This is a genomic window from Falsiroseomonas sp. E2-1-a20 (assembly GCF_051433195.1).
GTDB lineage: Bacteria > Pseudomonadota > Alphaproteobacteria > Acetobacterales > Acetobacteraceae > Falsiroseomonas.
On the sequence record NZ_JBHMFT010000011.1, the window covers coordinates 109317 to 162473 of the forward strand.

Genomic DNA, 53157 nt, shown 5'->3' on the forward strand with positions numbered 1-53157 from the left:
CGCGTTGGCCGGCGCCGCCACCTGCATCTCCGTCCAGGTCGCGCCGAAATCGACGCTGGCATGCACCGCCCGCACCGTCTGGTCCCCGGCCCAGGCCGCGCCGCGCAGGTCCAGGCTGCGCGTGCCGGCCGGCAACCGCGATCCATGCGCGTGCGAGGACAGGATGGACCGCACCGGCATGCTCGTCATGTCGACGAAATCGGCGCCGTTGTTGCTGCTGCCCGGCACGATCGGCCGCACCGGTACGCGATAGCTGGTGCCGCCCATCCCCGGGCCGTCATGCGGCTTGTCGCGCACCCAGACCCGCGTCAGCCACTTCTGGCTCAGGCTGCCCGGCCAGCCCGGCGTCACCAGCCGCGCCGGCGCGCCATGCAGATGCGGGATCGGCTGGCCGTTCAGCCGGAAGGCGATCAGCGTGTCCTCCGCCATCGCCTTGTCGATCACCATGCCGCGCGCAATGGCCGGCCGCCCCGGCTCGCCGCTCAGATGCGGGTCGGCGCCGTAGTGCCCGGTCGCCACGGCGGAGGATTTCAGCCCCGCCGCGCGCAGCACGTCGCGCAGCCGCACGCCGGTCCATTCGCCGTTGCTGATGGCGCCGTTGCCCCATTGGTTGCCGCGGGTCTGCGGCGCATAGAAGCTGCGCCCGTTGCCACCGCACTCCAGCTGCAACTGCCGCGTCACCACCTCGAAGCGGCTCTCCAGCTCGCCCACCGTCAATTCGAGCGGCGTGTTCACCTCGCCGTCGAAGGTGATCTTCCAGGCGCGCGGATCGGCCGGCACTTCCGGCACGCCCCCATTGTTGCGGATGAACATGTTCCGCGCCGAGGTCACCGGCTCGTCGAGCAGCGTCTCCGGCGTCTCCGCATTCAGCGGCCGCTCGCCCTGGAGGATCAGCGGCCCCTTGCCCTCCATCCGCAGCACCGGCGTGTCCTGTGCCGCCGCCGGCCGCGCGAAGATCGCTGGCAGCGTGCCGCCCGGCATCGACCCGCCGAACGGAATGGCGGCACCCACCGCCCCGCCCATCGCTGCCAGCGCCGCACCCTTCAGCGCATCGCGCCGCCCGAAGGCCACCGCATCCGCCCGCTCCGGGTCGTCGCGATACAGTTCCTGCACCGAGCGTTCCAGCTTGCGCGCCATGGCTTTTTCCTCCGTTGGTTGCGGAGAGCATTGGCCATGCGCGCAGTGCTGGCAAGCTGGGGAATCTACTCCGCCGCCATCGGCAGCGTGGCCTTGCCCCAGCCATACCGCGCATCCAGGCCGAGCGCGCGGACGATGCCGAGGCCCTTCGCCAGATGCTCCGGCTTCAGCCCGGACAGCGGCCGGCGCAGATCGCCCGCCGGCAGGCCCACCGCTTTCATCAGCGACTTCACCGCCACCGGGTTGATGGCGCTGTAGGTGAAGTGCAGCAGCGGCAGCAGCCGCAGATACGTCTCCCGGAACACCACGCTCTGCTGCGGGTCGGCCCAGGGCTTCGACAGCAGCGCCATCCCCGCCGGGTCCAGATTGCCCGTCATGTTCGCAGTGCCATGCCCGCCGAGCGACATGGTCGGCACCACGAGGCCCAGGTTCGGGCTGTCGCAGCACATCACCGCCGCGTCCGGATTGGCCGCCAGCACCTGCGCCACCTGGCCGACCCGCGTCGTGCTTTCCTTCAGCACCACCACGTTCGGATGCTGCATCAGCCGCAACAGGTGGTCCCAGTGCAGGTCGGTCTTCACCCGCGGCGGGTTGTTGTAGATGCCGATCGGCAGCTCCACCGCATCGGCGCATTCGGCGAAGAACGCCTCGATATCGTCCTCCGGCGCGCAGATATAGGCCGGCGCCGCCAATATCGCGCCATCCGCGCCCGCCGCCTTGGCGTGCTTCAGATAGGCGATGGTCGCCGCCGTGCTGGTGCCGGTGCAGCCATAGAAGAACTTCATGCGCGACGCCGCGCCGGTCTTCATCGCCGCCGTCCGCTCCACGATCTCCCGCCGTTCCTCCGGCGACAGCATGGAGACCTCCCCGGTCGAGCCCATGATCAGCACCGCGGAGGTGCCGTGTGTCGCATGCCAGTCCAGCAGCGTCCGGAAGCCGCCGAAATCGACGCTGCCATCCGCATTGAACGGGGTGATGAGGGCCACGAACGACCCCTCGATCCGCATCTTCGCCATCGCTGCTCTCCAACCTGATGCGCAAGCCTAGCAACTTCCGGCGCCCGCTTGCTACCGGCCCCTTCCGCAACCGACCCCTTCCGCAAACGTCGCGCGCGCGCAATTGTCGCGCCACCCAGCCAGGAATCGCCCCATGCCCTCGCGCCGCACCCTGCTCCGTGCCTCCGCCCTGCTGCCGCTGGCATCCCCTGGCCTGGTCCAGGCACAGGCGCCCTGGCCGTCGCGGCCGGTCACCATCGTCGTGCCCTTCCCGCCCGGCGGCTCCAACGACCTGCTGGCCCGGCCCGTGGCGCTGAAGCTGCAACAGGCGCTCGGCGGGCACCCCGTGGTGGTGGAAAACCGCGGCGGCGCCGGCGGCACGGTCGGCGCACAGGTCGTCACGCGCGCGGCACCGGATGGCCACACCCTGATGTGGGGCCATGTCGGCACGCTTGCGGTAAACCCCTGGATCTACCCCAACATTCCCTACGACGTGCTGCGCGACTTCGCCCCGGTGGCGCTGGTGGCGACCCTGCCCTCGATCCTCACCATCCACCCCTCCCTCCCCGCCCGCACGCCCGCCGAGTTCATCGCCTATGCCAAGGCGAACCCGGGCGCGCTGGACTACGGCTCCGCCGGCAACGGCGCCGCCTCCCACATCACCATGGCGGCCTTCTGCGACGCGGCCGGCATCGAGCTGACCCACATCCCCTATCGCGGCAACGGCCCGATGCTGGCGGACCTCATCGCCGGCCGCCTCAAGGCCAGCTTCGCCGGCGCGCCGGTGGTGCTGCCCTCGGTCCGCGAGAACCGCCTGCTGGCATTGGGCATGAGCGCGCTCACCCCCTCCGCCGCCCTGCCCGGCATCGCGCCCATCGCACAGGCGCTGCCGGGCTTCGAGGTGGTGCAGTGGCACGGCCTGGTCGCCCCCGCCGCGACACCTCCAGCGGTCGTCGCCCGCATCAACGCCGCGGTGAACGGCCTGCTCGGCGACGCCGACCTCACCGCCCGGCTGACCCTGGAAGGCGCCGATGCCGCGCCGCGCTCGCCGGAAGCCTTCCGCGCCCTGATCACCAGCGAGCTGGAGCGCTTCCGCGCCCTGATCACCCGCGCCGGCATCAAGGCGGACTGAGCCTTGCTGACCCTCACCGTCGCCTGCGCCCCCTATGACCGCACCCGCGCCCTGTTCGACGGGCGCGTGACGATCCCCGGCATGCGCCTGGTGCAGGTGCCGATCCATTCGGAGCAGAGCTTCCCTCGCGCCTTCGGCCCGGCCGAATTCGACGTGACGGAGCTTTCGCTCTCCTCGCACCTGCTGCAGGTCTCGCGGGGCGAGGCCGCCTACGTCGCCATCCCCGCCTTCGTCTCCCGCGCCTTCCGGCACGGCTGCATCTACCTGCGCCGCGACGCCGGCATCACGGAGGCAAGGCAGTTGGACGGCCGCCGGGTCGGCATCCCGGAATACCAGATGACGCTCGGGCTGTGGCTGCGCGGCATCCTGGCGGACGACCACGGCGTCGACGTCAACGGCATAAGCTGGCGCACCGCCGGCACCAACGCCGCCGGCCGCCGCGAACGCCTGCCCCTGGAACTGCCGCCCGGCATGGACGTGCAGCCCATGCCCGGCACGCTGAACGACGCGCTGCTGTCGGGCGGGATCGACGCCATCCTGTCGCCCACCGAACCCGCTGCCTTCGCGGCCGGCGACCCCCGCATCACCCGCCTGTTCCCGGACCCGCGCGCCGCCGCCGTGGCCTGGCACCGCCGCACCGGCTTCCACCCCATCATGCACCTGGTCGGCATCCGCCAGGAGATCCTGGCGCGCGAGCCCGGCCTCGCCCGCCGCCTCTACGACGCCTTCCTGGAATCGAAGCGCCTGGCGCTGGCGGATATCGAGGCCGATTTGCGCCATTCCTCCCTGACCCAGATGCTGCCCTTCCACGCCGAGGAATGGGCCGCCACCAAGGCCCTGCTCGGCCCCGACCCCTGGACCTACGGCGTCGAGGCCAACCGGGCGGAGCTGGACGCCATCTGCCGCTGGTCCCACGCGCAGCATCTGTCGCGGCGGCGGCTGGCGGTGGAGGAGGTGTTCGCGCCGGATACCGTGAACGGCTGATCCGCTGCCGTCCGACCCATCCCGCGCCTAGCCTTGCCCGCACCGGGTCGCAGACGCCCGGACGTTGGGAAGGAACCGACCATGACGCCACGCCGAAGCTGGCTGCGCGGCCTGCTCGCCGCCTGCGCCGCCCTCGCTCTCCTCGCCACGCCCGCCCATGCACAGCACGCCCATGACGCGGCGGAGGTTCCGCCGAATTTCCAGGTGGATCCATTCTGGCCGAAGCCGCTGCCGAACAACTGGATCATCGGCGCCGTCGCGGGCGTCGCGGTCGACCGTCGCGACCATATCTGGATCATCCACCGCCCGGCCACGCTGGCGCCGCGCCAGGTGCTTGCCGCCACCACCCCGCCGCAGACGCTGTGCTGCGTCGCGGCGCCCCCGGTGCTGGTCTTCGACATGTCGGGCAACCTGGTCCGCGCCTGGGGCGGCCCGGCACAGGGCTTCGAATGGCCGCAGAGCGAGCACGGCATCTACGTGGATGCGGAGGACAATGTCTGGCTTGCCGGCAACGGCCCGCGCGACCACCAGATCCTGAAGTTCAGCCTCGACGGCCAGTTCCGCATGCAGATCGGCCGCGCCGGCGCCTCCACCGGCAGCAACGACACGCAGAACCTGAACCGCCCGGCGGATACCGAGGTCGATGTCGCGGCCAAGGAGATTTTCGTCGCCGACGGCTACGGCAACCGTCGCATCGTGGTCTTCGACACCGAGACCGGCGCCTACAAGCGGCACTGGGGCGCCTATGGCGAACGTCCGCACGACGATCCGATGCCGGCCTTCGACCCGGCGCAGCCGCCCTCCCGCAGCTTCGCGAACCCGGTGCACTGCGTGCGGCTGACGCGCGACAACCTTGTCTATGTCTGCGACCGCGTGAACAACCGCGTGCAGGTGTTCCGCCGCGATGGCAGCTTCGTACAGGAATTCTTCGTCGCCCGGGAAACCCGCCTGAACGGCGCCATCGCCGACCTCGTGCCCTCCCCGGACGCTGGCCAGCGGTATCTCTACAGCGTCGACAACACCAACAGTGTCGCCCGCGTGCTGCGCCGGCAGGATGGGGAGGTGCTGTCCACCTTCGGCCGCATGGGCCGCTACGCCGGGCAATTCATGGTGCCGCACAACGTCGCCGTGGACAGCCAGGGCAACCTGTACATCTCGGAAGTCGATACCGGCCAGCGCGTGCAGCGCTTCCGGCGGATGGACGCGCAGCGCTAGGGCCGTTTCACCCGCGCCATGCACAGGTGAATCGGCCCTAGCTGTTGATTTGGCGCATTTTCCGAGCCGTCAGGCGTATCCGCCTGACTTGAAAATGCTCTAGGTTCCAGAAAGGCGGGCGGCGATCCTCTCGCCGCCCGTCCCTTCAGATGCGCCCCATCAGCAGCAGCACCACGACAATCAGCAGCACCACGCCCAGCACGCCGATCCCGCCGCCGCCGAAGCCGTAGCCCCGGCCGCCGAAGCGCCCGCTGAAGCCGCCAAGCAGAAGCACGACCAGCACGATGGCGAGGATCAATCCGATGGACATGTCACAGACTCCCGTAGGCAGTTCAGGCCAGGCGACGGTTCAGCGGGTCTCGACGCTGATGCTGCGTCCGCCGACGCTCAGCTCCACGGCGTTGCTGTTCTGCTCCTGGTAGAGCCAGAAGCCGAGGGCGCCCACGGCGATCAGCAGCACGCCAAGGACCGGATAAAGCAGGTTGCGGCTCATTCTCTTGCGTCCAATCTCGTCTCCCGCCGGCAGGTCCTGCCACCGAAGCGGTTGGGTACAGATCGCGCCAGCGCCACGAAAGTTCGCGCCGTTCCGCACCGAAGCGAAATAAATTTTGTGGAGGTCCGCGGATGGCGCGCCGCCGCCGGCCCGCGCACCATCCGCCCATGCCCCCCGGCCGCTTCCTCGCCGCCATCGTCACGGCCCAGGTCCTGGCGCAGATCGGCGCCTTCATCCTGCCCGCGCTGCTGCCCGGCTACATGCAGGCCTGGTCGCTCTCCGCCGCCGAGGCCGGCTGGCTGATCGGCGCCTTCTTCGCCGCCTACGTCCTGGCGGTCCCGGTGCTGGTCGGCCTGACGGACCGCGTCCCGGCGCGCCGCATCTACCTCGTCGGCGCCGCGCTGACCTGCGCCTCCCACCTCGGCTTCGCCCTGCTGGCCGATGGCTTCTGGTCCGGCCTGCTGCTGCGCCTGCTGGCCGGCGCCGGCTGGGCGGGCTGCTACATGCCGGGGCTGAAGGTCATCGCGGATGGCCTGCAAGGCGCCGCGCAATCCCGCGCCGTCTCCTGGCACGCCCTCGGCGTCGGCATCGCGGGCGCCCTGTCCTTCGCCGTGGCCGGCGCGCTGGACGCGCTCGGCGGACCCCGGGCCGCCTTCCTGTTCGGCGCCGCCGCGGCCGCCACCGCCGGCCTGATCGCGGCCTTTGCCATGCCGAGGACCGCACCCGCCGCCACCGGCAAGGCCGGCGCGCTGCTGGATTTCCGCCCGGTGCTGCGCAACCGCGCCGCCATGGCCTGGATCGCGGGCTACACCGTCCACACCTGGGAACTCGCCGCGCTGCGCGCCTGGGGCGTCACCTTCCTGGCCATGGTCATCGCCCGCCACGGCGCGCCCGCCTGGCTGCCCGGCCCCACCGCGCTGTTCACCGCCGCCGGCCTGCTCGGCATCGCCGTCTCCATCCTCGGCAACGAGACGGCGCAGCGCCTCGGCCGCGCCCGGCTGGTCGCCGCCGCGATGGGCAGCGCCGCGGTGCTGTCCGTGCTGGCCGGCGCCTCCGCCCTGGTCTCGGCACCGCTCGCCGCGGCCTGCGTGCTGCTGTGGAACGCCGCGATCTACCTGGATAGCGCCGCGCTGACGGCCGGCACCGTGCAGGCCGCCGGCGAGGGAAGGCGCGGCGCCACCATGGGGCTGCACAGCATGTGCGGCTATGCCGGCGGTTTCGTGGGTCCGCTCGGCGTCGGCCTGGCGCTGGACCTCGCCGGTCCCGGCGCGCTCGGCTGGGCGCTCGGCTTCGGGCACCTGGCGCTGGTCACGCTGGCCGGCCTGCTGGTGCTGCGCCGGGTCGGCCGCGCCGCCTGAACAAGGCGTCCTGCGCCCCAAGCATGCCGGACCCGTGACAAATGCGCGATAGCGCAAATGCGCATGGGCGCATTCTCCAGGCATGCCCGATTCCGTCGCCCTCCTCGCCGCCCTGGCCGAACCCACCCGCCTCGCCGCGCTGCACCTGCTGCGGGACGGCCGGGAACACTGCGTCTGCGAGTTGATGGCCGCCCTCGGCGCCAGCCAGTCGCGCATGTCCCGCCACATGCAGACCCTGCGCCAGGCCGGCATCGTGCTGGACCGGCGCGACGCGCAATGGGTGCGCTACCGGCTGCACCCGGCGATGCCGGACGCCGCGCGCCGGCTGGTCGAGGCCGCGCTCGACCTGCCGCTTCCGTCTGCCCCACGACCGGAAAGCCTCGCCGCATGAGGGTCACCACCCTCCGGGGGCCGTCGCCGGCGCTCTGGCTCTCGGCAACCCTCGCCGCCCTGCTGGCCTGGGCGGCGCTGTACAGCCAATTGGTGCCCTTCTCCGACTGGGCGGTGTCCCTGCTGCCGATCGAGCGCCACTCGCATCTCGGCGAATCCGTCGCCTTCTTCCTGTACGATGTGCCGAAGGTGCTGCTGCTGCTGGTCCTGGTGGTCTTCGCCATGGGCGTGGTGCGCAGCTTCTTCTCGCCGGAGCGCACCCGCGCCCTGCTCGCCGGCCGGCGCGAGGGCGCGGGCAACGCCATGGCCGCCTCGCTCGGCGTGCTGACCCCCTTCTGCTCCTGCTCCGCCGTGCCGCTGTTCATCGGCTTCGTCTCGGCCGGCGTCCCGCTCGGCGTCACCTTCTCCTTCCTGATCGCAGCCCCCATGGTGAACGAGGTCGCGCTCGGCCTGCTATTCGCGCTGCTCGGCTGGAAGGTGGCGCTGACCTATCTCGGCCTCGGCCTCGGCATCGCGATCGCCGCCGGCTGGGTCATCGGCCGGCTTCGCCTGGAGTCCTGGCTGGAGCCCTGGGTGCTCAGGATCCACGCCGGCGCGGTGGAGCTGGAGGAGGCAGCCCCGGCCTGGCCCGACCGCATCCGCGCCGGCCTGGACTCGGTGCGCGAGATCGTCGGCCGCGTCTGGTACTGGATCATCGCCGGCATCGCCGCCGGCGCCCTGATCCACGGCTATGCGCCGGAGGATCTGCTCGCCGCGATCATGGGCCGGGACGCCTGGTGGTCGGTGCCGGCCGCCGTCCTGGTCGGCATCCCGATGTATTCCAACGCCGCCGGCATCATCCCGGTGGTCGAGGCGCTGCTCGGCAAGGGTGCCGCGCTCGGCACCGTGCTCGCCTTCATGATGTCCGTCATCGCGCTGTCGCTGCCGGAGCTCATCATCCTGCGCAAGGTGCTGTCGGTGAAGCTGATCGCCGTGTTCGTCGGGGTGGTCGGCAGCGGCATCCTCGTCGTGGGCTTCCTGTTCAACCTGCTCTTCGCCTGAAGGACCATCCCATGAAGGACGTGAAGATACTCGGCCCCGGCTGCAAACGCTGCGACGCGGCGGTGCAGATGGTGCAGGATGCCGCCACCCGCACCGGCGTGCAGGTCACCGTCGCCAAGATCACGGACTACGCCGAGATCGCCGGCTACGGCATCGCCTCGACCCCCGGCATCGTGGTGGACGGCAAGGTCGTGCATGCCGGCGGCCTGCCGAAGCCGGAAGCGTTGGACCGCTGGCTCAACGCCTGAGTTCCGGGACTTGGATCAGGCGCTGAGGCGCTCCATCGCCGCCGCATCCACCTCGAAATTGGCGAAGACGGTCTGCACGTCGTCCTGGTCGTCCAGCGCGTCGAGCAGCTTCAGCACCTCCCGCGCCCGGTCCTCGTCCAGATCCACGGTGGCGGTCGGCCACCATTCCAGCTTCGCCGCCTCCGCCGTGCCGAACTTCGCCTCCAGCGCGTCGCGCACGCTGGCGAAATCCTCCACGGCGCAGGACACCTCGTGGCCGTCCTCGCCGCTTTCCACGTCGCCGGCCCCGGCCTCGATCGCCGCCTCCAGCATGGTGTCGGCATCGGCGGCCGCGGCCGGGTAGCGCAACACGCCCTTGCGCTCGAACTGGAAGGCCACCGAATTGGTCTCGCCCAGCGCCCCGCCGCCCTTGGCGAAGATGGACCGCAAATCGCCGCCGGTGCGGTTGCGGTTGTCGGTCAGCGCCTCGACGATCACGGCGACGCCGTAGGGCCCGTAGCCCTCGTAGCGCACCTCGACATAATCCTCCCCCACCCCCGCCATCGCGGCGCGCTTGATGGCGCGGTCGATGGTGTCGCGCGTCATGTTCGCGACCAGCGCGGCCTTCACCGCGGCGCGCAGCCGCGGGTTCATCGCCGGGTCGGGCAGCCCCTGCTTGGCGCTGACCGAGATCTCGCGGATCAGCTTGCCGAAGGCCGCCGCCTTCTTGGCGCCCTGCGCCGCCTTGCGATGCATGATGTTCTTGGCGTGCGAGTGGCCGGCCATCGCCCTGATCTCCGTCAATCCCGGGGCTTCGCCCCGCTCGGTTCCGCCGTCGCTATACCGGCCTGCCCCCCGGCCCGGCAAATCGGCAAACAGAACGGCACGTCAACGCCGGGTTCACACAACCGGCGCATTCTGCGCCACATGGCCCGCTCCCCGCACCAGCCTGCCGCCGCCGCCGATTCCGTCCAGCGCCTGATGCTTTGGCTGAGCCTGTTCGTCGTCCTGCTGACCGTGGCCGCCGTCGGCGTCAACCAGGTCCTGCTGCACCGCCTGCTGATCGGCGCTGCCGCCGTCTGGGCGCAGGGTCTCGCCACCGACCTGTTGCGCCAGGACCCCGCGCTGCCGCAGCTTCTCCGCGGCGAGGAGCCAGGTCCAGGCCAACTCGAGCACCTCGCCGGCATCGCCACCACCACCGAGATCACCGGCTTCCGCCTGCTGCGCCCGGACGGTTCCGTCCTGCTGGCCGTACCTCCACCGCACGTGGCCACCGCGGCCGCTCCCCGCCGCCGCCACCAATCCACCCCCCGCGAAGCGGCGTCCCAGGCCCCGATCCCGGCCCCGGACAAGGCCGAGCCCGCCGGGCTGCTGGTCATCACCCTGCGCGAGAACGGCCGCCGCGCGGCCCTGCGCGACGCCTTCGGCCTGGCGCAGTTCGGCGTCGGCGGCTTCGGCGCCAGCATGCTGCTGCTGCTGGTCTGGCTCGGCCATCGCGGCCGCCGGGCGGAGGCCGAGGCGACCCGCGCCCGCCACCTGCTGCGCCACGACCGCCTGACCGGCCTGCTCACCCATGCCGAACTCCGCGAACGCCTGGCCCTGGCGCTGGTGGCGGCGCAGCCGCTGGACCAGCAGGTGGCCGTGCTGGTGCTGAACCTGCGCGGCTTCCGCCAGGTGAACGCCCTGCATGGCCGCGCCACCGGCGATGCGGTGCTGGCAGCCCTCGCCGGCCGCCTGCGCACGCTGGTCCGGCGGTCCGACACCGTGGCCCGCCTCTCGGCCGATCGCTTCGCCGTGGTGCAGACCTCGCCCGAAGCCGAGGAGGATGCGGCCGCCCTGGCGCATCGCCTCGCCGCCGCGCTGGCCGCGCCGCTGGTGCTGCCGAACGGGCAGTCCCTGGCGCTGAAGCTGCAGATCGGCTTCGCCACCGCGCCGAAGGACGCCGAGGATGCGGAGCTGCTGCTGGCCTGCGCGGAGGCCGCCCTCTCCTCCGCCGGCACCGCGGCGCAGCCCGACATCTGCGGCTACGATGCCGCGATGGACACCCTGCTGCGCCTGCGGCGGGAGACCGAGGAAGACCTGCGGCTGGCCATCGAGCAGGGCACGCTGACGCTGCACTACCAGCCGCAACGCCGCCTCGGTGACCGCGCCCTGCTGGGGTTCGAGGCGCTGCTGCGCTGGCCGCACGCCACCCGCGGCCTGATCAGCCCGGCCGAGTTCATCCCGCTCGCCGAGCAGACCGGCCTGATCGTGCCGCTCGGCGCCTGGGTCCTGCACACCGCCTGCGCCGAGGCGGCGCAATGGCCCGGGGAGGCCCGCATCGCCGTCAACCTCTCTCCCGCGCAGTTCCGGCACGGTGACCTGGTCGCCACGGTGGCGGCGGCGCTGGCCACCACCGGCCTGCCGGCCCGGCGCCTCGAACTGGAAGTCACCGAAAGCCTGCTGCAGGACGACCCGGAGGATGTGGTGCGCCTGCTGCGCGACCTGCGGGCGCTGGGCGTGTCCATCGCCATGGATGATTTCGGCACCGGCTGGTCCAGCCTGGCGCATCTCTGGCGCTTCCCCTTCGGCAAGCTGAAGATCGACCGCGCCTTCATCACGGAGATGCCGCGCGACCCGAAGCTGCGCGCCATCGTCACCACCATCGTGGGCCTCGGCCGCATCCTCGACATGACGGTGATCGCGGAAGGCGTGGAGACCGAGGAACAGGCCCGGCTGCTGGCCGCGGAGGGCTGTGAGCAGGGCCAGGGTTGGCTGTTCGGCCGCCCCATGCCCGCCGCCACCGCCCGCCGCCTGATCGCCGAGGACCAGTCCCGCGCCGCCCGCAGCGCGGCTTAACGGCGTGGCGCCGTCCGCCTACCCTGCTCCCGATGCTGATCCGCCCCGCCGCCCTGTCCCCGCATCTGCCGGAGGTCGCCGCCTGGCTGCACGCCGAATGGTGGCAGGGCGAGCCCGTGGCGGCGACGGAAGCCTATCTCCGTGCGGCCACCGGCCCGGCCGCGCCCTGTGCCCTGATCGCGGAAGATGGCGGCCGTCCGCTCGGCACCGCGACGCTGGACCTTGAGGATCTGCCGAGCCGCCGGGACCTCTCGCCCTGGCTCGCCTCCGTCCTGGTCGCCCCGGCGCATCGCCGGCAGGGTGTCGCGACGGCGCTGGTGCAGGATGTGCTGCGCCGCGCGCGGCAGCAGGGCCACCGCCGCATCTGGCTGTTCACCCCGGACCAGGCGCCCTTCTACGCGGCGCGGGGATGGGCAGCGGCAGGGACGGAGACGTATCGGGCCCGCGCCGTGACGCTGATGTCCTTCGCGCTGGCGCCGTAAGCCCCGGCTCCTCCCCGCGATCCAGCGCCGCCAGGAAGCCCGCCGCCTCCGCGCGCATCGCCGCCACCTTCTGCCGATCCATCTTCCCCAGCGTCCGCAGCGGCATCGCCATCCGCATGTTGCGCGCGAAGCGCTCCGCATGCCGCGCCATGAAATCCCAGTAGAGGAAGTTGAACGGACACGCCCCCGGCCCCGTCGCCCGCTTCACGTCATAGGCGCAGCCGCGGCAATGGTTGGACATGCGGTTGATGTAGGCGCCGCTGGCCGCATAGGGCTTCGACGCCATGACCCCGCCATCCGCATGCAGCGCCATGCCATGCGTGTTCGGCAGTTCCACCCACTCATAGGCGTCCGCATAGACCACCATGTACCAGTCGTTCACCTCGACCGGATCGAGCCCCGCCAGCAGCGCGAAATTGCCCGTCACCATCAGCCGCTGGATGTGGTGCGCATAGGCCAGGTCACGCGTCTGCCCGATCGCCGACTTCATGCAGGCCATCGCCGTCTCGCCCGACCAGTACAGCCAGGGCAGGCGGCGACCGGCTTCCAGCGCATTGGTCCCGGCATAGTCCGGCATCTTCAGCCAATAGATGCCGCGCACATATTCCCGCCAGCCGAGGATCTGCCGGATGAATCCCTCCACCGCATTCAGCGGCGCCTCGCCCCGCCGATACGCCGCCTCCGCCGCGCGGCACGCCGCCATCGGATCCAGCAGCCCGCAATTCATCGCCGCCGAGATCAGCGCGTGGAACAGCGTCGCCTCGCCTTCGGCCATCGCATCCTGGAAATCGCCGAAGCGCGGCAGCCGGCGCGCCACGAAATCCTCCAGCGCCTGCTGCGCCTCGGCCGCCGTCACCGGCCAGCCGAACTGCGCGCAGTCGCCGAAATGGTCGGCGAATTCCCGCTCGACGAGCGCGATCACCTCCCGCGTCGTCGCATCCGGCGGGAAGCGCCGCGGCGCCGGCGGCACCACCCCGGCCGGCATCGCGCCGCGATTTTCCGCATCGTAGTTCCAGGCGCCACCGGCGGGCTCGTCCGGCGCCGCCATCAGCAGGCCGGTGGCGCGCCGCATCTCGCGGTAGAAATACTCCATCCGGAGCTGCTTCTTGTCCCCGGCCCATTGCCGGAACCGCGCCATCGAACACAGGAACCGCGTATCCTCGCGCAGCTCCACCGGCAGGCCGGTCGCCTCCTCCCAGCCGCGCATGTCCTGCAGCACCCGCCATTCGCCAGGCTGGGTGCAGAGGATGCGCGTCGCATTCACCTGCCGCGCCACCCGCGCCACCTCCCCCGCCAGGGTCTGGGTGTTCGCCGGATCGTCCAGCCGCGAATAGACGACGCGGAAGCCGCGCCCGCGCAGGTCCTCGGCGAAGTGCCGCATGGCCGACAGCACCAGCGCGATCTTCTGCTTGTGGTGGCGGACATAGGTGCACTCCGCCCGCACCTCCGCCAGCAGCACCACGTCCCGCGCCGGGTCCAGCCCCTCCAGCGCCGAAAGACCCGCGGAGCACTGGTCGCCCAGCACGACCCGCAGCGTGGTCATGCCCGCGCGTAGCGCACCGCGCTGCCATCCTCCCCGGTGGTGGCGAAGCCGATCCAGGTGCCGGCGGCGTCGTACAGCACCTCCGCCCCCTCGCCGCCGACCAGCACCACCCGTGTGCCACCGGCCACCGCCGTCAGCCGCAACTCCGGCTCCACCGCGATCGCCTTGCGCGGGTCGAACAGCGGCACGCCCGGGCGCAGCGTCGCCTTGCGCCACCAGGTCAGCGGCGCGGCCTGCGCCGGCATCCGCACCTCCCCCGCCGGCCCGCGGAGCACGAGCCCGGCGCCGACCAGCCGCGCCTCGCAGAAGCCCGCCGTGCCGTTCTTGTCGATCCGCGAGTTCAGCCCGACCAGCCGGTCGCCGCGCCAGCTTTCCACCGTCTCATGCAGGTAGCGGTAGACGGTGAAGCCCATCAGCTTCACCTCGATCCGTACCTCGCTGCGCGCCTCCAGCAGCCCGGCTTCCTCGCGGAAGCGCACGGTGTGCCGGCCGACCTCGCTGCCCTCCCGCACCACGCGGAAGGACAGGTCGGGCAACGCGGCCAGCGCAGGCCCCGCCAGCACGGCCATCGGCAGGGCCAGGACGCCGCGCCGCCGCATCACCCGCGCCCCGCGATGTGGCCGCGCCCGCCATCGACGCCGATCACCTGCCCGGTGATCCAGCCCGCGGCCTCGGACAGCAGGAAGTCGGCCAGCGCCGCGCTGTCCTCGCCCTCTCCCAGGCGCGGTATCGGGTGCTGCTTCGCGATCGCATCCGCCATCTGCGGGCTCCTCGTCAGGGGTTCGGCAAGCGCCGTGCGGGTCAGGCTCGGCGCGATGCAGTTGACCCTGATATGTGGCGCCAGTTCGGCGGCGAGCGCCACCGTCACCCCCTCCACCGCCGCCTTCGCCGCCCCGATCGCCACGTGATTGGCAAACCCCATGCGCGCCGCGACCGAGGAAAACAGCACCACCGCCCCCTTGCCGCGCGCCAGCGCCGGCGCCGCCGCCTGCACCGCCAGGGCCGGGGCCGCGGCGTTCAGCCGGAAGGTCTCCACCAGGTCGGCCTCCGTCACCCGCGCCAGCGGCTTCAGCAGGATGGAGCCGACGCAGAAGGCGAGCCCGGCCAATTCCTCCCCCGCCGCCGCCACCGCCGCCTTGCGCCCCTCCGCCTCCATCACATCCGCGGCAAGATGGCCGCAGCCCAGCTCCGCCGCCAGCATGGCCAGGGCCTGCGCGCCGCCAGTCGTCCCCCGCGCCACCAGGAAGGGCTCCACGCCACGCGCCACCAACCGCCGCGCCAGCGCCGATCCCACCCCGCCCGTCGCCCCGAACACCAGCACCCGCCCAGCCATCCCGCGTATCCCGATCAAATGGTCCGCTCAGATGGCCCTGGCCCGCCGCCCGCCAAGCGCGGGAGGCGAAGCAGCCCGTCGCCAATCCCGCGCCGGCGTGGCATGGTGCCGACAACATGCGCCAATTGCTGCTGCTGCGGCACGCGAAGTCCTCCTGGGACGATCCGCGCCTCTCCGACCACGCCCGCCCGCTGAACGCGCGCGGACGGCGTGCGGCCGTCGGCATGGGCGCCGCGATGCGCGACCTCGGGCTGTCGCCCGACATCGTCCTGGTCTCCTCCGCCCGCCGCACCCTGCAGACGCTGGAGGCGCTGGCCCCGCTGGAAGGCCCGCCCCTGGTCGAGCCGATGGACGACCTCTACCTCGCCGCCTGGCCCTCGCTGCTCGATGTGCTGCGCGGGGTGCGGGAGACGGCGCGCAGCGTGCTGCTGATCGGCCACAACCCCGGCCTGCACGACCTCGCCATGGCCCTCGCCGGCCCCGCCGCCATGGCGGCCGCCACCCCCACCACCCGCCGCCTGGCGGCGGGCTACCCCACCGCGACCCTTACCGAATTCGCCCTCGCCTTGCCCTGGCGCCGGCTGGAGCCCGGCGGCGCGCGGCTGCTGCGCCTGCTGTCACCCGCCGACCTGCCCTCGACCGAACCCGGCGACACGCCGGAAATGACGGCCTGAGCCCCCGATGCCGCCCCTGACCCTCGAAGCCACACTGCCGCCCGAGGCCGCCGCCACGCTGTTCCGCCAGCCCGCGCTGGCCACCCGCCGCGCCGGCCGCACCCGCTCCGTCGCCGCCGATTTCGCCTGGCTCGACACGCCGAAGCACGCGCTGGCGGAGCAGGGAATGGCGCTGGAAGCCTCCGCGAACCCCCGCGCCGCCCGCCGCCTGGTCCGCAGCCTGCCGGAGGCCGACGCGCCCTGGCGCCCCGCCACCCCGCCCGAGGCGCTGCCGCCCGAGGCGCTGCCGGAACCCGCCGAAGTCCCGCTGGCCGCCTTCGCCGGCCGCCGCGTCACGGTGCCGCTGGTCGATGCCGTCGAGGCCACCCTGCTGCACGGCACCCTTCGCGCCCTCTCGCGCGACCTTCCGGTCGCCCGCCTGACCCTCACCGGCCCGGCCGAGGCAGTGCTGGAGACCATGCAGGCGCTGGCCGCCGACCTGCCCCTGCTGCCGCCGCGCAGCAGCCTGGCGGAGCAGGCGCGCGCCTTCGCCCTGGACGACAAGCTGCGCCCGCGCCGCCTGGGTGCCCCGCGCCTCGACCCGGACATGGGCGTGGAGGCCGCGCTGCGCCTGCTGCTCGGCCACCTGGCGGAGGTGCTGGTCTGGTTCGCACCGATCGCCGAAGCCGGCACCGACCCCACCGGCGTGCACCAGATGCGCGTCGCGCTGCGCCGCCTGCGCTCCGCCCTCAAGGCCTTCCGCACGGCGGCCGATGGGCCGGCGCTGCGCCGCTTCGATGCCGAGGCGAAGGCGCTCGCCGGCAGCCTCGGCCCGGCGCGGGACTGGGACGTGTTCCTGGCCGGCCTCGGCGCCGAACTGGCGGAGGCGCTGCCGGAGGAGCCACGCATCGCCGCCCTCCTCGCCACCGGCCGCCACCATCGCGACGAAGCCTACGCCGCCTTGCGCCTCCAGCTGGCCGGCCCGGCCTTCCGCCGCCTGGCCTGGGACGCCGTGGCCCTGGACGTCCGCGCCCCCTGGCGCACGGAGGCCTCGGAGGAGGCCGCCGCACGCCGCGACGCCCCGCTGCCGGACCTCGCCGACCACCTGCTGACCAGGCGCTGGCGCCGGCTGACCGCCGTCGGCCGCGACATCGCGCCGCTGCCGGATGCCGAGTTCCACGCCCTGCGCCTGGACGGCAAGCGCATGCGCTACCTGGCGGAGCTCTTCGCCCCGCTCTACGGCCGCAAGAAAAGCCGCCGCTTCCTGGACCGCCTGGCGGAGGTGCAGGAACAGTTCGGCCTCGCCAACGATGCCACCGTCGCCCGTGCCCTGGTCGGCCCCGAGGCCGATGGACCCGGCGCCTGGGCGGCCGGCGTCGCGGAGGGCTGGGTCCGCGCCCGCTCCCGCCGCGCCCGCAGCCGCGCGGCGAAGGCCTGGGCCGAGCTGCTGGCGGCCGAACCCTTCTGGAATCAAGGCTGAAGCCACTCAATCTCAAGTAGAAATTAAGGTTTATGAATAGCTTGCATGGCGAGCCATCCATGGGCTACGCGTGGGTCCCACGCACACCCCTGCCAGGCATCGCATCCGCCCCGTGTTCCGACGCCGCCGCATCTTCCGCCCCGCCGCCACGCCCCGCCGCTGGCGCGCCCCTCTCGTGGCCCTCGCCGGCGCCGTCATCGTCGCCGCGCTGTCCGGCATTGGCCTGCCGCCGGACCTGATGGGCTCCGCGCCCCGCGAGCAGGAATGGTCCGCGCTCGCCGCCGAGGTCCGCATCGTGGATGGCGACACGCTCCGCCTTGGCGACCGCACGCTCCGCCTGTCCCGCATCGATGCGCCGGAACGCGGCCAATCCTGCACCGATGCCGCCGGCCGCTGGTTCGATTGCGGCGCCGCGGCGGCGGAGGCGCTGTCCCGCCTGGTCAACGGTCGCTCCGTGCTGTGCCGCGTGCAGGGCCGCGACCGCTACGGCCGCGGCCTCGGCGAATGCACCGCCGGCGGCGCCGAGCTGAACAGCGGCCTCGTGATCTCCGGCTGGGCGCTGGCCTATGAGAGTGACGACCTGCCCATGCAGGCCGCCGAACTCGCCGCCCGCATCGCCGGCCGCGGCCTGTGGGCCGGCGACTTCACCCGGCCGGACGCCTGGCGCCGCCGCAACAACTGAGGCGACGCCCTGGCGTCGCCTTCATGAAGCGTTTACCTCTCCGGATCCTCGCGCCAGAACGGCGGCCTGCACCGCGCGCCCCGCGCCCAAGGATCCGGCGATGCGACACCCCATGCCCTGGCCTGCCCTGGCTACAGCCGGCCTGCTTTTCCTGGCTCCACCGGCGCTCGCCGCCTCCGACCCGCTGGAGGGCTTCAACCGCCGGGTCCATGACTTCAACCTGGTGCTGCGCGACCGCGTGCTGGACCCGGCGGTCGCGGCCTACGTCGCCCAGACCAGCCCAGCCTTCCGCGCCGGCGTCGCCAATGCCTTCGCCAATCTCCGCGAACCGGTGACCGCGGCCAGCGGCCTGCTCGCCGGCGAATACGACCTCGCGCTGAACGCCGTGGCGCGCTTCGGCATCAACAGCAGCCTCGGCCTCGGCGGCGTGCGGGACGCAGCCGCCGATCGCGGCTACCCACGGCAGGATTTCACGCCGGCCGATGCGGTGTGCCGCTGGGGCGTGCCGGGCGGCCCCTTCCTGATGCTGCCGCTGCTCGGCCCCTCGACGCTCCGCGACGCCGGCGCGCTGGTCGGCACCGGCCTTGCCCTGTCCGCCACCCTGGGTCCGGAATTGGCGCTGTCCTGGCGCGGCGGCGACGCGCTGGTCGCCTATGCCGGCATCGCCGAGGACCTGGCCCGCACCGACGCGCAGGCGCTGGATTCCTACGCCGTCTACCGCAGCGCCTACCTGCAACGCCGCGCCGCCCGCTGCGGCGCCGGGCCAGCGGAGGATTCGGCAACGGACTGAGCCAGCCCGGCTTGATGCGGCGCCACGCTCCGTCCTAGCCTGCCCGCAAGCGCGACGGACCAATCTGTCGCGCATTGAGGGAGACCTGTCCGATGCCCATCCTGTCCCGTCGTACCCTGCTGGCCGCGAGCGGCGCGGCCATCGCCGCCCCCCTGGCCGCCCCCCTCCTCGCCACACCGGCCCTCGGACAGGCCAACTACCCCAGCCGCCCGATCCAGCTCCTGGTGCCCTGGGGCGCCGGCGGCGGCACCGATGCCACCGCCCGCATCATCGGCAGCCTGCTGGAACGCGACCTCGGCCAGCCGGTCAACGTGGTGAACCGCACCGGTGGGTCCGGCGTGGTCGGCCATAGCGCCATCGCGACGGCGCAGCCGGATGGCTACACGATCGGGATGATCACGGTCGAGATCGCCATGATGCACTGGCAGGGCCTGACCCAGCTGAACCCCACCTCCTTCACGCCGATCGCCTTGATGAACGAAGACCCGCCGGGCGTGCAGGTGGCCGCCAACTCCCCCTACGCCGACATCAAGGCGCTGGCGGATGCCATCAAGGCGCGGCCTTCCGGCAGCTTCAAGGCCAGCGGCACCGGCCAGGGCGGCATCTGGCACCTGGCGCTGGTCGGCTGGCTGCAGGCGATGGGCCTGCGCGGCGACCATGTCCGCTGGGTCCCCTCCAACGGCGCGGCGCCGGCGATGCAGGAACTGGCGGCCGGCGGCGTCGACATCGTCACCTGCTCGGTGCCCGAGGCGCGCGCCATGATCGATGCCGGTCGCGCCAAGTCGCTCGCCATCATGGCAGCCCAGCGCAACCCGCAATTCGCCCAGGTGCCGACGCTGAACGAGACGCTCGGCATCAACTACTCCACCGGTGCCTGGCGCGGCATCGCCGGGCCGAAGGGCCTGCCGGCGAATGTCCAGGAACGCCTTGGCGTGGCGCTGAAGAAGGCCTACGACAGCAGCGAGTTCAAGGACTTCATGGCCTCCCGCGGCTTCGGCGTGGTCTATGCCGACCAGGCCGGCTTCACCGAGTTCATGGCCAAGGCCGATCGCGGCATGGGCGAGGCGATGCGCGCCGCGGGCCTGGCGCGCGGCTGATCGACTGACGGAAGGCCCACGCCCATGCGGGTGAACGATGCCCTGCTGGGCGCGGTGCTGCTGGTGTTTGCGGGGTGGATTTGGTGGCTGACCACCTTCTTCCCCGCCTTCCCGGGCCAGGACTACGGGCCCAACCTGTTCCCGCGCATCCTGGCCGGCGGCATCGCCATCTGCGCCGCGGTGCTGGTGCTGCGCGGGCTCAAGGCACGGGGACGGCTTCTGGTGCTGGAGGATTGGGTGCGCCAGCCGGCGCGCCTCGCCTCCTTCCTCTCCATCCCCGTCGCGGCGCTGGCCTACATCCTGCTGTCTGACCCGCTCGGCTTCATCCCGACCGCCTTCCTGCTGCTGCTGGCGCTGGGGCTGTGGTACGGCGCGCGGCTGCTTCTGGCCGTGCCGGTCGCCGCCGGGATGACCCTGCTGGTGCACTGGTTCTTCGCCGGGCTGATGCGCGTGCCGCTGCCGCGCGGCATCCTGGACAGCGTTCTATGAGGACCCGTCCATGGACGCGATGATCCAGGCCTTCGGGCTGGTCTTCGACCCCTTCGTGCTCGGCGTCATCGGAGTCTCCGCCCTCTTCGGCATGTTCGTGGGCTCCATGCCCGGGCTCACCGCCACCATGGCGACGGCATTGCTGGTGCCCGTCACCTTCTTCATGCCGCCGGTGCCGGCGCTGGGTGCCATCGTCACCGCCACCGCCATGGCGATCTTCGCCGGCGACATCCCGGCGGCGATGCTGCGCATGCCCGGCACCCCGGCCTCGGCCGCCTATGCCGACGAATCCTACGCCATGACGCAGAAGGGCCAGTTGAACCTCTGCATGGGCGTGAACCTGGTGTTCTCCGTCGCCGGCGGGCTGATCGGCGTCGCCGTGCTGATCGCCTTCGCGCCGATGCTGGCCGAAGTCGCCATCAACTTTTCCTCCTATGAATACTTCTGGCTCGCCTGCCTCGGCCTGACCTGTGCGGTCTTCATGTCCAACGCCGACCCGGTGAAAGGCTTCCTCTCGCTGTTCTTCGGCCTGCTGCTGGCCACCGTCGGCATCGACCCGGCCGCCGGCTTCCCGCGCTTCACCTTCGACAATGTCGACCTGATGTCCGGCATCAACTTCGTGCCCACCATGATCGGCATGTTCGCCGTGTCCGAGCTGATGCGCGGCGCCGTCACGGTGGACGTCGCGGCGAAGGTGGTCGCCCAGGCCGTGGGCAACCTGTTCAAGGGCGTCGGCGGCGTGTTCCGCCGCTACTGGCTGAACTTCCTGCGCGGCAGCGCCCTCGGCACCGCCATCGGCGCCCTGCCCGGCGCCGGCGCCGACATCGCCGCCTGGATCAGCTACGCGGTCGCCAAGCGCTTCTCCAAGCAGCCGGAGAAGTTCGGCACCGGCGAGATCGAGGGCATCGTCGATGCCACCTCCGCCAACAACTCGGCGCTCGCCAGCGCCTGGATTCCCGCCCTGGTCTTCGGCATCCCCGGCGACAGCATCACCGCCATCGTCATCGGCGTGCTCTACATGAAGGGCATGAACCCGGGGCCCACGGTGTTCCAGGAAAACCCGCAGCTCATCTATGCGGTGTTCCTGATCTTCATCCTCGCCAACCTCATCATGCTGCCGCTCGGCTGGGCCGCCATCAAGTCCGCCCGGCAGATCCTGCGCGTGCCGCGCAACCTGCTGCTGCCGGTCATCCTGCTGTTCTGCCTGGTCGGCAGCTTCGCCATGACCAACAGCCTGTACGGCGTGGTGCTGATGCTCGCCATGGGCATCCTCGGCTGGGTGATGGAGGAACACGGCATCCCGGTCGCGCCGCTGATCCTCGGCCTGGTGCTGGGGGAGATGCTGGAGCAGACCTTCGTGCAGTCCATGATCAAGGCGGATGGCGAGTGGCTGGAGTTCTTCGCCCGCCCCATCGCCGGCACGCTCGGCGTCGCCACCCTCGGCATCTGGCTGCTGATGCTGCTGCGCGGTTTCCGGCGCAGCCCGGTCCCCGCCGCGGCATGACGCCGCTCCGCTCCGCCGACGAACTCACCCCCGGCATGAGCTTCGACCTCGGTGGCTTCGTGCTGCCGCGGGCGGAGGTGCTGGAATTCGCCGGCCGCTACGACCCGCAGCCCTTCCACCTGGATGAGGAAGCGGCGCGCCATTCGGTGTTCGGCCGCCTGGTCGCCAGCGGCCTGCACACCTACTCCGCCTCCCTCGGCCACCTGATCCGCAGCGGCCTGCTGTCCGAGATCAACCTGGCCGGCGGCGGCGCCCAGCTCACCTGGCCGGCGCCGCTGGAGCCGGACGAGCCCGTGACGATGAAGCTGGTGGTGGAGGAGATCCGCACCAGCCGCAGCAAGCCGGAGATGGCGGTCGCGAAGCTGCGCTACCTGGTTGCCATCGCCCGCGACGGCACCGTGGTGCTGGATGCCGTCGGCACCCACTTCCTGAAGCGATAGGCCGAAACGCCAAACGGCGCGGAGGTTGCCCCCCGCGCCGCCTGCTGTCCGCCGAACCCCGCTGGGTTCAGGCCGACTTCTTCATGATCTCGTCGGCGACGTTGCGCGGAACCGGGTCGTAGTGGTGGAACTGCATCGAAAAGCTGGCGCGGCCCTTGGTCATGCCACGCAGGTTCGAGATGTAGCCGAACATTTCCTTCAGCGGCACATGCGCCCGCACGATGACCGACGTGCCGGCCATGTCCTGGGACTGGATGACGCCACGGCGTCGGTTCAGGTCGCCGACGACGTCGCCGACATGGTCGGACGGCGTGGTGACTTCCACATCCATGATCGGCTCCAGGATCACCGGGCCGGCCTTCTTCATGCCCTCGCGGAAGCAGGCCTTGGCGGCGATTTCGAAGGCGAGCGCCGAGGAGTCGACGTCGTGGTACTTGCCGTCCACCAGGGTGTACTTGAAGTCCACCGTCGGGAAGCCGGCCAGCACGCCGGTATCGGCCTGCACCTTGATGCCCTTTTCCACCGCCGGGATGTATTCGCGCGGCACCGAGCCACCGGTGGTGCCGTTGACGAACTCGACGCCCTCGGTGCGCTCCTTCGGCTCGAAGGTGATCTTCACCTCGGCATACTGGCCCGAACCACCGGACTGCTTCTTGTGGGTATAGATCTCGGTGTGGCTCTTGGTGATCGTCTCACGGTAGGCCACCTGCGGCGCGCCGATATGCGCGTCCACGCCGTATTCGCGCATCAGGCGGTCGACGATGATCTCGAGGTGCAGCTCGCCCATGCCGGACAGGATGGTCTGGCCGGTTTCCTGGTCGGTCCGCAGGCGCAGGCTGGGATCCTCGCCCGCCAGCTTCTGCAGGCCGAGCGTCATCTTCTCGACGCCTTCCTTGGTCTTCGGCTCGACGGAGATGTCGATGACCGGCACCGGGAAGGCCATGCGCTCCAGGATCACCGGGTCGTCGTTCGACGCCAGCGTGTCGCCGGTGCCGGTGTCCTTCAACCCGACGAAGGCCGCGATGTCGCCGGCGAAGACTTCCTTGATTTCCTCGCGCTTGTCGGCGTGCATCTGGAACATGCGGCCGATGCGTTCCTTGGAATCCTTGGTGGTGTTCATCACCATGTCGCCCTGGCGCAGCGTGCCGCGATAGACGCGGACGAAGGTCAGGTTGCCGTACTTGTCGTTGATGATCTTGAAGGCAAGGCCGGCGAAGGGCGCGTCCGCATCGGCCGGGATCGAGCGGCGTTCCTGCGTCTCGTCCATGCCCTCATCCGGCGCGACCTTGATGCCGGGCACGTCGATCGGGCTCGGCAGGTAGTCCAGCACGGCGTCGAGCAGCGGCTGCACACCCTTGTTCTTGAAGGCCGTGCCGCACAGCACAGGGCGGAACTCGCCGCTGATGGTGCCCTTCTTGATGCAGCGCTTCAGCGTCTCGATCGAGACGTCGCCCTTGTCGAAGTATTCCTCCATCGCCGTCTCATCGATGCCGACGCAGATGTCGATCATCTTCTGGCGATATTCGGCGGCCTTCGCGGCCATGTCGGCCGGGATGTCCTGGTATTCGTACTGCGCACCCAGCTCGTCGCCGAACCAGATGATCGCCTTCATCTCGACCAGGTCGACGACGCCCTTGAAGGTGTCCTCGATGCCGATCGGAAGCTGCAGCGCCACCCAGTTGATGCCCAGCTTCTCCGTCAGCGTGTCCGCCGCGCGGTAGAAGTCTGCGCCGGTGCGGTCCAGCTTGTTGATGAAGATGATGCGCGGCACGTTGTACCGGTCGGCCAGGCGCCAGTTCGTCTCGGACTGCGGCTGCACGCCGGCCACGCCCTCGATGATGAAGATGGCGCCGTCGAGCACGCGCAGCGAACGGTTCACCTCGATGTTGAAGTCGATGTGGCCGGGCGTGTCGATGATGTTGATGCGGTGGTCCTTCCACACGGCGGTCACGGCCGCGGAGGTGATGGTGATCCCCCGCTCGCGCTCCTGCGCCATGTAGTCGGTCGTGGTGTTGCCGTCATGGACCTCACCGATCCGGTGCGACTTGCCGGTGTAGTACAGGATCCGCTCGGTCGTGGTCGTCTTCCCGGCATCGATATGCGCCGTGATGCCGATGTTGCGGATCAATCCCAGTTCAGTGCGCGCCACGGTGGGTCTCCATAGGCAAAAGCGGGTCCGGCAGCGGGCGCTCTCGCCCGTTGCCGCCCGCGCAATGATTCAAGTCGAGGCTTCTCGCAGCGGGACATGCCCTCTCCGGGCCGCATTTGCAAGCACCGATCCTGCGGGCCGACGCCCGTCACGCATCGTCGCGAACGCGGCGGAGACGCCGGCCGCGGCCTCAGGTATACCCTGGCGCAGATGGACAAAAGCGGCCACATCGCGGCGATCCGATTCGGGCACGGCCTCCGCCTCGACCAGGCGCCGCCGGCCGACCCCGAGGCCTGGCTGCTCGGCCAACTGGACCAGCCGGACGCGGCCCCGCCGGGCCCCGGCCTCGGCGAGGCCATGCAGGTCCGCTTGGCAGACCTTCAGGCACGGCGCTCCACCAATCCGGTCGGCGACCCGGAGGAAACCCGCCGGGCCTTCAACGCGCTGAACCGGGCGGAGGTCGAGGCCCACGCCGCCTGGCGCCTGGACTCGACGCAGCCCTTCCGCGACCGGCTGGTGGATTTCTGGGTGAACCACTTCACCGTCAGCCGCCGCGTCGGCAACATCTCCGTGCTGATGGGCAGCTACGAGCGGGACGCCATCCGCCCCCACGTCACGGGCCGCTTCGCGGACATGCTCCTCGCGGTGGCCCGCCAACCCGCCATGCTGGTTTACCTCGACAACACCGCCTCCATGGGTCCGTCCAGCCCCGCCGGCCTGCGCATCCGGCGCGGCCTGAACGAGAACCTGGCGCGGGAGATGCTGGAGCTCCACACCCTGTCGCCCGCCGGCGGCTACACCCAGGGCGACGTCCAGGAACTGGCCAAGATCCTGACCGGCTGGAACATCGAGGGCGGCCGCGAGCCCTTCGGCTTCCGCTTCCGCCCGGCGATGCACGAGCCCGGCGAGAAATTCCTGCTCGGCCGCCGCATCCCCGCCGGCGAGGCGGCCGGCGAGGCGGCGCTGCGCCTGCTGGCCGAACATCCGGCCACCTGGCGGCACCTGGCGGTGAAGCTCGCGCGGCATTTCGTCGCGGACGATCCGCCGCCCGACGCCGTGCGGGCGCTGCACATGGTGCTGCGCGACACCGGCGGCGACCTCGGCGCCACCGCCCGCGCCCTCGTCGCGCTGCCGCAGGCCTGGGCGCCGCCGCTGGCCAAGTTCCGCACCCCCGCGGACTACGTGCTGGCCACCTGCCGCGCGCTCGGCGCCACCCCGGCCCAGGCCGGGCTGGTGGTGCAGGGCATGGCGCAGCTGGCGCAGCCGCTCTGGACCGCCCCGCAGCCGAATGGCTGGTCCGACACCGCCGCGGAATGGGCGACGCCGGAGGCGCTGATGCGCCGGGTCGACTGGGTCTTCACCATCGCCGGCCGCATCGGCCGCCGCGACCCCGGCGAGGTGGCGGAAGCGGCGCTCGGGCCGCTGGCGCGGGCGGAAACCGTGGCGGAGATGCGCCGCGCCGGATCGGCCCGCGATGCGCTCACCCTGCTGCTGGCCAGCCCGGAGTTCCTGCACCGATGAGCGCCGCTCCGCACGCCTCCTTCAACCTGCGCCGCCGCGGCCTGCTGCTCGGCCTCGGCGCCAGCTTCGCCACGGGCCGCGCCCGCCTCGCCTTCGGCCAGGCGCCCGGCGACCGCCGCCAGGTGGTGATCCTGCTGCGCGGCGCGGTGGATGGGCTGTTCGTGGTGCAGCCCTATGGCGATGCCGCGCTCGCCGGGCTGCGCGGCCCGCTGGCACTGCCGGAGCCGGGGCATGAGGACGGGCTGCTCGACCTCGGCGGCCGGTTCGGCCTGCATCCCGCCTTCGCCAACCTGCATGCGATGTTCGCGGCGCAGGAGGCCCTGATCCTGCACGCCATGGCCGGCCCCTATCGCAGCCGCAGCCATTTCGAGGCGCAGGATCTGCTGGAGGGCGGCACCGGCCAGCGACTTTCCAGCGGCTGGCTGAACCGCGCGCTGGAAGCGATGCCGCACGGCCAATCCCCCACCGCCCGCACCGGACCCGCCCGAACCGGCCTCGCCATCGGCACCGGCGTGCCCCTGCTGCTGCGCGGCGTGGTGCCGGTCGGCGCCTATGCACCGCCCGGCCTGCAACACCCGCCGGAGGAGTTGCTGCACCGCCTGGCCGCCCTGCAACGACAGGATGCGCGGACCGGCCCGGCCTTCGAGGAAGGGCTGCGCGCCCGCGGCTTCGCGACGCAAACGCTCGGCGCGCCGACCGCGGACCGCGACCGCGGCAGCTTCCCGGCGCTCGCCGCCGCCGCGGGGCGCCTGCTGGCGGAAGCCGAGGGGCCGCGCGTGGCGGCGCTGGAACTCGGCGGCTGGGACACGCATGTGCAACAGGCCGGCCGCATCCTCGGCCCGATCCGCGCACTGGACGCCGGCCTCGGCCGGCTGCGCGAGGCGCTCGGCGCCGAATGGACCCGCACCGCCGTGCTGGTCGTCACCGAATTCGGCCGCACCGCCCGCGTCAACGGCAACATGGGCACGGACCACGGCACCGGCGGCATTGCCCTGCTGGCCGGCGGCGCCGTCCAGGGCGGCCGCGTGATCGCCGATTGGCCGGGCCTTGCCGAAGGCCAGCTCTTCGAGAACCGGGACCTGCAGGCGACGCAGGACCTCCGCAGCGTCGCCAAGGGCCTGCTCCGCGACCACCTGCGCCTGCCGGTGGCCGCTGTGGCGCAGGCCTTCCCCGGCAGTGCCGATGCGCCGGCCATGTCCGGCCTCATCCGGACCTGAGTCCGCAACCGCCCTGTCGTTCCGGCGTTGCGACGTTGACGGAACAGGAGCCAGGCATGGCAGAACGCATCGCGGTCTATCGCTACCAGATCGAGGTCGAAGGTGAACCGGCGGAGGTGCGCTACACCCTCGCCCCGGTCGAAGGCGTCGGCTACGCCGGCCGCGGCACTCCGGCCGAGGCGGAGGACACCGGCGAACAGCACGCCACGCGCGCGAAGCCGGCCGGCCATCTGGAAGCGCCCGCAGGCACCCAGGTCGTCGATGTCGAGCCGCCCACCCTGGAAATCCCCGGGCGCGGCCGCGTCGATGTCTCCGCCGTGCTCGGCGTGACGGAGGGCGATGCCTCCGAACTCGGCCAGTACCTGCGCTGGATTCCCGCCTGAGGCCCCGGCGGGCCTCCAAACTGGACAAGCCGGCGGCCGGGCGCCACATCGCGCGGCCATGCCAGATTTCCCCTCCCCCCCGCCGCTGCGCACCGGGGATTTCGACTTCGACCTGCCCGAAGGGCTGATCGCCCAGGCCCCGGCCCGGCCGCGCGACGCCGCGCGCCTGCTGGTGGTCGGCCCGGACCGCCTGGAGGATCGCGGCATCCGCGACCTGCCCGCCCTGCTGGCACCCGGCGACCTGCTGGTGGTGAACGACACCCGCGTCATCCCCGCCCGGCTCCAGGCCCGACGCGGCGCGGCGCGCATCGAAATCATGCTGAACCGCGCCGAGGGCGGCGGCATCTGGCAGGCCCTGGTGCGCAACGCCCGCCGCCTCCGCGCCGGCGACCTGGTGACCATCGAGGGCGCGCCCGGCTGTACCGCGCGGGTGCTGGACGCGCCGGAGGGCGGCTCCGTCCGCCTCGATTTCGGCCCCGACCAGGCGGCCCTCGCCGCGGCCCTGGACCAGGCCGGCGCCATCCCCCTGCCCCCCTACATCACCCGCACCGATGGCCCGCAGGTGCAGGATGCGGCGGACTACCAGACCATCTTCGCCCGCACCCCCGGCGCCGTCGCCGCCCCCACCGCCAGCCTGCACTTCACCGATTCGCTGCTGGCCGCCCTCGCCGCGCGCGGCATCGGGCGGGCCACCATCACCCTGCATGTCGGCGCCGGCACCTTCCTGCCGGTGCGGGACGACGACCCGCGCGCGCACCGCATCCACCAGGAATGGTGCGAGGTCTCGCCCGAGGCCGCCGCCGCCATCAACGCCACGCGCGCCGCCGGCGGCCGCATCGTCGCCGTCGGCAGCACGGCATTGCGCACGCTGGAAAGCGTGGCCGGCGAGGATGGCCGCGTCGCGGCCTTCCAGGGCCTGACCGGCATCTACATCCTGCCCGGCCACCGCTTCCGCGCCGTGGACGCCCTGCTGACCAATTTCCACCTGCCGAAGTCGACCCTGCTGATGCTGGTCTCCGCCTTTGCATGCACCCATCGGATGCGCGCCGCCTACGCGCATGCCATCCGGGAAAACTACCGCTTCTTCTCCTACGGCGACGGCAGCCTGCTGTTCCGCTGCGACCAGGATCTGGCCGGATGACCCTGCACTGGAAGATGGCCGCCCAAGACGGCGCCGCCCGCGCCGGCACGCTGCACACGGCGCATGGCGAGGTGCCAACCCCCGTCTTCATGCCGGTCGGCACCGCCGGCACGGTGAAGGCGATGACGGCCGATGCGGTGCGCTCCACCGGCGCCCGCATGGTGCTCGGCAACACCTACCACCTGATGCTGCGCCCCGGCGCGGAGCGAGTCGCCCGCCTCGGCGGCCTGCACCGGATGATGGACTGGCACGGCCCGATCCTGACCGATTCCGGCGGCTTCCAGGTGATGAGCCTCTCCGGCCTGCGCAAGCTGGACGCCGATGGCGTCACCTTCCAGTCCCATATCGACGGCTCGAAGCACCGCATCACGCCCGAACGATCGGTGCAGATCCAGCACCTGCTCGGCGCCGACGTCACCATGTGCTTCGACGAATGCACCCCCTTCCCCGCCACCCCGGACCAGGCCGCCGACAGCATGCGCCTGTCGATGCGCTGGGCGGCGCGGTCGCGGGAGGCCTTCGTGGCGCGCGAAGGCCACGGCCTGTTCGGCATCGTCCAGGGCAGCACCTACCCCGACCTCCGCGCCGAAAGCGTCGCCGCGCTCACCGCCATCGGCTTCGAGGGCTATGCCATCGGCGGCCTCGCGGTCGGCGAAGGCCAGGCCGAGATGCTGCGGATGCTGGACGTGACCGCACCCCTGCTGCCGCAGGCCGCGCCGCGCTACCTGATGGGCGTCGGCACGCCGTCGGACCTCATCGCCTCCGTGCGCCGCGGCGTCGACATGTTCGACTGCGTTATCCCGACGCGCTCCGGCCGCACCGGCCGCGCCTATACCAGCCGCGGCGTGCTGAACCTGCGCAATGCCCGCCATGCGGAGGACCTGTCGCCGCTGGATCCCGACTGCGACTGTCCGGCCTGCCGCAACCATTCCCGCGCCTACCTGCACCACCTGATCAAGGCGGAGGAGATGCTCGGCCCGATGCTGCTGACCTGGCACAACATCCGCTACTACCAGACCCTGATGACCCGCCTGCGCGACGCCATCCTCGCCGGCCGCTTCGAGGCCGAGGCCGCCGCCATCGAGGCCGGCTGGGCGGCCGAGCCTACTCCTGTGGAGACCAGCCCCGCAGTTCCATGAACACCTGGCGCACCGCCGCCGGAATCCGGCTCGGCGGTGCCTCCCCGGGCCAGGACACGCCGACCAGGCGGCCATTCACCTCCTGCGTCAGCGAACACGTCACGTTGCCAGGGCGGTTCTCGGCCAGCCGCGCGAAGCCGGCCGCCTCCAGCGCCGCGACCCAGCGCTGATACGCCTCCCAGTCCCGGCCGAGCGGCGTGTGCACCAGAGGCACGCCCGCGCGCGGCTGCTCCAGCCGCGTCACCGCCCCATCCGCCATGATCCGCGTGCCGCCACCGCCGCCGGTGACGCCGCCGCCACAATGCGCCGTCAGGCTGCCGACGGGGCGCGGCTGCGGCGGCGCGACCGGCCATTGCTGCGATAGCGCCGGCTGTGCGCCCACGGCCAAGGCCAGCAGCGCCCAATACCCCAGCCCCCGAAGGCTCCGCCCCATCCCAGCCCTGCGCATCGCCGCCCCCTGAACCCTTCGCTGCTATACGCCACGCCCCCGTTGGCGCTAAGGAGCGCCCTCGGTCGGCATCCCGAAGCACAAGGCTAGCGCATCTTGGCGGCGAACAACTCCCCCGGTTCCTCACCCCCCGCTTCAACGGTTCCTGAAACCGGCATCACCACGGATACCAGCGGCCTCACCCTGCTCGGCCGCAGCGCCGGCGCGCCGGACCATCCGGACGCCGCGTTGCTGGAACGCGTGCCCAACCCGCATCCCGGCCTGCGCTACTGCGTGCGCTTCACCGCGCCGGAATTCACCTCGCTGTGTCCCATGACCGGCCAGCCGGATTTCGCGCATCTGGTGATCGACTACATCCCCGGCGCCTGGCTGGTCGAGAGCAAGTCCCTCAAGCTGTACCTCACCGCCTTCCGCAACCACGGCGCCTTCCACGAGGCCTGCACCGTCGGCATCGCACGCCGCCTGATCGCGGAGATCGCGCCGGAATGGCTGCGCATCGGCGGCTACTGGTACCCGCGCGGCGGCATCCCGATCGATGTCTTCTATGCGACGGGCGAGGCCCCGGCCGGCGTCTGGATCCCGCCGCAGGACGTGCCGGGATACCGTGGGCGCGGCTGACGCGATCCGCGCCGAGGCACTCCGCCTCGGCTTCGACGCCGTCGGCTTCGCCCGCGCCCATCTCGCGCCCGAAGCCCGCGCCCGCCTGCGCCAGTTCCTGGCGGAGGGCCTGCATGGCGGCATGGCCTGGATGGAACCCCGCGCCGACCAGCGGGCCCACCCGCAGGCCCTGTGGCCGGAGGCCGTCAGCGTCATCTCCCTCGGCCTGAACTACGGGCCGGAGACGGACCCGCTGGAATCCCTCGCCTGGCGCGACCGCGGCACGATCAGCGTCTATGCCCGCAACCGGGACTACCACGACGTGGTCAAGAAGCGGCTGAAGGCGCTCGGCCAGTGGATGGCGCAGCGCTTCAAGGGCCAGCCTCTCAAGGTCTTCGTCGACACCGCCCCGGTGATGGAAAAGCCGCTGGCGCAGCAGGCCGGACTCGGCTGGCAGGGCAAGCACACCAACCTGGTCAGCCGCACGCATGGCTCCTGGCTGTTCCTCGGCGAGATCTTCACCACGCTCGACCTCGCGCCGGACGCCGCGGAGCGCGACCATTGCGGCTCCTGCCGCGCCTGCCTCGACATCTGCCCGACGGACGCCTTCCCCGCGCCCTACCGCCTCGATGCGCGCCGCTGCATCTCCTACCTCACCATCGAGCATCACGGCCCGATCCCGCACGAACTGCGCCCGAAGATGGGCAACCGCATCTATGGCTGCGACGACTGCCTCGCCGCCTGCCCCTGGAACAAATTTGCCCACGCCCACGCCGAACCAGGATTCGCACCGCGCGTGGAACTGACGGCGCCGCGCCTGGCTGAACTCGCCGCGCTGGACGATGCAACATTCCGCCAGAAATTCTCCGGCAGCCCGATCAAGCGCATCGGCCGCAACCGCTTCGTCCGCAACGTCCTCGTCGCCATCGGCAACTCTGGCGACCCGGCGCTGCGCCCCGTGGCGCAGGCACTGTCCGAGGATGCCGACCCCACCGTCGCCGAATGCGCCCGATGGGCCACCGAAAGACTGCCTGCATGACCGAGAAAGCCCTGGTCCTGTTCAGCGGCGGCCAGGACAGCGCCACCTGCCTCGCCTGGGCGCTGGATCGCTTCGACCATGTCGAGACGCTCGGCTTCGACTACGGCCAGCGCCACGTCGTGGAACTGGACGTCCGCGGCGCCGTGCGCGACGCCATGGCCGGCCACGCCGGCTGGGCCGCGCGCCTGGGCCCCGACCACCTGCTGGACCTCCGCGCCCTCGGCGCCATCAGCGAAACCTCCCTCACCCGCGACGTCGCCATCGAGATGGAAACGGGCGGCCTGCCCAACACCTTCGTCCCCGGCCGCAACCTGATCTTCCTGACCTTCGCCGCCGCCCTCGCCTTCCGCCGCGGCATCCGCCACATCGTTACCGGGGTCTGCGAGACGGACTACTCCGGCTACCCCGACTGCCGCGACGACACCATCAAGGCCCTCCAGGTCGCCATCAACCTCGGCATGGAACGCCGCTTCGTGCTGCACACCCCGCTGATGTGGCGCGACAAGGCCGCGACCTGGGCGCTGGCCGAAACCCTCGGCGGCGCCACCCTCGTCGAGCAGATCCGCGCCCTGACCCTGTCCTGCTACCTCGGCGACCGCACGCCGCAGGACTGGGGCGCCGGCTGCGGCACCTGCCCGGCCTGCGAGTTGCGCGCCCAGGGCTGGAGGCGGTATCGCGCCGCATGACCGCACGACAGGAAGGCTTCCTCTATCTGCTCGGCTTCGCGCTGTGCATCCCGGCCGCGAATTGGATGATCGGCCACATCGGCACCGTCTGCGTGCCGCAGGGGCCCTGCCTGATCCCCGTGGCGCCGGGTGTCATGGCCCCCTCCGGCGTGCTGATGATCGGCTTGGCGCTGGTGCTGCGGGATTTGGTGCAGCGGCGGCTCGGCCTGTCCTGGGCCTTCGCCGCCATCCTGGCCGGCACCGCGCTCTCCGCCCTGCTGGCGCCGCCGGCGCTGGTGCTCGCCTCCGCCGTGGCCTTCCTGCTGTCGGAGGTCGCGGACCTCGGCGTCTATACCCCGCTGCAGCGCCGCGGCCTGGTGCTGGCGGTGCTGGCGAGCGGCCTGGTCGGGCTGCTGGTGGACAGCATCGCCTTCCTCTGGCTCGCCTTCGGCAACCTGGACCTGCTGGCGGGCCAGGTGCTCGGCAAGCTGTGGATGGTGCTCGCCGCCCTGCCGCTGCTGCACTGGCTGCGCCGCCGCGACGCACGGCTCGGGCTGGCGGCATGAAGATCCTGGTGGTCCGCAATTCCGACACCGCGCCGGAAGGTGCCTTCGGCGAGTGGCTGCGCGACCAGGGCCACGACCTGTCCATCGTCCCAGGCGCCGACCTGACCCCCGAGGCGATGCGCGACGCCCCGCTGGTCGTCCTGCTCGGCTCCCCCCACGGCGTCTACCAGACCGACATCCCCTGGATCGCCGCGCAGCGCGGGATGGTCGCGGCCCGCCTCGCCGCCCGCCGTCCCCTGATCGGCATCTGCTTCGGCGCGCAGATGCTCGCGGTGGCCGCCGGCGGCGAGGTCGCCCGCATGCCCGATGGCCGCTTCTTCCGCGGCTGGCTCGGCCTCGACCAGGCCAGCGATCCCGCCTTCGCCGGCCCTTGGCCGCGCTGGCACGGCGACGCCATCACGCCCCCACCTTCCGCCGAAATCCTGGCCCGCGACGCCGGCACCATCCAGGCCTTCGCCCTGCCCAACGCCATCGGCGTGCAATTCCACCCGGAGGCGACGCCGGCCCTGCTCGCCGATTGGGCGCGCCTGTCCCCGGAGGGCAGCGTAGAGGCCGAGGCCCTCGCCGCCGACAGCACCCGCCACTTCAGCGCCCGCCACGCCGCGCGCCACGCGCTGTTCGCCCTGCTGCTGCGCCGCGCCGGCGCATGACCCCGCGCCTCGACACGCCGCGCCTGATCCTGCGGCCGCACACCACTGGGGACTTCCCCGCGCTCGCCGCCCTCTGGGCCGACCCGGAGGTGACGCGCCACATCGGCGGCCGCCCCTTCACCGCGGAGGAAAGCTGGTCCCGCCTGCTGCGCTACGCCGGCCTCTGGCCGCTGCTCGGCTTCGGCTACTGGGCGGTGGAGGATCGCGCCACCGGCGCCTATCTCGGCGATGTCGGCTTCGCCGATTTCCACCGCGCGCTCGACCCGCCGGTGGAGGGCCTGCCCGAAATCGGCTGGGTCCTCGCCCCCGCCGCCCACGGCCGTGGCGTGGCGACGGAGGCCGCCGGCGCGGCGCTTCACTGGCTGCGCCGCGACTGCTTCTGCATCATCGCCCCCGCCAACGCCGGGTCGCTGCGCGTCGCCGCCAAGCTCGGCTTCAACCCGCGCGGCCCGGCACGCTACGGCGCCACCCCCATGCTGGTGCTGGACAGGCCCTACGCGCCCAGGGGCTGATCCGGCGTCTGCAACGCGAAGTAGCCATGCCGCCGCCGCGCCTCGGCCAGATCCACCCCGGCGCGGATATCCTTGAGGATCGCCTCCTCCTTCGCCTCGATCGCCTCCGCCACGCCCAGCACATCCGCCGCCCGGCTGGCGGGCACCACGACGACGCAGCTGTCATCGGCGCAGATGACGTCGCCCGGATCGACGCGGATGTGGCCCAGCACGATCGGCACGTTCACCGCCTCCAGCGCCACGCGGTCCTTGCCCGTGCGCGAATGGTTCGCCCGCGACCAGATCGGGTAGCCGTATTCCCGGCTTTCCCCCACGTCGCGGTTCACCCCTTCGATCACCGTGCCGGCGATGCCCTTGGCCTTCGCCGATTCCGTCAGGATGTTGCCCCACACGGTGCAGTCCAGCCGGCCGCGATTGTCGATACAGATCACGTCGCCGGCCTCCGCCAGGTGCAGGAAATCCCCCACCGTGCCCCCGGCCGGCCCCACCGGCAGGTACAGCAGCGTCACCGCCTGCCCACAGATGGACGCCCCGCCCAGCATCGGCCGCAGCCCATCCACCTGCCCGGGCAGCCCCAGCTTATCCAGCGCGTCGGAGACGCAGGAGGTCGGCAGCTTGCCAAGCCGTTTCAGGATGTCAGCGTCGATACGGTTCATGCAGGAACTCCATCAGGTCTCAGCGCCAATAAGCCTTCTCCCCCCAACGGGGGGTTCGACGCACTGCGTCGAAGGTTGGGTGAGGGGGGGGGACCGTGACGCAAGACACGGCCCCGATCAAAGGGGCCGCCCCCCACGCATACTGAAGTCGATTTGGCTGGTATGCCCCCCTCACCCAACCCTCTCCCCCCACAAGCGTGGGGAGAGGGCTCAGCCAGGGATCGGGAGAGCCGCTCTCAATCCGGCTGGATATTGGCCGCCCGAACCAGCCCGCCCCAGGTCTCGACCTGGCCCTTGAAGAAGGTCCCAAGCTCGGCCGGCGAGGACAGGATCAGCCGCGCCTGCTGCGTCTCCGTCATCACCGTCTTCGCCCGCTCCTCGGACAGCGCCTCGCGCAGCGCCGTGTTCATCCGCGTGATCAGCTCCGCCGGCGTGCCCTTCGGCGCGAACACGGCCCACCAGGCCTCGGCCTCCATGTTCGGAAAGCCCGCCTCCGCCGCGGTCTGCGTCTCCGGCAGCTTGGACAGGCGCTGCGGCCCGAACTGCAGCAGCGGCCGCAGCGACCCGCCGGTGATATGCGGCAGCATCAGCGCCGCGCTGCCGATCATCATGTCCACATGGCCGGCCACCGCATCATTCACCGCCAGCCCGCCGCTGCGGTAGGGCACATGGGTGATGCGGATGCCCGCGCGCTCCGCCAGCCGGATCATCGACAGATGCCCGAGCGTGCCGTTGCCGGTGGACCCATAGGAGACCCCATCCGGCCGCGCCTTCGCCGCCGCCACCACATCCGCCATGGTCCGGAACGGCTTGTCCGGCTTGCACGCGACCGCATAGGGCGAGCCGCCGATCAGCATCACCGGGTCGAGGTCGGTCAGCACGTCGAAGGGCGGGTTGCGCAGCAGCGCGGGAATGGTGGAGTGGCTGTCGAAGGTCAGCAGCCAGGTCAGCCCATCCGGCCGCGCCTTGGCGACGATGTCCGCCCCGATCGACCCGGCAGCGCCGGACCGGTTCTCCACCACCACCGTCGCGCCGAGCCGTTCCGTCAGCCCCGCCGCCGCCAGCCGCGCCACCGCATCGGTCGATCCGCCCGGCCCGAACGGCACGACGATGCGCATGGTCTGCCCCTGTGCGCGCGCGACATGCGGCGCGGCGAGCAGCGCGGCCATGGCGCCCAGCCCGGTGCGGCGTGTGATGCTGGTCATTCTTGTGGTTCCTCCCGTTGTCGCCGGCGCCTTCAGGTGCCGTGCGTGGTCGCGTCGAACAACTCCTCCACCGCAACCACGCGCGAAGTCAACCCATCCGCCTCGGCGTAGCGGCACATGGCGGCCAACTCGTCGCGGTTGCGCCCGAAGCCGTAGGGCCAGGGATCGCCCCCCATCAGCGCCGTCTGCGCCGCGGCCTCCGCGGCGATCCAGGGCAGCGAGACGCGCAGCACGTTGACCAGCGCGAGGTCCGCCAGCGCCTGCGCCTTCGCGCCGTTGAAGGCGGCGAACAGCGCACACGCCAGCCCGGGGTTCGCCGCCGCCACGTCGCGCCGGATCGCCATGCAGTGCATGATCGGGAAGAAGCCGGAGGCACGGAAATACGCCTCCTCCTCCGGCCGGCTGTCCGGCCACAGCCGCGCCACCGGCGCCGTGCCGTTCACGAAGCAGGCAGGCGGCCGCGGCCCGATGATGGCGTCGATCCGCCCCTCCGCCAGCATCGCATCCAGCGTCTCGCCCGCCGCGATCTCCTGCATGTCGATGCCCGGCGGCAGGTCCAGCTTCGTGCGCTCGCCCGAGGATCTCCAGGCGATGCCGGACAGCTCCACCCCGTAATGCTCCCGCAGCATCCCGCGCACCCATAGTGCCGCCGTCTGCTGGTACTCCGGCACCCCGATGACGCGCCCCGCCAGGTCGCCCGGCCCCACGATGCCGCGATCCGTCCGCACATAGACCGCCGAATGCCGGAAGGCGCGGGAGGGAAACACCGGCACGCCGATGTACCTCGAATCGCCACGCCCGACCGACAGGATATGGCTCGCCATCGAGAGTTCCGTGATGTCATGGCGCGCCTCCCGCATCGCGATGCGGAACAGCACCTCCGGCTCGTCCGCCGTCGCCTCGATCCCGAAGCCCTCGATGGGAATGCGCCCATCCAGCACCGCCTGGGTCCGGTCGCTGCGGTGGCAGGCCAGCGTCAGTCTGGTCATTGCGGCGCTTTCGCGATGTTGTCCGGCGTGAAGGGCCAATGCGAAACGCGCACCGACAGCGCATCGGCGATGGCATTGGCGATGGCCGCGATCACCGGCCCCATGCTGCATTCGCCCGCACCCAGAGGCGGCGCCTCCGGCCGCGCGATGATCTCGGTGTGCACCCGCGGCACCTCCGGGAAGCGCAGGATCGGATAGGTCTCCCAGCTGTCGGAGGTGACGTTGCGCGCATCGTGCCGCACCGCCTCCAGCAGGCACATGGAGGTTGCCTGGATCGCGCCGCCCTCGATCTGGTTCAGCGTGCCATCGGGGTTGATCACCTCCCCCACATCGGTCGCGAGCCACAGCCGCCGGCAGAACACGCGTTCCGCCGCCTCGATCTCCGCGACGGCCGCGCACCAGGCCCCGGTGCCCTTGTAGCGCGCGACGCCGAGGCCCATCCCGAACCCCTCCCGCGCCCCACGTTGCGCCCATCCTGCCATCGCCGCGGCGCGCGACAGCACATCCCGCGCCCGCGCATCGTCCAGGTGGCGCAGCCGGTGCGCGAGCGGGTCCTCCCCCACCGCCGCCGCCATCTCGTCCATCACGCTCTCGATCGCCCAGACATTGATCAGCGCGCCGAGCCCGCGCAGCGCACTGCTGCGCATCGGCATGACCGAAAGCTGCGACATGCCGACCTTCAGCGCCGGTACCCGATACTGCGGCACCGCATTGCGCTGCGCCCCGCCGCCACCCGCCAGTGCCGGGTTGATGGACAACGGCACGGGAAACGCATCCGACATCATGGAGGCCGCCAGCAGCGTCGGATGCTGCCCCCGCCCCGGCCGCCCGGAATGCCCGTTGGAGGTCACGTGCTGGTCCCAGCGCAGCAGCGTGCCCCCGGCATCCGCCTCCGCCACCACATCCACCAGCATCGCCGGCGACATCGGCCCCCAGCCCAACTCCTCCGCCCGCGACCACAGCACGCGCACCGGCACGCCGGGATGCGCCCGCGCCACCAGCGCCGCATCCAGCGCCACGTCATCGGCGCCATTGTGGCCGTAGCAGCCGGCACCCTCGACATGCTGCACCAGGATGGCCTCGGCCGGCATCCGCAGCGCCTTCGCCAGGTCGCTGCGCAGATTGTAGATGCCCTGGCTGTGGCTCCACACCCGCACCGCCTCGCCATCCCACCGCGCGATGGCGCAGCTCGTGCCGATCGAGCCATGCGTCACGAAGGGCCGGAAGAAGCTCCGCGCGATGCGATGCACGGCGTCGGGCGTCTCGGCCGCGCGCTCCGCGACAACGGACCGCTCCGCCGGCGCGTCGCGCAGCCAGGCTTCCAGCGCGCCCTCCTCCGGCAGCGTGTCGCGCGCCTCCCACTCCGCCCGCGCGGCGACGCGCGCAGCCGCGGCCTCCGCCTGGTGTTCCTCCGCCGCCACCACGGCCAGCACACTGCCGTCGCGGAACAGCGTGGCCTCACCCGGCAGCGCGCCATCCCGCACCGCCACCAGCCGAGCGCCCCGCGCCGCCGGCCGCACCATCCGCGCATGCAGCATCCCCGGCAGCCGCAGATCGTGCAGGAAGCGCGGCGCGCCGAAGACCTTCTCCGGCAGGTCCAGCCGCGGCGCCGAAGTCCCGGCGATCCGCCGCGCCGCCGCGGGCCGCGCCACCACCCCCGGCGTCGCCTCCACCGCCAGCAGGTCGCTTGCCGCCAGCGACCAGTAGCTGCCCAGCACGCGTCCATCCGGCGCCACGAAATCCCCGTCCCGCACCACGATATCCTCGCGCGACACGCCGCTGCGCTGCGCCACCACGCCGAGGAAGATGCCGCGCGCCTCCGCACAGGCATGCCGCACCGCCATGCCGGATTCCTGCACCGAAAGGCTGCCGCTCGTCACCGCCTCGTCCGGGCTCTCCGGCGTGCTCGCCGCCTGCACGCGGATGCGCGGCAGCGCCACCTCCAGCTCCTCCGCCGCGATCTGCGCCAGCGCCGTCAGGATGCCCTGGCCGAGCTCCACCTTGCCCGGCGTCAGCACCACCACCCCCTCCGGCAGCAGCCGCAGCCAGCCATCCAGCCGCCGGTTCACATGCAGGCTGCCCGGCAGCCTGGGCCGCCCATCGGCCACCGCCGTCCCGTGAAAGGCCAGGTTCATGTCGCCACCTGCATCAGCGCCCGCAGGATGCGGTTGTGGCTGCCGCAGCGGCACAGATGCGGCGCCAACGCCGCCCGCCACTCCTCCTCGCTCGGCCGTGGATTGTCGCGCAGCACCGCCACCGCGCGAACCTGGATGCCGGACAGGCAGAAGCCGCATTGCCCCGCCTGATGGTCCAGCAGCGCCCGCTGCACCGGATGCGGCGCCTCGGCCGAACCCAGCCCTTCCACCGTCACGACCCGCCGCCCGGCCACGTCGCCCACCGGCAGCGTGCAGGCCGTGCGCGGCACCCCATCCACCAGCACCAGGCAGGCCCCGCACTGCTCCGCACCGCAGCCGAAGCGCGTGCCCGAAAGGCCCAGCTTCCCGCGCAGCGCCGCCAGCAGCGACGCCTCCGGCCCGATCGGCGCGGAGACTTCCGCGCCGTTCAGTTCGAACGAAACGCTCAAGCCGGCGTCATCTTCGCCATGCGGATGAACTCCGCCTGCCGCGTGATGTCGGCGCGCAGATACGCATCGAAGGCCTCGATGCTCATCGCCATCGGCTGCGCGCCGAGCCTGGCCTGCGCCTCCTGCGTCGCCGGCAGCGCCAGGATGCGGTTGACCTCCGCGTTGATGCGCTGGCGCAGCTCCAGCGGCGTCGCCGCCGGGGCCATGAAGCCGAGCCAGATCGAGGCCTCGTAGCCCGGCACCACCTCCGCCACCGCCGGCAGGTCCGGCATCAGGCTGCTGCGCGTCGGGCCGGTGGTCGCGAAGCCGCGCACCCGCCCGCCCTCGATCTGCGGCCGCATGGTCGGGATCGCGTCGAACATGATCGGCACGGTGCCGGAGATCACCGCCGTCCGCGCCTCGTTCGAGCCCCGGAAGGGCACGTGCGTCGCGGTCGCGCCGGCCATCGCCAGGAACACCTCCCCCGCCACGTGATACGGCGTGCCGGGGCCGGAGGACGCGTAGTCATACTTGCCCGGATTGGCCCGCAGCAGCGCGATCAGCTCCGCCAGGTTGTTCGCGGGGACCGAGGGATGCACCGCCAGCACATGGTGCGCGATGTTGATGGCGGCGACCGGCGCCAGGTCCCGCATCAGCACATAGGGCCGGTTCGGCAGCAGCGTCTCGTTCGCCGTGTGGGTGTTCGACATCAGCAGCAGGGAATGCCCATCCGGCGCCGACTTCGCCACGTTGTCGGTGCCGATGGTGGCGCCGGCGCCGGGACGGTTCTCCACCACGAAGGGCTGCCCGAAGGCCTGCGACAGCGGCTCCGCCAGGAAGCGTGCCGCGACATCCGCCGATCCGCCGAGCCCGAACGGCACCACGATGCGCACCGGCCGGCTCGGCCAGGCGCCCTGCGCCCGAAGCAGCCCGGGGGCGGCGAGCGCGCCCGCGGCGCCGAGCATCAACCTGCGTCCGATCATTCTTCGTTCCTCCCCTGCAAACTGTCAGCAACATTGCGCCGCTGCGCGCGAAGGGCAAGGCCCGCCTCAGAACCGCGCCATGCGTCCGCGCACCCGCGCCAGGAACGCCGCCCGTCGCGCGTCGGAGGCGCGGTTCATGTCGTACAGCGCATGGTAGTCGATGGCGGCACGCCCGGCGGTGATGACGCGGAGGTACCGCGTGACGGCCATGCGCGGCGGGTCGCCCACCAGCATCGCCGTCCAGCGCGGCCGTCCATAGGTGCTGATCCCGGCGATCTTCCGGATGTGCAGCAGGTTCGGCTTCGCCACGCCGTCCTCCAGCCGGAAGGACACGCCCGGCAGCAGCACGCGGTCCATCCACCCCTTCAGGATCGCCGGCAGCCCGAAGCACCAGGTCGGGAAGGACAGCACCAGCGCCTCGGCACGCTCCAGCCGACCCACGTAATCCTCCACCGGCCCGCGATTGCCCGGCACCTCATGGTAGCCACGCCGTTCCGCCGCGCTCAGCACGGGGTCGAACCCCTCCGCATACAGGTCGCACAGATCCGTCTCGTGCCCCGCCGCCCGCAGCCCGTCCCGCGCCGCATCGCGGATCGCGGCATGGAAGCTGTCCTCCAGCGGATGCGCGTACAGATACAGCACGCGCATCAGCGCTGCGTCCCCGCGATCACCGCGATATCCTCCGGCGCGAGGTCCACCGGGATGCCGTTGCGGATCAGCTCGGCGAAACCCTCGTTCGGCGCCATGAAGGTCAGGCAGTACAGCTTCTCCGTGGTGTCGTTGACGACCACATGCTCCACCCCCGGCCGCAGCACGAAGGCATCACCCGGCCCCACCGGCATCTCCACGCCATCCGCATAGGCCTTGCCCGAGCCCGCCAGGACGAAGAAGCATTCCTCCGCCACCGCATGGGTGTTCGGCGGCGTCCGCCCGCCCGGCTCGAAGATCTCCACCACCAGCGTGAAGCTCACCCCATCGGCCACCGGGTCGAACAGGCAGGCGAAGTAGTTGCTGTCCCCCTCGGCGATGCGGAAGCCGCGCAGGTCGGCGGCGCGGCGCGAGAGCACGGGGGCGGACATCATCGGCACGGATTCTCCATTGCGGGCCAGCACCGGAAAGTTGCATCACCCGCACCGTCCGCAACAGGGCCCGATGCATGCGCGTGCTGATGATCTACTGCCACCCCCGCCCGGACAGCCTCTGCGCCGCGCTGCGCGACGCGGCGAAGGCGGCGCTGGAGGCCAGGGGCCACCAGGTGGATCTCCGCGACCTCTACGCCGAGGGCTTCCAGCCGGCGCTGACCGCCGAGGAACGCGGCCGCTACCACGACCTGGCGACCAACCTCGCCGGCATCGAGGACCATGTCGAAAGCCTGCGCCGCGCCGACGCGCTGCTGCTGGTGCACCCCACCTGGTGGTACGGCATGCCGGCGATGCTGAAGGGCTGGTTCGACCGCGTCTGGGCCCCCGGCGTCGCCTTCCGCCTGGGCGAGGGCGCCATCGAACCCTTGCTCACCAACATCAGGCGCATCGGCGTCATCACCACCTACGGCTCGCCGCACTGGCTGCTGTGGTACATCGGCCGCATCGACCGCAAGCTGCTCGGCCGCGGCATCCGGCGCCTGTGCGCCAAGGGCTGCCGCACGGACTGGTACACGCTGACCAGCATGGACCATCGCAGCCCCGCCGAATGCGCCGCCTTCGTCGCCCGCGTCAGCCGGCAGATGGCGCGCTGGTGAGGCGCAGCAGCGCCGCCACCGCCTGCTCCGGCCGCTCCACCGCCACCGCCCCGGCCGCCGCCAGCGCCGCCAGCTTCGCCGCCGCCGTCTCCCGCGCCGCGCCGGCCAGCGCCCCGGCATGGCCCATCCGCGTGCCCTCCGGCGCGTGGCGCCCCATCACCAGCGCGACCAGCGGCTTGCCGAACGCCGGCAGCGCCGCCGCCAGCGCGTATTCCTTGTCGCCGCCCAGCTCCCCGCAATACAGCACCGCCCGCGTCGCCGGATCGGCGGCCAGCAGCGCCAGGTAGTCCTGCGGGTTGCGACCGATCACCAGATCGCCACCCATGTGGATGACGGCGCTCTGGCCGATCCCCGCCTCGGTCAGCAGCCGCGCGAGGGCCAGCGTCAGCGTGCCGCTGCGGCACAGCAGCGCGACACGACCCGGCATGCAGAACTCCGGCGCGATGGAACCCAGCAGCGTGCGCCCCGGAATGCACAGCCCCAGCGTGTTCGGCCCCACGAGCCAGCACCCGCCCGCCCGCGCGTCCCGCGCCGCCTTCAGCCCGTCATGCACCGGCACGTATTCGGCCGCCGCGACGATCAGCGGAATGCGCGCCGCGACCGCCCCCCGCACCGCATCCAGCACCCCCTCCGGCGGCGTGTAGAGCACCGCCGCATCGGCGGGCGCCTCCAGCTCGGAAAGATCATCGAGCAGCGGCAGCCCGTCCAGCATGGTGCCGCCCCGCCCCGGCGCGATGCCCGCCACCAGCGCCGTGCCCGCCGCGCGCATGGCGGCGACCTGCGCCATGGCGTAGCGTCCGGTCGGGTTGACGATCACGACGCGCCGGGGCGCCTCGTGCAGAAAGTTGAACGGCATCACGGGGCGGCACGATGCGGCTGACGGAGTGGGACGGCAAGGTGGCGCTGCGCCGCCACGGCATCGCGGTGCCGCAGGGAATGCTGCTGCACGACCCGGCCGCGCCGCCCGGCTGGGCGGATGTCGTGGTCAAGGCGCAGATCCTGGAAGGCGGCCGCGGCAAGCGTGGCCTGGTGCAGCGCGGCGATGCCACGACCCTGGCCCGCGACATCCGCCACCGCCTGGACGACCCGGCCGCGCCCCTGCTGCTGGAACGCCCGCTCGCCATCGCACAGGAGATCTTCCTGGCGCTGCGCGTGGACGGCACCGCCCAGGCGCTTGAGGTGCTGTGCTCCCCCGCCGGCGGCATCGAGGTCGAGGGCGGCCCACCGCCGCTGCGCTGGCACATCCTGCCGGAGGGCTCCACCGCCCCCGCCGACAGCCTGCGCGCCCTCCGCCAGGGCTTCCCCCCCGACCTCGCCGCCCGCCTCGCCCGGCTGGTGCTGCGCCTCGCGCGGCTGATGGTGGCGGAGGATCTGGAAAGCCTGGAGATCAACCCCCTCGCCCGCCTCGCCGACGGCACCCTCGTCGCCTGCGACTGCAAGCCAGTCCGCGACGAGGCCGCCGGCTTCCGCCACGACGCCGAGGCCACCGCCCTGTCCGCCACCCTCGAATCCGCCGCGCTGACGCCGCTGGAACGCCGCGCCCGCGCCGAGGGCTTCCAGATGGTGGAACTGCCCGGCGGCCGCGTCGCCATGGTCACCGCCGGGGCCGGGCTCGGCATGATGATGCTGGACCTGCTGGGCGACGCCGGCTGCCCCGCCGCCTGCTTCATGGACAACGCCCAGGGCGGCCCCGCCGAGACCGCCCCGCAGCGCTTCGCCCTGGCCTTCGAGATGGCGGAACGGCCGGAGGTGGAGGCGGTGCTGTTCTACACCACCCTCGCCTCCCGCCCCCTGCGCGGCCGTGTGGAGGCGCTGGCCGCCGCGCTGCGCCAGCGCCCCTCGCCGAAACCCCTGTTCGTCGGTCTGGCCGCCGGCCATGCCGCCCTGGCCGGCTATTCCATGGCGCAGGCCGCGGCCGACCTCGCCGCCGTCGGCGTCACGGCGCTGGAGGCAGACCCGCACGCCCTGGTAAGGCAACTGGCCGCAACGATCGGCCCGAGGATTCGCGCATGACATCCCTGCCCGACCTGTTCGCCCCGCTCGACCCGGCCACCCAGCCGGTGGTCCCCATCGAGGGCTACCCCAACACCATCCGCCGCAACCCCGCCCGCGCGCCCTTCCGCCGGCCGCTGACCCGCACCGAACTCACCGGCCCGCTCGACCTCTCCGCCAAGCTGCGGCCGGGCGACGACAACCTGGCGGTGCTGGAACCCGGCCGGGCGGCGCAGGGCCAGTTGATCCATGTCGGCGGCCGGGTGCTGGACGAGGACGGCAGGCCCATCCCCGGCGCCATCGTGGAACTGTGGCAGGCCAATGCCGGCGGCCGCTACTTCCACCCGATCGACCAGCGCGACGCCCCGCTCGACCCGAACTTCATCGGCAACGGCCGCACCCGCAGCGACGACCAGGGGCGCTACGGCTTCTTCACCATCAAGCCCGGCGCCTATCCGGTGCCGGACAGCGGCCGCTGGTGGCGGCCGCCGCACATCCACATCTCCGTCCTCGGCCCGGGGTCGCTGATGCGGCTGGTGACGCAGATGTACTTCCCGGGCGACCCGCTGAACGCCCTCGACCGCATCCTGAATTCGGTGCCCGACGCCGCCGCCCGCGCCCGCTGCATCGCCGGCGCCTTGCTGCCCACGGACGTCGCCGGCGACTGGCTCGGCTACACCCACGACCTGGTGCTGCGCGGCCGCCACGCGACGCCGCCGCTGTGATGCGCCCCAACGCCCCCCTCATCCCCACCGCCTGGGCCACCATCGGCCCCTTCTTCCCGCAGACCTTCTTTCAGGAGGGCGACAACGACCTGACCCGCATGGCCCCCGGCGCGCCGCCCACCGCGCGCGGTACGCCGATGTGGCTCACCGGCCGCGTGCTGCAGGAAGGCGGCGGCGCCTGCGTCAATGCCGTGCTGGAAGCCTGGCAGGCCGATGCCGCAGGCCGCTTCCGCCACCCGCGCGACCCGGACTGGCGGGCGGCCGACCCCGGCTTCCATGGCTGGGGCCGCGCCTGGACCGACGCCGAGGGCCGCTTCGCCTTCCGCACCATCATCCCCGGCGCCTATCAGGACGCGGCCGGCCCGCGAGCCCCCCACATCAACCTGGCGCTGATCGGCAGCGGCATCATGGGCCGCCTCTCCACCTGCGTCTTCCTGCCCGGCGAGGCCAATGCCGCCGACCCCGTGCTCTCCACCCTGCCCGCCCCGCTCCGCCCCCTTCTGGTGGCGCGCCCGGACGGCCTCGCCGAGGACGGCGCCCCGCGCTTCACGCTGGACCTCCTTCTGCGCGGCGCGCCGGAGGCGGAGACACACTTCTTCGAGGATTAGCAGGCTGCGGAAAGGAAGCCCTCTCCCCCACCTCATGGCGGAGAGGGCATTTCAGCAATCAAGCCACCCCATCCTCCGCCTGCCGCATCATCGCATCGATGCGCTGCGCCAGCGCCGGCTGGGTCCGATCCTGGAACCGCGCCGCCTGCGACGGCCCGACCAGGTTGCGGCAGAACTCGGCCAGCAGCGGGCCCATCAACTGCATGTCCCCGGCCTCGAAGGCGTGCACCTTGCCGCGGCCATAGGCCTCGTCATAGGCCTGGATCCGCCCATGCATCAGCACCACCGCATTGTGCAGCAGGCTGCGCTGCGGCGGCGACATGTGGTCCGGGTTGCGCGCCTGCGGCGCGATGCGCAGCGCCACGTGGTTGGCGGTGCATTCCTGGCAGGCCTCCGCCAGCCGCAGCACCGCATCCTCCGCGATCCCGCAGCCGCGCAACGCCACCAGATGCGCCCACAGCGTCAGGATCGCGGGTTCCAGCACCTGCTGGCCCTCCGCCGGCCATTCCGCCCGGCGCCGCACCTCGATCACCTCCTTGTCGAAGTCGACCAGGCGCTGCGGCAGGTCCCGCAGCAGGGCTTTCTGCAACCGGCTTTCGCGGGAGAACCCGAACGCCATCGCCGCTACAGCACCGCGTAGACGTCATAGACCGGCCCGCCCGGGAACCGGTGGCCGACCGCGACCGCCAGCACCCGGTTCAGCCATTCATGCGGCCCCGGCCCGGTCCCGAAGCGCATCGCGGTGCGCATGTAGTAGCTGCCCGGCGGCACCTCCTCCCCGGCCGCCATGCGCGCCGCCACCTCCGGCGGGGCGTGGCGGATGCCCTGGTAGGTCGCGCCGATCAACTGCCCGTCCTCGGACTGCAGGACCACCCGCACATCGAGCCGGGTGCCGCCATCCGATTCGGTCAGCAGCCAGTCCGACCCGCCCGGCAGCACCGTCCCGGCCAGCCCCGGCCCGCGGAAATGGCCGCCGGTGATCAGGAACACGCGCCGGTCCCCGATCGGCCCGGCGCCGATCGCCTGCGGCCCCTCCACCGTCAGTTCCAGGCGGAACAGGAAATCCGAATGCAGCTTCATGCGGTCCATCGCGGCGGCCTCAGCGCTGCCGCCAGGGCAGGCCATCGGCCTTCCAGCCGGCGACGCCCCCGCGATGCCCCTCCGCATCCACCGGCCCCTCGAAGCCATCGGCGACGTTGAAGGCGTGCGGAAATCCCGCCTGCTGCGCCGCCTGCCCGGCCGCCAGGCTGCGCGCCCCGGACCGGCAGATGAAATACAGCTTGGACAGCGGCGAGGCCCCGGCCCGGCGCAGATGCTCCACGAAATTGCCGTTCACCTGCATGCCCGGATAGACCTGCCACGGGATCAGCGCGACCTCCTTGCCGACCCCGCCCAGTTCCGGCAGACCGACGAAGTTCCACTCCGCATCGGTGCGCACATCCACCAGCATCGCATCGGGGTCCTCGGCCAGGGCCTTGTAGGCGGCGCGGGGGCTGACATCCGGAACGCCGGGCATGGCTTCCACTTCCTCAAGTTGGTACTGTAGGGAGGATGGGGCCACGGCCCGCGCGGCACAACATCCGGCGCCCCGCGTGCCGGGCATAAGGGAAGATGAAGACATGTCCGAGCCTCAGCCGACCCACGATTTCCTCGGCCGCAAGGTCGTCAGCTCCAAGACCGAGGCCTTCAAGAACGACCTGCCCTGGATCATCGCCCTGATCGGCGTGACCGTCTTCACCATCATGGCGCTGGCCGGCTACTTCCGGCTGTAGAGCACGATTCGCGTCGATGGAATCGCGGGTCATGATCTAGCAGGCTGCGCAAACTCCCCGACAAAGCCCTCTCCCCCACTCATGGGGGAGAGGGCTTTCCGTAGCCTGCTAGAGCATTTTCAAGTCAGGCGGATACGCCTGACGGCTCGGAAAATGCGCCAAATCAACAGCTAGGGCCGTTTCACCTGTGCATGGCGCAGGTGAAACGGCCCTAGGCCCCTGTTTTTCTGGCTGATTCACGCCTCCGGCCGTTCCAGCCTTCGACGATCACGCTCCAGCCGGCCCCCCCCGGCGCGGCCCCCGAATCGCCGCGCTTCCCGACCTGCAAGCGCCCTCTCCGCCGGCGAGCGGGCGCTACCCGCGCAGCCCCAGCTCCCGCACCAGCCCGCCCCACTTCGCGACTTCCGCCGAAAGATGCCGCGCCGCGGCTTCCGGCGAATTGTCGGCATAGGCATCCACCCCCGCCTCGTTCAGCCGCCGCAGCGTCGCGGGGTCGCGCAGCGCCGCCGCCGCCGCATCCGAAATCGCCTGGATCGCCGGCGCCGGCGTGCCGGCCGGCGCATAGATCGCCTGCCAGGCGGCGGCGTCGTAGCCCGGCACCCCGGCTTCCGCGATGGTCGGCAGGCTGGGCAGCAGGCTCGAGCGTTCGGCGCTGGTCACCGCCAGCCCGCGCACCCGGTTGTCCGCCATCAGCGGCGCCAGCAGGGTCTGGCTGTCGATCATGAAGTCGATCCGCCCCGCCGTCAGGTCCGCCACCGCCGCCGGCGTGCCGCGATACGGCACCACCGTGAACGCCACCCCCGCCATCTTCCGCAGCAGCTCCGCCGCCAAATGCGACGAAGCCCCGATGCCCGCCGTGCCGAAATTCGCCTCCCCGCCGCGCGACTTCAGCCAGGCGATGAAGCCCGCCAGGTCCGTCACCGGGATCGCCGGATGCACCGCCGCCACGAAGGGCTGCCGCGTCACCAGGGACACCGGTGCGAAGCTCGTCACCGGGTCGAACTGGAAGCTGGCATACAGCGCCTTCATCGCCGCATGGCCGACGCTGCCCACCATGATGGTGTTCCCATCCGGCGCCGCCCGCGCCACCGTGGACGCCCCGATGGTGCTGCCCGCGCCGCCCTGGTTATCGATCACCATCGGCCGCCCGAGCGTGCCCGACATGTGCTCCGCCAGGATGCGCGCCACCACATCGGTCAGCCCGCCGGCGCCGAACGGCACCACGACGCGCAGCGGCCGGGCCTGGGCCAAGGCGGGGGTGGCGAGCAGGGCCGGCGTGGCCAAAAGCAGGCGGCGTGACAGCAACATGGCGGGGGTGTCCCTATTCTTGGATGCAAGGCTGTTGTCTCATGGTGCCACGCCCAGGAGAACCGCGTGACACCCAGACCCAAGCAAGTCACCTTGCAAGAGCCGTTCCGCGCGCTGTTCTACAGCCCCTTCTACGCCGCCCTCGCCCGCGGCGACTTCGCGCGCGAAGGCGTGGAGGTCCGGATCATCACGGTCGGAGAACCGGACCGCGCCGTCGCCAACCTGCTGTCCGGCGCCGCCGACCTCGCCTGGTCGGGCCCGATGCGCGTCATCCGCGACCACGCCGCCAACCCGGACAGCCCGCTGGTCAGCTTCGCCGGCGTCGTCATGCGCGACCCCTTCCTGCTGGTCGGCCGCGCGCCCCGCCCCGGCTTCACCCTGCCCGACCTGAAGGCACTTCGCCTCGGCGTGGTCAGCGAGGTGCCGACCCCCTGGTGGTGCCTGCAGCACGACCTTGCACGGATCGGCATCCAGCCATCCGAGATCGCCGTCACCACCGGCCGCACCATGGCTGAGAACACCGCCGCGATGCTGGCCGGCGAGATCGACGTGGCGCAGTTGTTCGAGCCCTTCGCCAGCCAGGCGGTGGCCGCCGGCGCCGCCATCTGGCACGCCCAGGCCAGCCGCGGCCCCACCTCCTACACCGCCTTCTACGCCACCCGCGCCGCCCTGGCCGCGCAGCGCCCCGCCCTGATCGGCATGGTCCGTGCGCTGGCCGCGATGCAGTCCTGGCTGCACGCCGCCCCGGTGGCGGAGGTCGCCGCCACCGTCGCACCCTTCTTTGAAAGCCTCGACCGCGCCGTGCTGGAATCCGGCATCGCCCGCTACCGCGACCTCGGCGTCTGGGCCCGCGACCCGGTCTTCCCCCAGGCCGCCTTCGAGGCGCTGGAAGCCGCCATGTTCGGCATCGGCGCCATCCCCCGCCGCCCCGGCTTCGCCGCCTGCGTCGACACGGTGCTGGTGGCGGAGGCGCTCGGATGAGCAAGCTCCTGCCAACCCGGGACGATTTCCGCTTCTTCCTGGAAATCCCGACGCGCTGGATGGACAATGACATCTACGGGCACGTCAACAACGTCACCTACTATTCCTGGTTCGACACCGCCGTGGCGCGCTTCCTGCTGGATTCCGGCGCCATCAACCTGGTGGACAGCCCCGTCATCGGCGTCGTCGTGGAAACGCAATGCCGCTACCACGCCCCCATCGCCTTCCCCGATCCCATCACCGCCGGCCTGCGCGTCGACCGCCTCGGCACCACCTCCATCCGCTACGCCATCGGCATCTTCCGCGCCGGGGACGCCACCGCCAGCGCCGAGGGCCATTTCGTCCACGTCTATGTCGACCGCGCCACCCAGCGCCGCCCGACCCCGCTGCCGGATGGGCTGCGCCGCGCCGCGGAGGCGCTGGTGATCCCGGGTGGATGACGCGCTCAAGCCCGGACTGCTGATCGCCGCCGCGGCCGGCCTCGCCGCGGGTGGCGTCCTGTACCTCGCCAACCTGCCCGCCTGGTCCACCGCCGCCCTGGCCACCGGCACCCTCGTCGTGCTCGCCGCCCTCCTGGTCCAGATCGCCCGCAGCATCGCCCGGCGGGATTTCGCGCTGGATATCGTCGCAGCCCTCGCCATGGGCGGCGCCCTGCTGCTCGGCGAATACCTCGCCGGCGCCGTCGTCGCGCTGATGTTCGCCGGCGGCCAGGTGCTGGAAGCCCGAGCCGGCGCCCGCGCCAGGCGGGAAATGACCGCCCTCCTCGCCCGCCAGCCCCGCAGCGCGCTGCGCCAGGTGGATGGCCGGCTCGAGGAAATCCCCATCGCCGCCATCGCCCCCGGCGACCACCTGCTGGTCCGCCGCGGCGAGGTTTTGGCCGCCGACGGCCTCCTCGCCGCCCCCGCCACCCTCGACGAAGCCGCGCTCACCGGCGAACCCCTGCCCGTCGCCTACCCCGCCGGCGCCGCCGTGCGCAGCGGCACCACCAATGCCGGCGACAGCGTGGTCCTCGTCGCCAGCCGCCCCGCCGCCGCCAGCAGCTACGCCGCCATCCTGCGCATGGTCGAACAGGCCGCCAGCGCCAAGCCGCCGATGGCGCGCCTGGCCGAAAGCTGGTCCGTCGCCTTCCTGCTCGCCACCTTGGCGCTTTCCGGCGGCGCCTGGCTCGCCACCGGCGACCCGCTCCGCGCGCTCGCCGTCCTCGTCGTCGCCACCCCCTGCCCGCTGCTGCTGGCGGTGCCCGTGGCCCTGGTCGCCGGGCTGAACCGCGCCGCGCGGGCCGGCGTCATGATCAAGTCCGGCGCGGCGCTGGAGGCGCTCGCCCAGGTCTCCATCCTGGTGCTCGACAAGACCGGCACGCTGACCGAGGGCACCCCCCGCCTCGTCGCCATCCACCCCGCCCCCGGCTTCACCGAAACGGAACTCCTGCGCCTCGCCGCCGCGCTGGACCAGGCCAGCGGCCACGTCCTCGCCGCCGCCCTGGTGCAGGCGGCGCAGTCCCGCGGCCTGGACCTGCCCACGCCCACCCAGGTTGCCGAAGCCCCCGGCGCCGGCCTCGCCGGCCTGGTCGAAGGCCGCCAGGTCGCCCTCGGCGCCCGCGGGTTCGTGGCCACCCATGCCACCCTGCCGCAAGCCGGCGTTGAGCCGCCCGGTACCGCCGCAGTCCAGGTCGCCGTGGAGGGCCGCCACGCCGGCACCCTGCTGTTCCGCGACGCGCTGCGCCCGGATGCCGCCGCCATGGTCGCCGCCGCCCGCCGCGCCGGCATCACCCGCGTTGTGCTGCTCTCCGGCGACGACCAGCAAGCCGCCGAAGCCGCCGCCCGCCAGATCGGCGCCGACGCCACCCTCGGCAACCACGACCCGGCCCAGAAGATGGCCGCCATCGCCGCCGAGCGCCTCGGCGGCCGCGTGCTGATGGTCGGCGACGGCGTCAACGACGCGCCTGCCTTGGCGCTCGCCGATGTCGGAATCGCCATGGCCGCCCGCGGCCAGGCCGCCAGCAGCGAGGCCGCCGATGCGCTCATCCTGGTCGACCGGCTCGACCGCGTGGCCATCGCGCTGGTCGCCGCCCGCCGCGCCCGCTTCATCGCGCGCCAGAGCGTCGCCGCCGGCCTCGGCCTCTCCGCCCTCGGCATGATCGCCGCCGCCTTCGGCTACCTCACCCCCGTCCAGGGCGCGCTGCTGCAGGAGGGCATTGACGTGGCCGTGGTGCTGAACGCATTGCGGGCCCTCGGACCAGGCCGACACCAGGAAGGGAACACCACGGCATGACTGCGCTGCGCCGACTCGCGATCCTCGACGACTACCAGGGGGTCGCGCTCGAGATGGGCCCCTGGTCCCGCCTGCCCGGCCTGAAGGTCGAAGCCTTCCACGACGCGCTGGCCGACGAGGACGCGCTGGTGGCGCGCCTGCTGCCCTTCGACGCCATCCTCGGCATACGCGAGCGCACGCCCTTCCCCGCCAGCTTGATTCAACGCCTGCCGAACCTGAAGCTTCTGATGACGACCGGCGAGCGCAACCGCTCCTTCGACGTCGCCGCCGCCAACGCCCAAAACATCACCGTCTGCGGCACGCCGAGCGCCGGCGCCCCCACCGTCGACATCACCTGGGGCCTCATCATCTCCCTGCTGCGCGACCTGCCGGCACAGACGGCCAGCCTGCGCGCCGGCACCTGGCAGGCCAGCGGCGCGCCGAACAGCATCGGCCGCGCGGCGGAGGGCCTGACGCTCGGCATCATCGGCCTCGGCAAGCTCGGCACCCGTGTCGCCCGCGTCGGCCAGGCCTTCGGCATGAAGACCATCGCCTGGAGCCGCAACCTGACCACCGAGGCCGCCGCCGCCGTCGGCGTCGAGCGCGTGGAGAAGGCCGCGCTGTTCGAACGCGCCGACGTCGTCACCCTGCACCTGATCCTGTCGCCGCAATCCCGCGGCGTGGTCGGTGCCGACGAGCTCGGCCGGATGAAGCGCGACGCCGTCATCGTCAACACCAGCCGCGGCCCGCTGATCGACCAGCCCGCGCTGATCGCGGCGCTCACCGAAGGCCGCATCGGCGGCGCCGGCCTCGATGTCTTCGACCGCGAGCCGCTGCCGGCGGACCACCCCATTCTCGCCGCGCCGAACACGGTCCTGACCCCGCATCTCGGCTACGTCTCCCGCCAGAATTTTTCCGCGTACTTCGAGGGCGCGGTGGAGACGGTGGAAGCCTATCTCGCCGGCAAGCCGGTGCGGGTGCTGACGCCATGAACCCGCTTCCCGCCTTCTGGGCCGCCGCGAGCCAGGCCGAGCGCGACGCCGCCTACAACAACGCC

The 53157-nt window shown here is 72.1% G+C and carries 61 protein-coding genes (2 of these 61 running past the window's edge); 38 read left to right on the plus strand and 23 right to left on the minus strand.

Features of this window, described 5'->3' with window-relative positions; translation table 11 throughout:
* Positions 1-1137, minus strand: the 5' portion of a protein-coding gene (locus tag ACFHPP_RS15140) for a sulfite oxidase (protein WP_437164075.1). The gene continues 174 nt to the left of window position 1, outside the view; only the first 1137 of its 1311 coding nucleotides appear in the window; the start codon lies at positions 1135-1137; its stop codon lies off the left edge, out of view.
* A gap of 65 nt (positions 1138-1202) precedes the next feature.
* Positions 1203-2153: a 4-hydroxy-tetrahydrodipicolinate synthase family protein gene (locus ACFHPP_RS15145; protein WP_437164076.1), complete on the minus strand. Its 951-nt coding sequence runs from the start codon at positions 2151-2153 to the stop codon at positions 1203-1205.
* A gap of 133 nt (positions 2154-2286) precedes the next feature.
* Here ACFHPP_RS15145 and ACFHPP_RS15150 point away from each other — a divergent pair, with 133 nt between their 5' ends.
* From ACFHPP_RS15150 to ACFHPP_RS15160, 3 genes are all read left to right on the plus strand, one after another.
* Complete coding sequence (locus tag ACFHPP_RS15150; RefSeq protein WP_437164077.1) at positions 2287-3264, plus strand: Bug family tripartite tricarboxylate transporter substrate binding protein; 978 nt, start codon at positions 2287-2289, stop codon at positions 3262-3264.
* A gap of 3 nt (positions 3265-3267) precedes the next feature.
* The gene (locus tag ACFHPP_RS15155) at positions 3268-4248 is read left to right on the plus strand and encodes an ABC transporter substrate-binding protein (RefSeq protein ID WP_437164078.1); all 981 of its coding nucleotides are present in this window, start codon (positions 3268-3270) and stop codon (positions 4246-4248) included.
* 81 nt (positions 4249-4329) lie between these two features.
* Positions 4330-5463, plus strand: a complete 1134-nt coding sequence (locus ACFHPP_RS15160; RefSeq protein ID WP_437164079.1) for a hypothetical protein — start codon at positions 4330-4332, stop codon at positions 5461-5463.
* A 145-nt stretch (positions 5464-5608) separates the two neighbouring features.
* Here ACFHPP_RS15160 and ACFHPP_RS15165 read toward each other — a convergent pair whose 3' ends face one another.
* Positions 5609-5773, minus strand: coding sequence for a DUF3309 family protein (locus tag ACFHPP_RS15165; protein WP_430667690.1), 165 nt, complete (start codon positions 5771-5773; stop codon positions 5609-5611).
* A gap of 39 nt (positions 5774-5812) precedes the next feature.
* Positions 5813-5956 carry a hypothetical protein gene (locus ACFHPP_RS15170; protein ID WP_437164080.1) on the minus strand — a complete coding sequence of 48 codons (144 nt, stop codon included), beginning with the start codon at positions 5954-5956 and terminating at the stop codon, positions 5813-5815.
* A 131-nt stretch (positions 5957-6087) separates the two neighbouring features.
* Between ACFHPP_RS15170 and ACFHPP_RS15175 the strand changes: the two genes are divergently transcribed.
* The 4 genes from ACFHPP_RS15175 to ACFHPP_RS15190 all read left to right on the plus strand — a co-directional run bounded on the left by ACFHPP_RS15175 (position 6088) and on the right by ACFHPP_RS15190 (position 8993).
* Complete coding sequence (locus tag ACFHPP_RS15175) at positions 6088-7314, plus strand: MFS transporter (protein ID WP_437164081.1); 1227 nt, start codon at positions 6088-6090, stop codon at positions 7312-7314.
* 82 nt (positions 7315-7396) lie between these two features.
* Positions 7397-7705 carry an ArsR/SmtB family transcription factor gene (locus ACFHPP_RS15180; protein WP_437164082.1) on the plus strand — a complete coding sequence of 103 codons (309 nt, stop codon included), beginning with the start codon at positions 7397-7399 and terminating at the stop codon, positions 7703-7705.
* Positions 7702-8745: a permease gene (locus ACFHPP_RS15185; RefSeq protein WP_437164083.1), complete on the plus strand. Its 1044-nt coding sequence runs from the start codon at positions 7702-7704 to the stop codon at positions 8743-8745. Before ACFHPP_RS15180 ends, ACFHPP_RS15185 begins: the two co-directional genes overlap by 4 nt.
* Positions 8746-8756: 11 nt before the next feature.
* The gene (locus tag ACFHPP_RS15190; protein WP_437164084.1) at positions 8757-8993 is read left to right on the plus strand and encodes a thioredoxin family protein; all 237 of its coding nucleotides are present in this window, start codon (positions 8757-8759) and stop codon (positions 8991-8993) included.
* Positions 8994-9008: 15 nt separating this feature from the next.
* Here the strand turns inward: ACFHPP_RS15190 and ACFHPP_RS15195 are convergent, their stop codons facing one another.
* Positions 9009-9758, minus strand: coding sequence for a YebC/PmpR family DNA-binding transcriptional regulator (locus ACFHPP_RS15195; RefSeq protein WP_437164085.1), 750 nt, complete (start codon positions 9756-9758; stop codon positions 9009-9011).
* Between the two features lie 141 nt (positions 9759-9899).
* Between ACFHPP_RS15195 and ACFHPP_RS15200 the strand changes: the two genes are divergently transcribed.
* On the plus strand, positions 9900-11810 hold the full coding sequence (locus ACFHPP_RS15200; protein WP_437164086.1) for a putative bifunctional diguanylate cyclase/phosphodiesterase: 1911 nt from the start codon (positions 9900-9902) through the stop codon (positions 11808-11810).
* A gap of 32 nt (positions 11811-11842) precedes the next feature.
* Complete coding sequence (locus ACFHPP_RS15205) at positions 11843-12292, plus strand: GNAT family N-acetyltransferase (protein WP_437164087.1); 450 nt, start codon at positions 11843-11845, stop codon at positions 12290-12292.
* Here ACFHPP_RS15205 and ACFHPP_RS15210 read toward each other — a convergent pair.
* The 3 genes from ACFHPP_RS15210 to ACFHPP_RS15220 are packed head-to-tail and all read right to left on the minus strand — an operon-like array spanning position 12183 to position 15168.
* On the minus strand, positions 12183-13835 hold the full coding sequence (locus ACFHPP_RS15210) for a cryptochrome/photolyase family protein (protein WP_437164088.1): 1653 nt from the start codon (positions 13833-13835) through the stop codon (positions 12183-12185). The genes ACFHPP_RS15205 and ACFHPP_RS15210 overlap by 110 nt on opposite strands.
* Positions 13832-14434, minus strand: a complete 603-nt coding sequence (locus tag ACFHPP_RS15215) for a DUF6134 family protein (RefSeq protein ID WP_437164089.1) — start codon at positions 14432-14434, stop codon at positions 13832-13834. Before ACFHPP_RS15215 ends, ACFHPP_RS15210 begins: the two co-directional genes overlap by 4 nt.
* The gene (locus tag ACFHPP_RS15220) at positions 14434-15168 is read right to left on the minus strand and encodes an SDR family NAD(P)-dependent oxidoreductase (RefSeq protein ID WP_437164090.1); all 735 of its coding nucleotides are present in this window, start codon (positions 15166-15168) and stop codon (positions 14434-14436) included. Before ACFHPP_RS15220 ends, ACFHPP_RS15215 begins: the two co-directional genes overlap by 1 nt.
* A gap of 116 nt (positions 15169-15284) precedes the next feature.
* Here ACFHPP_RS15220 and ACFHPP_RS15225 point away from each other — a divergent pair, with 116 nt between their 5' ends.
* The 8 genes from ACFHPP_RS15225 (at position 15285) to ACFHPP_RS15260 (ending at position 22303) form a co-directional block, all read left to right on the plus strand.
* Positions 15285-15842, plus strand: a complete 558-nt coding sequence (locus tag ACFHPP_RS15225) for a SixA phosphatase family protein (protein ID WP_437164091.1) — start codon at positions 15285-15287, stop codon at positions 15840-15842.
* Positions 15843-15849: 7 nt separating this feature from the next.
* Positions 15850-17301 carry a CHAD domain-containing protein gene (locus ACFHPP_RS15230; RefSeq protein ID WP_437164092.1) on the plus strand — a complete coding sequence of 484 codons (1452 nt, stop codon included), beginning with the start codon at positions 15850-15852 and terminating at the stop codon, positions 17299-17301.
* Between the two features lie 112 nt (positions 17302-17413).
* Positions 17414-17983 (plus strand): thermonuclease family protein, encoded by a 570-nt coding sequence (locus ACFHPP_RS15235; protein WP_437164093.1) that lies wholly within the window; start codon positions 17414-17416, stop codon positions 17981-17983.
* A 100-nt stretch (positions 17984-18083) separates the two neighbouring features.
* Positions 18084-18773, plus strand: coding sequence for an MlaA family lipoprotein (locus tag ACFHPP_RS15240; protein WP_437164094.1), 690 nt, complete (start codon positions 18084-18086; stop codon positions 18771-18773).
* 92 nt (positions 18774-18865) lie between these two features.
* Positions 18866-19870, plus strand: coding sequence for a tripartite tricarboxylate transporter substrate binding protein (locus ACFHPP_RS15245; RefSeq protein ID WP_437164095.1), 1005 nt, complete (start codon positions 18866-18868; stop codon positions 19868-19870).
* A gap of 24 nt (positions 19871-19894) precedes the next feature.
* Entirely contained in the window at positions 19895-20359 is a 465-nt protein-coding gene (locus tag ACFHPP_RS15250; protein ID WP_437164096.1) for a tripartite tricarboxylate transporter TctB family protein, read from the plus strand.
* Positions 20360-20369: 10 nt separating this feature from the next.
* Positions 20370-21863, plus strand: a complete 1494-nt coding sequence (locus ACFHPP_RS15255; RefSeq protein WP_437164097.1) for a tripartite tricarboxylate transporter permease — start codon at positions 20370-20372, stop codon at positions 21861-21863.
* On the plus strand, positions 21860-22303 hold the full coding sequence (locus ACFHPP_RS15260) for a MaoC/PaaZ C-terminal domain-containing protein (protein ID WP_437164098.1): 444 nt from the start codon (positions 21860-21862) through the stop codon (positions 22301-22303). Before ACFHPP_RS15255 ends, ACFHPP_RS15260 begins: the two co-directional genes overlap by 4 nt.
* A gap of 67 nt (positions 22304-22370) precedes the next feature.
* Here the strand turns inward: ACFHPP_RS15260 and fusA are convergent, their stop codons facing one another.
* Positions 22371-24452 carry an elongation factor G gene (fusA, locus tag ACFHPP_RS15265; protein ID WP_437164099.1) on the minus strand — a complete coding sequence of 694 codons (2082 nt, stop codon included), beginning with the start codon at positions 24450-24452 and terminating at the stop codon, positions 22371-22373.
* A 210-nt stretch (positions 24453-24662) separates the two neighbouring features.
* On the opposite strand from fusA, the gene ACFHPP_RS15270 reads away from it, so the two are divergent.
* The 5 genes from ACFHPP_RS15270 to tgt are packed head-to-tail and all read left to right on the plus strand — an operon-like array spanning position 24663 to position 29853.
* Entirely contained in the window at positions 24663-25973 is a 1311-nt protein-coding gene (locus ACFHPP_RS15270) for a DUF1800 domain-containing protein (protein WP_437164100.1), read from the plus strand.
* Complete coding sequence (locus ACFHPP_RS15275) at positions 25970-27190, plus strand: DUF1501 domain-containing protein (RefSeq protein ID WP_437164101.1); 1221 nt, start codon at positions 25970-25972, stop codon at positions 27188-27190. The genes ACFHPP_RS15270 and ACFHPP_RS15275 overlap by 4 nt, the downstream gene beginning before the upstream one ends.
* A gap of 56 nt (positions 27191-27246) precedes the next feature.
* Positions 27247-27573, plus strand: coding sequence for a hypothetical protein (locus ACFHPP_RS15280; protein ID WP_437164102.1), 327 nt, complete (start codon positions 27247-27249; stop codon positions 27571-27573).
* Between the two features lie 58 nt (positions 27574-27631).
* The gene (gene queA, locus ACFHPP_RS15285; RefSeq protein ID WP_437164103.1) at positions 27632-28714 is read left to right on the plus strand and encodes a tRNA preQ1(34) S-adenosylmethionine ribosyltransferase-isomerase QueA; all 1083 of its coding nucleotides are present in this window, start codon (positions 27632-27634) and stop codon (positions 28712-28714) included.
* Positions 28711-29853, plus strand: a complete 1143-nt coding sequence (gene tgt, locus ACFHPP_RS15290; RefSeq protein WP_437164104.1) for a tRNA guanosine(34) transglycosylase Tgt — start codon at positions 28711-28713, stop codon at positions 29851-29853. Before queA ends, tgt begins: the two co-directional genes overlap by 4 nt.
* Here tgt and ACFHPP_RS15295 read toward each other — a convergent pair.
* The gene (locus tag ACFHPP_RS15295; RefSeq protein ID WP_437164105.1) at positions 29819-30286 is read right to left on the minus strand and encodes a hypothetical protein; all 468 of its coding nucleotides are present in this window, start codon (positions 30284-30286) and stop codon (positions 29819-29821) included. The two genes, tgt and ACFHPP_RS15295, sit on opposite strands and share 35 nt — an antisense overlap.
* Before the next feature lie 171 nt (positions 30287-30457).
* Here ACFHPP_RS15295 and queF point away from each other — a divergent pair, with 171 nt between their 5' ends.
* From queF to ACFHPP_RS15325, 6 genes are read left to right on the plus strand one after another with little or no spacing between them, the layout of a single operon-like run.
* Positions 30458-30919, plus strand: a complete 462-nt coding sequence (gene queF, locus ACFHPP_RS15300; RefSeq protein WP_437164159.1) for a preQ(1) synthase — start codon at positions 30458-30460, stop codon at positions 30917-30919.
* Positions 30906-31937 (plus strand): tRNA epoxyqueuosine(34) reductase QueG, encoded by a 1032-nt coding sequence (gene queG, locus ACFHPP_RS15305; protein ID WP_437164106.1) that lies wholly within the window; start codon positions 30906-30908, stop codon positions 31935-31937. Before queF ends, queG begins: the two co-directional genes overlap by 14 nt.
* The gene (queC, locus tag ACFHPP_RS15310) at positions 31934-32623 is read left to right on the plus strand and encodes a 7-cyano-7-deazaguanine synthase QueC (protein ID WP_437164107.1); all 690 of its coding nucleotides are present in this window, start codon (positions 31934-31936) and stop codon (positions 32621-32623) included. The genes queG and queC overlap by 4 nt, the downstream gene beginning before the upstream one ends.
* Entirely contained in the window at positions 32620-33168 is a 549-nt protein-coding gene (locus ACFHPP_RS15315) for a VUT family protein (RefSeq protein WP_437164108.1), read from the plus strand. Before queC ends, ACFHPP_RS15315 begins: the two co-directional genes overlap by 4 nt.
* Positions 33165-33818, plus strand: coding sequence for a type 1 glutamine amidotransferase (locus tag ACFHPP_RS15320; RefSeq protein ID WP_437164109.1), 654 nt, complete (start codon positions 33165-33167; stop codon positions 33816-33818). The genes ACFHPP_RS15315 and ACFHPP_RS15320 overlap by 4 nt, the downstream gene beginning before the upstream one ends.
* Positions 33815-34330 carry a GNAT family N-acetyltransferase gene (locus ACFHPP_RS15325; protein WP_437164110.1) on the plus strand — a complete coding sequence of 172 codons (516 nt, stop codon included), beginning with the start codon at positions 33815-33817 and terminating at the stop codon, positions 34328-34330. Before ACFHPP_RS15320 ends, ACFHPP_RS15325 begins: the two co-directional genes overlap by 4 nt.
* On the opposite strand, the gene ACFHPP_RS15330 is transcribed toward ACFHPP_RS15325, so the two are convergent.
* The 8 genes from ACFHPP_RS15330 to ACFHPP_RS15365 all read right to left on the minus strand — a co-directional run bounded on the left by ACFHPP_RS15330 (position 34312) and on the right by ACFHPP_RS15365 (position 41808).
* Positions 34312-34986, minus strand: a complete 675-nt coding sequence (locus ACFHPP_RS15330; protein ID WP_437164111.1) for an RraA family protein — start codon at positions 34984-34986, stop codon at positions 34312-34314. The genes ACFHPP_RS15325 and ACFHPP_RS15330 overlap by 19 nt on opposite strands.
* 236 nt (positions 34987-35222) lie before the next feature.
* Complete coding sequence (locus ACFHPP_RS15335) at positions 35223-36191, minus strand: tripartite tricarboxylate transporter substrate binding protein (RefSeq protein WP_437164112.1); 969 nt, start codon at positions 36189-36191, stop codon at positions 35223-35225.
* 32 nt (positions 36192-36223) lie between these two features.
* Positions 36224-37180 carry an ABC transporter substrate-binding protein gene (locus ACFHPP_RS15340; protein WP_437164113.1) on the minus strand — a complete coding sequence of 319 codons (957 nt, stop codon included), beginning with the start codon at positions 37178-37180 and terminating at the stop codon, positions 36224-36226.
* Positions 37177-39315 (minus strand): molybdopterin cofactor-binding domain-containing protein, encoded by a 2139-nt coding sequence (locus ACFHPP_RS15345; RefSeq protein WP_437164114.1) that lies wholly within the window; start codon positions 39313-39315, stop codon positions 37177-37179. Before ACFHPP_RS15345 ends, ACFHPP_RS15340 begins: the two co-directional genes overlap by 4 nt.
* Positions 39312-39764, minus strand: coding sequence for a (2Fe-2S)-binding protein (locus ACFHPP_RS15350; RefSeq protein ID WP_437164115.1), 453 nt, complete (start codon positions 39762-39764; stop codon positions 39312-39314). Before ACFHPP_RS15350 ends, ACFHPP_RS15345 begins: the two co-directional genes overlap by 4 nt.
* Positions 39761-40726, minus strand: a complete 966-nt coding sequence (locus tag ACFHPP_RS15355) for a tripartite tricarboxylate transporter substrate binding protein (RefSeq protein WP_437164116.1) — start codon at positions 40724-40726, stop codon at positions 39761-39763. The genes ACFHPP_RS15350 and ACFHPP_RS15355 overlap by 4 nt, the downstream gene beginning before the upstream one ends.
* A 66-nt stretch (positions 40727-40792) precedes the next feature.
* Positions 40793-41374 (minus strand): NAD(P)H-dependent oxidoreductase, encoded by a 582-nt coding sequence (locus ACFHPP_RS15360; RefSeq protein WP_437164117.1) that lies wholly within the window; start codon positions 41372-41374, stop codon positions 40793-40795.
* Positions 41374-41808, minus strand: coding sequence for a cupin domain-containing protein (locus ACFHPP_RS15365; RefSeq protein ID WP_437164118.1), 435 nt, complete (start codon positions 41806-41808; stop codon positions 41374-41376). Before ACFHPP_RS15365 ends, ACFHPP_RS15360 begins: the two co-directional genes overlap by 1 nt.
* A 74-nt stretch (positions 41809-41882) precedes the next feature.
* Here ACFHPP_RS15365 and ACFHPP_RS15370 point away from each other — a divergent pair, with 74 nt between their 5' ends.
* Positions 41883-42464, plus strand: a complete 582-nt coding sequence (locus ACFHPP_RS15370) for an NAD(P)H-dependent oxidoreductase (RefSeq protein WP_437164119.1) — start codon at positions 41883-41885, stop codon at positions 42462-42464.
* Here ACFHPP_RS15370 and ACFHPP_RS15375 read toward each other — a convergent pair.
* Complete coding sequence (locus tag ACFHPP_RS15375; protein ID WP_437164120.1) at positions 42439-43320, minus strand: succinate--CoA ligase subunit alpha; 882 nt, start codon at positions 43318-43320, stop codon at positions 42439-42441. The two genes, ACFHPP_RS15370 and ACFHPP_RS15375, sit on opposite strands and share 26 nt — an antisense overlap.
* Before the next feature lie 14 nt (positions 43321-43334).
* Here ACFHPP_RS15375 and ACFHPP_RS15380 point away from each other — a divergent pair, with 14 nt between their 5' ends.
* From ACFHPP_RS15380 to pcaG, 3 genes are read left to right on the plus strand one after another with little or no spacing between them, the layout of a single operon-like run.
* The gene (locus tag ACFHPP_RS15380; protein ID WP_437164121.1) at positions 43335-44477 is read left to right on the plus strand and encodes an ATP-grasp domain-containing protein; all 1143 of its coding nucleotides are present in this window, start codon (positions 43335-43337) and stop codon (positions 44475-44477) included.
* Positions 44474-45181: a protocatechuate 3,4-dioxygenase subunit beta gene (locus tag ACFHPP_RS15385; RefSeq protein WP_437164122.1), complete on the plus strand. Its 708-nt coding sequence runs from the start codon at positions 44474-44476 to the stop codon at positions 45179-45181. The genes ACFHPP_RS15380 and ACFHPP_RS15385 overlap by 4 nt, the downstream gene beginning before the upstream one ends.
* The gene (pcaG, locus tag ACFHPP_RS15390; protein ID WP_437164123.1) at positions 45181-45789 is read left to right on the plus strand and encodes a protocatechuate 3,4-dioxygenase subunit alpha; all 609 of its coding nucleotides are present in this window, start codon (positions 45181-45183) and stop codon (positions 45787-45789) included. The genes ACFHPP_RS15385 and pcaG overlap by 1 nt, the downstream gene beginning before the upstream one ends.
* Before the next feature lie 58 nt (positions 45790-45847).
* Here pcaG and ACFHPP_RS15395 read toward each other — a convergent pair whose 3' ends face one another.
* The 3 genes from ACFHPP_RS15395 to ACFHPP_RS15405 are packed head-to-tail and all read right to left on the minus strand — an operon-like array spanning position 45848 to position 47305.
* Positions 45848-46408, minus strand: a complete 561-nt coding sequence (locus ACFHPP_RS15395; protein WP_437164124.1) for a hypothetical protein — start codon at positions 46406-46408, stop codon at positions 45848-45850.
* Positions 46409-46413: 5 nt separating this feature from the next.
* On the minus strand, positions 46414-46914 hold the full coding sequence (locus ACFHPP_RS15400; protein WP_437164125.1) for a DUF3237 domain-containing protein: 501 nt from the start codon (positions 46912-46914) through the stop codon (positions 46414-46416).
* The gene (locus tag ACFHPP_RS15405) at positions 46889-47305 is read right to left on the minus strand and encodes a rhodanese-like domain-containing protein (RefSeq protein WP_430667734.1); all 417 of its coding nucleotides are present in this window, start codon (positions 47303-47305) and stop codon (positions 46889-46891) included. Before ACFHPP_RS15405 ends, ACFHPP_RS15400 begins: the two co-directional genes overlap by 26 nt.
* Before the next feature lie 103 nt (positions 47306-47408).
* Here ACFHPP_RS15405 and ACFHPP_RS15410 point away from each other — a divergent pair, with 103 nt between their 5' ends.
* Positions 47409-47561: a hypothetical protein gene (locus ACFHPP_RS15410; protein WP_437164126.1), complete on the plus strand. Its 153-nt coding sequence runs from the start codon at positions 47409-47411 to the stop codon at positions 47559-47561.
* 354 nt (positions 47562-47915) lie between these two features.
* On the opposite strand, the gene ACFHPP_RS15415 is transcribed toward ACFHPP_RS15410, so the two are convergent.
* Positions 47916-48869, minus strand: a complete 954-nt coding sequence (locus tag ACFHPP_RS15415; protein ID WP_437164127.1) for a Bug family tripartite tricarboxylate transporter substrate binding protein — start codon at positions 48867-48869, stop codon at positions 47916-47918.
* Positions 48870-48935: 66 nt separating this feature from the next.
* Between ACFHPP_RS15415 and ACFHPP_RS15420 the strand changes: the two genes are divergently transcribed.
* The 5 genes in view from ACFHPP_RS15420 to ACFHPP_RS15440 are tightly spaced (each overlapping or abutting the next) and all read left to right on the plus strand, a layout consistent with a single transcriptional unit that may run on beyond the window.
* On the plus strand, positions 48936-49850 hold the full coding sequence (locus ACFHPP_RS15420; protein WP_437164128.1) for an ABC transporter substrate-binding protein: 915 nt from the start codon (positions 48936-48938) through the stop codon (positions 49848-49850).
* Positions 49847-50290: an acyl-CoA thioesterase gene (locus tag ACFHPP_RS15425; RefSeq protein WP_437164129.1), complete on the plus strand. Its 444-nt coding sequence runs from the start codon at positions 49847-49849 to the stop codon at positions 50288-50290. Before ACFHPP_RS15420 ends, ACFHPP_RS15425 begins: the two co-directional genes overlap by 4 nt.
* Positions 50283-52121 carry a heavy metal translocating P-type ATPase gene (locus tag ACFHPP_RS15430; RefSeq protein WP_437164130.1) on the plus strand — a complete coding sequence of 613 codons (1839 nt, stop codon included), beginning with the start codon at positions 50283-50285 and terminating at the stop codon, positions 52119-52121. Before ACFHPP_RS15425 ends, ACFHPP_RS15430 begins: the two co-directional genes overlap by 8 nt.
* Positions 52118-53092 carry a D-2-hydroxyacid dehydrogenase family protein gene (locus ACFHPP_RS15435; RefSeq protein ID WP_437164131.1) on the plus strand — a complete coding sequence of 325 codons (975 nt, stop codon included), beginning with the start codon at positions 52118-52120 and terminating at the stop codon, positions 53090-53092. The genes ACFHPP_RS15430 and ACFHPP_RS15435 overlap by 4 nt, the downstream gene beginning before the upstream one ends.
* Positions 53089-53157: the 5' end (the start) of an alpha/beta hydrolase gene (locus ACFHPP_RS15440; protein ID WP_437164132.1), read on the plus strand. Its footprint extends 762 nt past the window's final position; the window shows 69 of its 831 coding nt (coding positions 1-69); its start codon is at positions 53089-53091; its stop codon lies beyond the right edge, outside the window. The genes ACFHPP_RS15435 and ACFHPP_RS15440 overlap by 4 nt, the downstream gene beginning before the upstream one ends.

Bases quoted from the DNA above. Each gene is read 5' to 3' on its own strand.
- ACFHPP_RS15160 (WP_437164079.1), top strand. From the start codon at position 4,330: ATGACGCCACGCCGAAGCTGGCTGCGCGGCCTGCTCGCCGCCTGCGCC.
- ACFHPP_RS15375 (WP_437164120.1), bottom strand. From the start codon at position 43,320: ATGCCGTTCAACTTTCTGCACGAGGCGCCCCGGCGCGTCGTGATCGTC.
- ACFHPP_RS15345 (WP_437164114.1), bottom strand. From the start codon at position 39,315: ATGAACCTGGCCTTTCACGGGACGGCGGTGGCCGATGGGCGGCCCAGG.
- ACFHPP_RS15240 (WP_437164094.1), top strand. From the start codon at position 18,084: ATGCGACACCCCATGCCCTGGCCTGCCCTGGCTACAGCCGGCCTGCTT.
- ACFHPP_RS15185 (WP_437164083.1), top strand. From the start codon at position 7,702: ATGAGGGTCACCACCCTCCGGGGGCCGTCGCCGGCGCTCTGGCTCTCG.
- ACFHPP_RS15385 (WP_437164122.1), top strand. From the start codon at position 44,474: ATGACATCCCTGCCCGACCTGTTCGCCCCGCTCGACCCGGCCACCCAG.
- ACFHPP_RS15280 (WP_437164102.1), top strand. From the start codon at position 27,247: ATGGCAGAACGCATCGCGGTCTATCGCTACCAGATCGAGGTCGAAGGT.
- ACFHPP_RS15195 (WP_437164085.1), bottom strand. From the start codon at position 9,758: ATGGCCGGCCACTCGCACGCCAAGAACATCATGCATCGCAAGGCGGCG.
- ACFHPP_RS15380 (WP_437164121.1), top strand. From the start codon at position 43,335: ATGCGGCTGACGGAGTGGGACGGCAAGGTGGCGCTGCGCCGCCACGGC.
- ACFHPP_RS15215 (WP_437164089.1), bottom strand. From the start codon at position 14,434: ATGCGGCGGCGCGGCGTCCTGGCCCTGCCGATGGCCGTGCTGGCGGGG.
- ACFHPP_RS15400 (WP_437164125.1), bottom strand. From the start codon at position 46,914: ATGGCCTGCCCTGGCGGCAGCGCTGAGGCCGCCGCGATGGACCGCATG.
- ACFHPP_RS15205 (WP_437164087.1), top strand. From the start codon at position 11,843: ATGCTGATCCGCCCCGCCGCCCTGTCCCCGCATCTGCCGGAGGTCGCC.
- ACFHPP_RS15250 (WP_437164096.1), top strand. From the start codon at position 19,895: ATGCGGGTGAACGATGCCCTGCTGGGCGCGGTGCTGCTGGTGTTTGCG.
- ACFHPP_RS15295 (WP_437164105.1), bottom strand. From the start codon at position 30,286: ATGGGGCGGAGCCTTCGGGGGCTGGGGTATTGGGCGCTGCTGGCCTTG.
- ACFHPP_RS15225 (WP_437164091.1), top strand. From the start codon at position 15,285: ATGCGCCAATTGCTGCTGCTGCGGCACGCGAAGTCCTCCTGGGACGAT.
- ACFHPP_RS15150 (WP_437164077.1), top strand. From the start codon at position 2,287: ATGCCCTCGCGCCGCACCCTGCTCCGTGCCTCCGCCCTGCTGCCGCTG.
- ACFHPP_RS15270 (WP_437164100.1), top strand. From the start codon at position 24,663: ATGGACAAAAGCGGCCACATCGCGGCGATCCGATTCGGGCACGGCCTC.
- ACFHPP_RS15255 (WP_437164097.1), top strand. From the start codon at position 20,370: ATGGACGCGATGATCCAGGCCTTCGGGCTGGTCTTCGACCCCTTCGTG.
- ACFHPP_RS15325 (WP_437164110.1), top strand. From the start codon at position 33,815: ATGACCCCGCGCCTCGACACGCCGCGCCTGATCCTGCGGCCGCACACC.
- tgt (WP_437164104.1), top strand. From the start codon at position 28,711: ATGACCCTGCACTGGAAGATGGCCGCCCAAGACGGCGCCGCCCGCGCC.
- ACFHPP_RS15220 (WP_437164090.1), bottom strand. From the start codon at position 15,168: ATGGCTGGGCGGGTGCTGGTGTTCGGGGCGACGGGCGGGGTGGGATCG.
- ACFHPP_RS15365 (WP_437164118.1), bottom strand. From the start codon at position 41,808: ATGATGTCCGCCCCCGTGCTCTCGCGCCGCGCCGCCGACCTGCGCGGC.
- queC (WP_437164107.1), top strand. From the start codon at position 31,934: ATGACCGAGAAAGCCCTGGTCCTGTTCAGCGGCGGCCAGGACAGCGCC.
- ACFHPP_RS15320 (WP_437164109.1), top strand. From the start codon at position 33,165: ATGAAGATCCTGGTGGTCCGCAATTCCGACACCGCGCCGGAAGGTGCC.
- ACFHPP_RS15165 (WP_430667690.1), bottom strand. From the start codon at position 5,773: ATGTCCATCGGATTGATCCTCGCCATCGTGCTGGTCGTGCTTCTGCTT.
- queA (WP_437164103.1), top strand. From the start codon at position 27,632: ATGCCAGATTTCCCCTCCCCCCCGCCGCTGCGCACCGGGGATTTCGAC.
- ACFHPP_RS15200 (WP_437164086.1), top strand. From the start codon at position 9,900: ATGGCCCGCTCCCCGCACCAGCCTGCCGCCGCCGCCGATTCCGTCCAG.
- ACFHPP_RS15405 (WP_430667734.1), bottom strand. From the start codon at position 47,305: ATGCCCGGCGTTCCGGATGTCAGCCCCCGCGCCGCCTACAAGGCCCTG.
- ACFHPP_RS15145 (WP_437164076.1), bottom strand. From the start codon at position 2,153: ATGGCGAAGATGCGGATCGAGGGGTCGTTCGTGGCCCTCATCACCCCG.
- ACFHPP_RS15170 (WP_437164080.1), bottom strand. From the start codon at position 5,956: ATGAGCCGCAACCTGCTTTATCCGGTCCTTGGCGTGCTGCTGATCGCC.
- ACFHPP_RS15370 (WP_437164119.1), top strand. From the start codon at position 41,883: ATGCGCGTGCTGATGATCTACTGCCACCCCCGCCCGGACAGCCTCTGC.
- ACFHPP_RS15260 (WP_437164098.1), top strand. From the start codon at position 21,860: ATGACGCCGCTCCGCTCCGCCGACGAACTCACCCCCGGCATGAGCTTC.
- ACFHPP_RS15335 (WP_437164112.1), bottom strand. From the start codon at position 36,191: ATGACCAGCATCACACGCCGCACCGGGCTGGGCGCCATGGCCGCGCTG.
- pcaG (WP_437164123.1), top strand. From the start codon at position 45,181: ATGCGCCCCAACGCCCCCCTCATCCCCACCGCCTGGGCCACCATCGGC.
- ACFHPP_RS15315 (WP_437164108.1), top strand. From the start codon at position 32,620: ATGACCGCACGACAGGAAGGCTTCCTCTATCTGCTCGGCTTCGCGCTG.
- ACFHPP_RS15415 (WP_437164127.1), bottom strand. From the start codon at position 48,869: ATGTTGCTGTCACGCCGCCTGCTTTTGGCCACGCCGGCCCTGCTCGCC.
- ACFHPP_RS15210 (WP_437164088.1), bottom strand. From the start codon at position 13,835: ATGACCACGCTGCGGGTCGTGCTGGGCGACCAGTGCTCCGCGGGTCTT.
- ACFHPP_RS15360 (WP_437164117.1), bottom strand. From the start codon at position 41,374: ATGCGCGTGCTGTATCTGTACGCGCATCCGCTGGAGGACAGCTTCCAT.
- ACFHPP_RS15230 (WP_437164092.1), top strand. From the start codon at position 15,850: ATGCCGCCCCTGACCCTCGAAGCCACACTGCCGCCCGAGGCCGCCGCC.
- ACFHPP_RS15175 (WP_437164081.1), top strand. From the start codon at position 6,088: ATGGCGCGCCGCCGCCGGCCCGCGCACCATCCGCCCATGCCCCCCGGC.
- ACFHPP_RS15180 (WP_437164082.1), top strand. From the start codon at position 7,397: ATGCCCGATTCCGTCGCCCTCCTCGCCGCCCTGGCCGAACCCACCCGC.
- ACFHPP_RS15410 (WP_437164126.1), top strand. From the start codon at position 47,409: ATGTCCGAGCCTCAGCCGACCCACGATTTCCTCGGCCGCAAGGTCGTC.
- ACFHPP_RS15275 (WP_437164101.1), top strand. From the start codon at position 25,970: ATGAGCGCCGCTCCGCACGCCTCCTTCAACCTGCGCCGCCGCGGCCTG.
- ACFHPP_RS15435 (WP_437164131.1), top strand. From the start codon at position 52,118: ATGACTGCGCTGCGCCGACTCGCGATCCTCGACGACTACCAGGGGGTC.
- ACFHPP_RS15425 (WP_437164129.1), top strand. From the start codon at position 49,847: ATGAGCAAGCTCCTGCCAACCCGGGACGATTTCCGCTTCTTCCTGGAA.
- ACFHPP_RS15340 (WP_437164113.1), bottom strand. From the start codon at position 37,180: ATGACCAGACTGACGCTGGCCTGCCACCGCAGCGACCGGACCCAGGCG.
- ACFHPP_RS15245 (WP_437164095.1), top strand. From the start codon at position 18,866: ATGCCCATCCTGTCCCGTCGTACCCTGCTGGCCGCGAGCGGCGCGGCC.
- ACFHPP_RS15355 (WP_437164116.1), bottom strand. From the start codon at position 40,726: ATGATCGGACGCAGGTTGATGCTCGGCGCCGCGGGCGCGCTCGCCGCC.
- ACFHPP_RS15395 (WP_437164124.1), bottom strand. From the start codon at position 46,408: ATGGCGTTCGGGTTCTCCCGCGAAAGCCGGTTGCAGAAAGCCCTGCTG.
- ACFHPP_RS15190 (WP_437164084.1), top strand. From the start codon at position 8,757: ATGAAGGACGTGAAGATACTCGGCCCCGGCTGCAAACGCTGCGACGCG.
- ACFHPP_RS15330 (WP_437164111.1), bottom strand. From the start codon at position 34,986: ATGAACCGTATCGACGCTGACATCCTGAAACGGCTTGGCAAGCTGCCG.